Origin of the sequence: Winogradskyella rapida, from assembly GCF_042675845.1 — a bacterium.
Taxonomy (GTDB): domain Bacteria; phylum Bacteroidota; class Bacteroidia; order Flavobacteriales; family Flavobacteriaceae; genus Winogradskyella; species Winogradskyella rapida.
Map to the genome: position 1 here is coordinate 114,555 of NZ_JBHTKM010000048.1, position 49,548 is coordinate 164,102.

General features: G+C 36.0%; 41 protein-coding genes and 2 tRNA genes. 15 read left to right on the forward strand and 28 right to left on the reverse strand.

Features of this window, described 5'->3' with window-relative positions:
• Positions 1-14 precede the first annotated feature (14 nt).
• The 4 genes from ACFQ13_RS06900 to ACFQ13_RS06915 form a co-directional block, all read right to left on the reverse strand.
• Entirely contained in the window at positions 15-536 is a 522-nt protein-coding gene (locus ACFQ13_RS06900; protein ID WP_386115555.1) for a DUF4136 domain-containing protein, read from the reverse strand.
• Positions 537-614: 78 nt separating this feature from the next.
• Entirely contained in the window at positions 615-1,331 is a 717-nt protein-coding gene (locus tag ACFQ13_RS06905; protein ID WP_386115558.1) for an ion transporter, read from the reverse strand.
• A 16-nt stretch (positions 1,332-1,347) separates the two neighbouring features.
• Complete coding sequence (gene obgE / locus ACFQ13_RS06910) at positions 1,348-2,346, reverse strand: GTPase ObgE (protein ID WP_386115561.1); 999 nt, start codon at positions 2,344-2,346, stop codon at positions 1,348-1,350.
• A gap of 63 nt (positions 2,347-2,409) precedes the next feature.
• Positions 2,410-3,519, reverse strand: coding sequence for an adenylate kinase (locus ACFQ13_RS06915; protein WP_386115564.1), 1,110 nt, complete (start codon positions 3,517-3,519; stop codon positions 2,410-2,412).
• Positions 3,520-3,685: 166 nt separating this feature from the next.
• Between ACFQ13_RS06915 and ACFQ13_RS06920 the strand changes: the two genes are divergently transcribed.
• The 5 genes from ACFQ13_RS06920 (at position 3,686) to ACFQ13_RS06940 (ending at position 8,866) form a co-directional block, all read left to right on the forward strand.
• On the forward strand, positions 3,686-4,840 hold the full coding sequence (locus ACFQ13_RS06920; protein ID WP_386115567.1) for a 5-(carboxyamino)imidazole ribonucleotide synthase: 1,155 nt from the start codon (positions 3,686-3,688) through the stop codon (positions 4,838-4,840).
• 148 nt (positions 4,841-4,988) lie between these two features.
• On the forward strand, positions 4,989-5,468 hold the full coding sequence (purE, locus tag ACFQ13_RS06925) for a 5-(carboxyamino)imidazole ribonucleotide mutase (RefSeq protein WP_386115570.1): 480 nt from the start codon (positions 4,989-4,991) through the stop codon (positions 5,466-5,468).
• A gap of 170 nt (positions 5,469-5,638) precedes the next feature.
• The gene (locus ACFQ13_RS06930) at positions 5,639-7,669 is read left to right on the forward strand and encodes a M3 family metallopeptidase (protein ID WP_386115573.1); all 2,031 of its coding nucleotides are present in this window, start codon (positions 5,639-5,641) and stop codon (positions 7,667-7,669) included.
• Between the two features lie 342 nt (positions 7,670-8,011).
• Positions 8,012-8,569 carry a sigma-70 family RNA polymerase sigma factor gene (locus tag ACFQ13_RS06935; protein ID WP_114310839.1) on the forward strand — a complete coding sequence of 186 codons (558 nt, stop codon included), beginning with the start codon at positions 8,012-8,014 and terminating at the stop codon, positions 8,567-8,569.
• Positions 8,570-8,602: 33 nt separating this feature from the next.
• Complete coding sequence (locus ACFQ13_RS06940; protein WP_114310838.1) at positions 8,603-8,866, forward strand: hypothetical protein; 264 nt, start codon at positions 8,603-8,605, stop codon at positions 8,864-8,866.
• On the opposite strand, the gene ACFQ13_RS06945 is transcribed toward ACFQ13_RS06940, so the two are convergent.
• Entirely contained in the window at positions 8,831-9,679 is an 849-nt protein-coding gene (locus ACFQ13_RS06945) for a hypothetical protein (RefSeq protein WP_386115577.1), read from the reverse strand. The genes ACFQ13_RS06940 and ACFQ13_RS06945 overlap by 36 nt on opposite strands.
• 121 nt (positions 9,680-9,800) lie before the next feature.
• On the opposite strand from ACFQ13_RS06945, the gene gcvP reads away from it, so the two are divergent.
• From gcvP to ACFQ13_RS06965, 4 genes are all read left to right on the forward strand, one after another.
• Positions 9,801-12,650 (forward strand): aminomethyl-transferring glycine dehydrogenase, encoded by a 2,850-nt coding sequence (gcvP, locus tag ACFQ13_RS06950; protein ID WP_386115580.1) that lies wholly within the window; start codon positions 9,801-9,803, stop codon positions 12,648-12,650.
• A 168-nt stretch (positions 12,651-12,818) separates the two neighbouring features.
• Entirely contained in the window at positions 12,819-13,877 is a 1,059-nt protein-coding gene (locus tag ACFQ13_RS06955) for a 3-oxoacyl-ACP synthase III family protein (protein ID WP_386115583.1), read from the forward strand.
• Between the two features lie 31 nt (positions 13,878-13,908).
• Complete coding sequence (locus ACFQ13_RS06960) at positions 13,909-14,430, forward strand: methyltransferase (protein ID WP_386115586.1); 522 nt, start codon at positions 13,909-13,911, stop codon at positions 14,428-14,430.
• Positions 14,431-14,442: 12 nt separating this feature from the next.
• Positions 14,443-15,291 carry a glycosyltransferase family 2 protein gene (locus ACFQ13_RS06965; protein ID WP_386115653.1) on the forward strand — a complete coding sequence of 283 codons (849 nt, stop codon included), beginning with the start codon at positions 14,443-14,445 and terminating at the stop codon, positions 15,289-15,291.
• A gap of 4 nt (positions 15,292-15,295) precedes the next feature.
• Here the strand turns inward: ACFQ13_RS06965 and ACFQ13_RS06970 are convergent, their stop codons facing one another.
• Positions 15,296-16,102, reverse strand: coding sequence for a DNA/RNA non-specific endonuclease (locus tag ACFQ13_RS06970; protein ID WP_386115589.1), 807 nt, complete (start codon positions 16,100-16,102; stop codon positions 15,296-15,298).
• Between the two features lie 10 nt (positions 16,103-16,112).
• Positions 16,113-17,780, reverse strand: coding sequence for an alkaline phosphatase PafA (gene pafA / locus ACFQ13_RS06975; protein ID WP_386115592.1), 1,668 nt, complete (start codon positions 17,778-17,780; stop codon positions 16,113-16,115).
• A 113-nt stretch (positions 17,781-17,893) separates the two neighbouring features.
• Between pafA and ACFQ13_RS06980 the strand changes: the two genes are divergently transcribed.
• Positions 17,894-18,631 carry an MlaE family ABC transporter permease gene (locus tag ACFQ13_RS06980; protein ID WP_114310830.1) on the forward strand — a complete coding sequence of 246 codons (738 nt, stop codon included), beginning with the start codon at positions 17,894-17,896 and terminating at the stop codon, positions 18,629-18,631.
• Between the two features lie 3 nt (positions 18,632-18,634).
• Positions 18,635-19,405 (forward strand): ABC transporter ATP-binding protein, encoded by a 771-nt coding sequence (locus ACFQ13_RS06985; protein WP_386115596.1) that lies wholly within the window; start codon positions 18,635-18,637, stop codon positions 19,403-19,405.
• Between the two features lie 21 nt (positions 19,406-19,426).
• Here ACFQ13_RS06985 and ACFQ13_RS06990 read toward each other — a convergent pair whose 3' ends face one another.
• The 10 genes from ACFQ13_RS06990 to porU all read right to left on the reverse strand — a co-directional run bounded on the left by ACFQ13_RS06990 (position 19,427) and on the right by porU (position 33,110).
• Positions 19,427-20,926, reverse strand: coding sequence for a DUF389 domain-containing protein (locus ACFQ13_RS06990; RefSeq protein ID WP_386115599.1), 1,500 nt, complete (start codon positions 20,924-20,926; stop codon positions 19,427-19,429).
• Positions 20,927-20,996: 70 nt separating this feature from the next.
• Positions 20,997-22,085, reverse strand: a complete 1,089-nt coding sequence (locus ACFQ13_RS06995) for a mannose-1-phosphate guanylyltransferase (protein WP_386115602.1) — start codon at positions 22,083-22,085, stop codon at positions 20,997-20,999.
• A 21-nt stretch (positions 22,086-22,106) separates the two neighbouring features.
• Complete coding sequence (locus ACFQ13_RS07000; protein ID WP_386115604.1) at positions 22,107-22,703, reverse strand: SprT-like domain-containing protein; 597 nt, start codon at positions 22,701-22,703, stop codon at positions 22,107-22,109.
• A gap of 144 nt (positions 22,704-22,847) precedes the next feature.
• Positions 22,848-23,531, reverse strand: a complete 684-nt coding sequence (locus ACFQ13_RS07005) for an SDR family NAD(P)-dependent oxidoreductase (RefSeq protein WP_386115607.1) — start codon at positions 23,529-23,531, stop codon at positions 22,848-22,850.
• Positions 23,524-24,492, reverse strand: a complete 969-nt coding sequence (locus ACFQ13_RS07010; protein WP_386115610.1) for a M28 family metallopeptidase — start codon at positions 24,490-24,492, stop codon at positions 23,524-23,526. The genes ACFQ13_RS07005 and ACFQ13_RS07010 overlap by 8 nt, the downstream gene beginning before the upstream one ends.
• Positions 24,493-24,601: 109 nt before the next feature.
• Complete coding sequence (locus ACFQ13_RS07015) at positions 24,602-26,230, reverse strand: pyruvate dehydrogenase complex dihydrolipoamide acetyltransferase (RefSeq protein ID WP_386115613.1); 1,629 nt, start codon at positions 26,228-26,230, stop codon at positions 24,602-24,604.
• A gap of 3 nt (positions 26,231-26,233) precedes the next feature.
• The gene (pdhA, locus tag ACFQ13_RS07020; protein WP_386115616.1) at positions 26,234-27,235 is read right to left on the reverse strand and encodes a pyruvate dehydrogenase (acetyl-transferring) E1 component subunit alpha; all 1,002 of its coding nucleotides are present in this window, start codon (positions 27,233-27,235) and stop codon (positions 26,234-26,236) included.
• Positions 27,236-27,347: 112 nt separating this feature from the next.
• A complete protein-coding gene (gene cdd / locus ACFQ13_RS07025; RefSeq protein WP_386115619.1) occupies positions 27,348-27,830 on the reverse strand; it encodes a cytidine deaminase in 483 nt (160 codons plus the stop codon).
• Between the two features lie 106 nt (positions 27,831-27,936).
• Complete coding sequence (gene porV, locus ACFQ13_RS07030) at positions 27,937-29,178, reverse strand: type IX secretion system outer membrane channel protein PorV (RefSeq protein ID WP_386115622.1); 1,242 nt, start codon at positions 29,176-29,178, stop codon at positions 27,937-27,939.
• Positions 29,179-29,243: 65 nt separating this feature from the next.
• Entirely contained in the window at positions 29,244-33,110 is a 3,867-nt protein-coding gene (gene porU / locus ACFQ13_RS07035; protein WP_386115625.1) for a type IX secretion system sortase PorU, read from the reverse strand.
• 313 nt (positions 33,111-33,423) lie between these two features.
• Between porU and gldJ the strand changes: the two genes are divergently transcribed.
• From gldJ to ACFQ13_RS07050, 3 genes are all read left to right on the forward strand, one after another.
• Positions 33,424-35,103, forward strand: a complete 1,680-nt coding sequence (gldJ, locus tag ACFQ13_RS07040; RefSeq protein ID WP_114310819.1) for a gliding motility lipoprotein GldJ — start codon at positions 33,424-33,426, stop codon at positions 35,101-35,103.
• A gap of 153 nt (positions 35,104-35,256) precedes the next feature.
• Positions 35,257-36,540, forward strand: a complete 1,284-nt coding sequence (locus ACFQ13_RS07045; protein WP_386115629.1) for a UDP-N-acetylmuramoyl-tripeptide--D-alanyl-D-alanine ligase — start codon at positions 35,257-35,259, stop codon at positions 36,538-36,540.
• Between the two features lie 139 nt (positions 36,541-36,679).
• Positions 36,680-37,408: a phosphatase PAP2 family protein gene (locus tag ACFQ13_RS07050; RefSeq protein WP_114310817.1), complete on the forward strand. Its 729-nt coding sequence runs from the start codon at positions 36,680-36,682 to the stop codon at positions 37,406-37,408.
• Between the two features lie 84 nt (positions 37,409-37,492).
• Here the strand turns inward: ACFQ13_RS07050 and ACFQ13_RS07055 are convergent, their stop codons facing one another.
• The 10 genes from ACFQ13_RS07055 to ACFQ13_RS07100 form a co-directional block, all read right to left on the reverse strand.
• Positions 37,493-37,891 (reverse strand): VOC family protein, encoded by a 399-nt coding sequence (locus ACFQ13_RS07055; protein WP_386115632.1) that lies wholly within the window; start codon positions 37,889-37,891, stop codon positions 37,493-37,495.
• Between the two features lie 387 nt (positions 37,892-38,278).
• Positions 38,279-38,353: transfer RNA gene (locus ACFQ13_RS07060), tRNA-Val, on the reverse strand.
• Between the two features lie 49 nt (positions 38,354-38,402).
• A tRNA-Val gene (locus tag ACFQ13_RS07065) sits at positions 38,403-38,477 on the reverse strand.
• Between the two features lie 64 nt (positions 38,478-38,541).
• Complete coding sequence (locus ACFQ13_RS07070) at positions 38,542-39,759, reverse strand: bifunctional folylpolyglutamate synthase/dihydrofolate synthase (RefSeq protein WP_386115635.1); 1,218 nt, start codon at positions 39,757-39,759, stop codon at positions 38,542-38,544.
• A gap of 3 nt (positions 39,760-39,762) precedes the next feature.
• A complete protein-coding gene (locus ACFQ13_RS07075; RefSeq protein WP_386115637.1) occupies positions 39,763-40,659 on the reverse strand; it encodes an energy transducer TonB in 897 nt (298 codons plus the stop codon).
• A 59-nt stretch (positions 40,660-40,718) separates the two neighbouring features.
• Positions 40,719-41,111, reverse strand: a complete 393-nt coding sequence (locus ACFQ13_RS07080; RefSeq protein WP_114310813.1) for an ExbD/TolR family protein — start codon at positions 41,109-41,111, stop codon at positions 40,719-40,721.
• Positions 41,112-41,114: 3 nt separating this feature from the next.
• Entirely contained in the window at positions 41,115-41,810 is a 696-nt protein-coding gene (locus ACFQ13_RS07085) for a MotA/TolQ/ExbB proton channel family protein (protein WP_386115640.1), read from the reverse strand.
• An 87-nt stretch (positions 41,811-41,897) separates the two neighbouring features.
• Positions 41,898-43,289, reverse strand: coding sequence for a sodium:proton antiporter NhaD (nhaD, locus tag ACFQ13_RS07090; protein WP_386115642.1), 1,392 nt, complete (start codon positions 43,287-43,289; stop codon positions 41,898-41,900).
• A gap of 19 nt (positions 43,290-43,308) precedes the next feature.
• Positions 43,309-44,535 carry a Glu/Leu/Phe/Val dehydrogenase dimerization domain-containing protein gene (locus ACFQ13_RS07095; protein WP_386115655.1) on the reverse strand — a complete coding sequence of 409 codons (1,227 nt, stop codon included), beginning with the start codon at positions 44,533-44,535 and terminating at the stop codon, positions 43,309-43,311.
• A gap of 66 nt (positions 44,536-44,601) precedes the next feature.
• Positions 44,602-45,669, reverse strand: coding sequence for an anhydro-N-acetylmuramic acid kinase (locus tag ACFQ13_RS07100; RefSeq protein ID WP_386115645.1), 1,068 nt, complete (start codon positions 45,667-45,669; stop codon positions 44,602-44,604).
• A gap of 91 nt (positions 45,670-45,760) precedes the next feature.
• Here ACFQ13_RS07100 and ACFQ13_RS07105 point away from each other — a divergent pair, with 91 nt between their 5' ends.
• A complete protein-coding gene (locus ACFQ13_RS07105; RefSeq protein ID WP_386115648.1) occupies positions 45,761-46,903 on the forward strand; it encodes an acyl-CoA dehydrogenase in 1,143 nt (380 codons plus the stop codon).
• Between the two features lie 33 nt (positions 46,904-46,936).
• Here ACFQ13_RS07105 and ACFQ13_RS07110 read toward each other — a convergent pair whose 3' ends face one another.
• Positions 46,937-49,390 carry a helix-turn-helix domain-containing protein gene (locus ACFQ13_RS07110; protein WP_386115649.1) on the reverse strand — a complete coding sequence of 818 codons (2,454 nt, stop codon included), beginning with the start codon at positions 49,388-49,390 and terminating at the stop codon, positions 46,937-46,939.
• Positions 49,391-49,548: the final 158 nt, after the last annotated feature.

Genomic DNA, 49,548 nt, shown 5'->3' on the forward strand with positions numbered 1-49,548 from the left:
ACCATTCTATGGAATTACTTTTCCTCTGGAGGATAGGTTGCGAAAACCTTTTCTATAAGTTTAGTAAATTGAGCAGCTCTTTCTTCTGGTGTTGCTTTAACGTCATAGCGATATTCAGCTAGGGCTTGCCAAAACATGCCTGTTTTTGAATCGTCTACAAATTCAATACTAAGTTCTCGGGTCCGTTTATTTTGGTTCACAGGAATTCCCACAGAAATACCTCCTCCAACTCGGCCACCACCGCCACCAACTCCAATCCCTACATTACTGCGATTAGCATTTTGTAGATTTTGGCTTTGAATATCGATGTAAAAATCGGGGTGTTCTGAACGCTGCAGTCCAAGAGTTTCTAATTTCTGATCTATAGCCCTTATAAGCCGTTTGGTATCTAATTCACTTAGACCCGTAGTCATGTCTCCAAAATAATTATAAGTTTTGTAGGACTGAAAATCTGTAGATTTCTCGTAATCATAATTTACAACTGAGCCACAGGAACTCAGGATAAAAAGAAGTAATAAAAACTTTAAATTTTTCATCTTTTTTTATTTTAAAAGTATAAAAAATCAAGCACTTGAATAAATCCTACACGGTAATAAAATGTTAAGATCAGAGGCTTAACTCTTTTTCTCCTCAACAGGATCTACAGCCTTGGTTAGTGAGGACGAAATAATTCCTGTTGGTATAGCTACGATACCTAGTCCAATAAGTAAGATAAAAAATGTAAACACCCGACCACCAATAGTCACCGGATATACATCACCATAACCCACTGTGGTAAGTGTTACAATAGACCACCAAAGGCTAGAAAATATAGAAGAAAAATGTTCTGGCTGTGCTTCATTTTCAAAATAGTAAATCCCTACTGCTGAAAAATAAATAAGCATTAAGGTAATGACCATAAATAGAATAATCTGCTCTTTAGCCATCCTCATAGCTTTAGCAAAATGTAGCATGGCCTTATTATAACGCACCAACTTAAACAGTCGGAATAAACGAAACATGCGTAATAAACGAAGAGAACGTAAGTCTACACCTAAGGCTAAATAAAACGGTAGGATAGCTAAAAAATCTATGAGACCAAAAAAACTGAATACAAACTTCAGTTTTTTATCGGCAACATAAATTCTCGCTACATATTCTAAGGTAAAAACCAGCACACTGAAGACTTCAATAGCATTTAAAACTACACGAGTTTGTGGTTTTAAATTGGGTAAAGTTTCAATAGAAAAGGTTATTACCGATACAATAATTAAAAACTGTATAAAGTATGCAAAGCGTCTACTTGTTTTAGTTCCGTTAAGTTCTACAAGATTTTTAAGATAAGCCTTCATACTAAAAACAGCTTGTCTAACTATTTAACAATTTCCAAAGTTGATCTTTTAACTCCGTTAATCCTTGATGTGCCACAGAGGAAATAAAAAGATAATCTACGGATAAATCTTTATCTAATATTGTTGAGATTTCAGACTTTAATTCATCATCTAACATATCTGATTTTGAAATTACCACCAAACGTTCCTTATCTAACATTTCTGGATTGTAACGGCGTAATTCATCCTCTAAGATTTCATATTGCTCTACAATATCTTTAGCATCTGCAGGAATTAAAAAGAGTAAAATAGAGTTACGTTCAATATGCCTTAAAAAGTAATAGCCTAAACCTTTACCTTCCGCAGCTCCCTCTATAATACCAGGGATATCTGCCATTACAAAAGATTTAAAATCACGGTACTCCACAATTCCTAAATTAGGCTTAAGTGTGGTGAATTCGTAATCCGCAATTTTAGGTTTAGCAGAAGTCAATACCGAGAGAAGGGTCGATTTTCCTGCATTAGGAAATCCAACCAAACCAACATCTGCTAAAACTTTAAGCTCTAAAGTAATATCTCTTTCTTCAAGAGGAATCCCAGGTTGGGCATATCGAGGTGTTTGGTTTACGGAATTTTTAAAGTGCCAGTTTCCACGGCCACCCATTCCACCTTTCACTACAATCTTTTCTTCCCCGTCTTCTGTAATTTCAAACAGTACAGTATCGGTTTCAGAATCTCGGACAACAGTCCCCAGGGGCACGTCAATATAAATATCCTCACCGTCAGCTCCCGTACTTCTACCAGAACTACCATGAGCACCATGACCTGCCCTGAAGTGTCTTTTAAATTTTAAATGGATTAATGTCCAAAGGTTAGAATTACCTCGTAAAATAACGTGACCTCCACGTCCACCATCTCCTCCATCAGGACCACCTTTAGCAATATATTTCTCGCGATGTAAATGCGCAGAACCTTTACCTCCGTTTCCAGAAGAGACATGCATTTTTACGTAATCTACAAAATTTCCTTCAGTCATAATCAAGACTCACTATTGTGAGCACCTTTTTAGTTTTACTCCTATAAAGTTAGGAATAACAATTTATAATTTATCGATTGCCGCACTTAAACGCACGGTAATTTCTTCAATACTTCCAACGCCATCAACGCCAAAGTACTTGTTTTGTTCAGCGTAATACTCCTTTAAGATCGCTGTTTTCTTGTAATATTCTTTAATACGGTTTCTAATAATACTTTCATCAGCATCATCAGCGCGTCCACTCGTTTCACCACGCTTTAATAAACGTTGTACTAAAACCTCATCATCAACCTCAAGGGCTACCATAGCATTAATTTGAGAATCTTTATTCCCCATTAACTCATCTAAGGCTTGAGCTTGAGCATTGGTTCTAGGAAAACCATCAAAGATAAATCCTTTAGCATCCGAGTTTTTCTCCACCTCTTTACTTAACATATCTATAGTCACCTGGTCTGGCACTAGCTCACCTTTATCAATAAATGATTTTGCTAACATTCCTAAAGCAGTTTCGTTTTTGATATTAAATCTAAAAACATCGCCTGTAGAAATATGGATTAAATCATATTTTTCTTTTAAAAAATTTGCTTGTGTTCCTTTGCCTGCACCTGGAGGGCCAAATAGGACTATGTTCGTCATGTGTTGTGTTGTTTTTAATTGGTATACTGCCGGTAAATCTCTCCCTAAACCATCATAATCAAGGCCATAACCGACTATGAATTTGTTAGGAATTTCTAGACCAACATAATGAAGTTTAAAATCTTTAGCATAAGCTTCTGGCTTATAAAACAAGGTAGCAATAAGCAGTTGTTTTACATTTTCATTTTTAAAAATGCGGTGCACTTCCTCTAAGGTGTTACCAGAATCTATAATATCTTCTAAAATAACGACAGTTCTATCGGTAAGATCTTGTGTTAAACCAATAAGGCGTTGAATATCTTCTGTAGATTTTACACCTTCATAAGAGGCAAGTTTAATAAACGTAACCTCGCAGGGTTTTGGATATTTTTTTACAAAATCGCTCACTAACATAAATGAACCGTTCAAAATCCCAACAAAAACTGGTACCTCATCCCCTAAGTCCTTAGCAATAGCATCTGCCATACGCTGAACCACAGCATCTAATTCTTGCTCTGAGACAAAAGGTTTAAAGTATAAATCGTGAAGCTTTACCACTATCTTTTTATTTTAGAATCGCAAAGATACATATTTGAGCGCCGATTGCACATTTTTTGATTTAGGAATTTATAAGTATGTATCATTTTTACCTTATTTTTGCTCTTGAAAAGCAGATATTTAATCCTAAAAAAGTTTCCCGTTTTTAAGGGAACAACAAACATTGATGAACTATTTTTCTTCAAACTTTAAACTTGGTATTCTTGGTGGCGGACAACTTGGCAAAATGATGCTGTACGACACCCGTAAATTTGACATCTACACAGCCGTATTAGATCCTAGTGCTGATGCCCCATCTCGACTAGCTTGCGATGAATTTTCTATTGGTGATTTATTAGACTACCAAACCGTTGTTGACTTCGGAAGAAACGTAGATGTATTAACTTTTGAAATTGAAAATGTTAATGTTGATGCCTTAGAAACTTTAGAAAATAAAGGCGTAAAAGTTTTTCCTTCATCAAAAACACTGCGAACCATTCAGAATAAAGCCACACAAAAAACTTTTTATAGCGAAAATGGTATTCCAACGGCCGACTTCTTAAAATTTGACCATACTACAGCTATCAACACAGCACTTGACCAAAACGAACTCAACTATCCTTTTGTATGGAAAAGTGCACGGTTTGGTTATGATGGCACAGGTGTAAAAGTTGTAAAAAGTTCATCAGACTTAGAAGCTTTACCTAATGTAGAATGTATTGCAGAGCAATTAATTCCTTTTAAAAACGAATTGGCTGTTATTGTAGCACGTAATGTTAAAGGTGAACTAAAAACCTACCCTGTGGTAGAGATGGAATTTCACCCTGAAGCCAACCAAGTAGAATATGTTATTTGCCCGGCGCGTATTCCGGATGCAATTGCTAAAAAAGCAGAATCCGTAGCCTTAAAAACAGCTGCAGCTTTTAAACATGTTGGTTTATTAGCCGTAGAAATGTTTCAGACTGAAAACGATGACATCTTAGTCAATGAAGTCGCTCCAAGACCTCACAATTCTGGGCATTACAGTATTGAAGGAAGCTATACCTCACAATTTGAGCAGCAATTACGATGCATCCTAGATTTACCTTTAGGAAATACTAAAAGTAAGGTCGCTGGTGTTATGGTTAATCTTGTAGGTGCTGAAGGTTATACCGGTAATGTTGTTTATAAAAACATTGAAACCATCTTAGGCATGGAAGGTGTTACCCCGCATATTTACGGAAAAAAACAGACCAGACCCTTCAGAAAAATGGGCCATGTTACAATTGTGAATAAAGATATTTCAGAAGCCCGTAGAATTGCTGAAGACGTTAAAAACAGTATAGCCGTTATAAGTCAATAGCTTTTTAGACCTGTTTGTTAACACTGCTGTTAACAGTTTCAAAAAAATTGGTCAACCCCATGCTGTTGCCTTAACTTTGAGACGTATTAGCAACAGATCAATACAAAAGCAAGAATTACAATTCAAAAAAAAATAACCAAAATATATTATGAGTAAAGTAGCCGTAATAATGGGAAGTAATAGCGATATGCCAGTGATGCAAGATGCTATAGATATATTAAAAGAATTTCAAATTGAGGTTGAAGTAGATATCGTTTCTGCTCACCGTACTCCAGAAAAATTATTTGATTTCAGCAAAAATGCTCACAACAGAGGCATCAGTGTTATTATCGCTGGCGCTGGTGGTGCCGCACATTTACCAGGTATGGTTGCTTCATTATCGCCACTTCCAGTCATTGGAGTTCCTGTAAAAAGTAGCAATTCTATTGACGGTTGGGATTCTGTTTTATCCATATTACAAATGCCAGGAGGTGTACCAGTAGCTACTGTAGCTCTAAACGGTGCTAAAAACGCAGGGATATTAGCTGCTCAAATTTTAGGGAGCGCAGATACTGCTATCTTATCTAAGATTGTAGATTATAAAGAAGGTTTAAAAGCTAAGGTTATAGAAACGGCTAAAAACTTATAAAAAAAAGCCTCAACTTGCGTCAAGGCTTTCATTGCTATTAATCAATACTAATCTCAATATAAACCTACTTGAAGATTAGTAGTGCAAAGATAATCATCTTAATAAGGTCTTGAACTAAAATAATAGCTAAATTTTTCTTAATCAAACACTTAATTAAAATTCTCATTACCATGACGATTCTTAATAAACCCTTTTCAACACCTTATAATACGGCACCTTTTTCTCAAATTAGCACAGAAGATTATTTACCGGCTTTTAAAGAAGGTATAAAAAAAGCTAAAGCAGAAATTGATGCCATCACCGCTAATACGGAGAGTCCGACGTTTCAAAACACCATTGAAGCCTTAGACTATTCAGGAGAAGAACTGGATCGTTTATCGAGTATTTTCTTTAATCTTAACTCCGCAGAAACCAATGAAGCCATACAGAAAATAGCACAAGAGGTTTCTCCACTACTCTCGGATTTCAGTAACGACATCACCTTAAATGAGGCTTTATTTAAACGTATTAAAGCGGTTTACGACTCAAAATCGTCATTAACCTTAACCACAGAACAAGAAACTCTACTAGATAAAAAATACAAAGGGTTTTCTAGAAATGGGGCCAATTTACCAGAAGCAAAAAAAACAGAGTTACGTGCTATAGATAAAGAGTTAAGCCAGTTAAAATTAAAATTTGGCGAGCATATTTTAGCCGAAACAAATGCCTACGAATTACACCTTACTAACGAAGAGGATCTTTCTGGCCTCCCAGACGGTGCAAAAGAAGCCGCTAAACAATTGGCTGAAAGCAAAGATAAAGACGGATGGTTAATCACCTTAGACTACCCAAGTTATATTCCGTTTATGACCTATGCCGATAATAGAGCACTAAGAGAAGACCTTTCCAAAGCTTTTGGACGCAAAGGATTTCAGAACGATGATTTAGACAACCAAGACATTGTTCTTAAAATAGCAACACTTCGGTTTAAGCGCGCGCAACTCTTAGGTTATAAAACCCATGCGCATTTTGTATTGGAAGAGCGTATGGCAGAAACGCCAGAAAAAGTAACGTCTTTCTTAAATGAACTGCTAGAAAAAGCAAAACCTGCAGCAATAGAAGAGTTCAAAAAACTAGAAGACTTTGCAAAGGAATTGGACGGTATAGATCAACTTCAAAAATGGGATTCTGGTTATTATTCTGAAAAATTAAAGCAAAAGTTATTTGATCTTGATGATGAACAACTAAAACCGTATTTCAAATTAGAAAATGTCATAAACGGTGCTTTTACTGTAGCAGAAAAGTTATTCGGTTTACAGTTTGAAGAAATTGACACCATAGACAAATACCACGAAGAGGTCCTAACTTATAAAGTTACTGATGCTGAAGGCGAATTGGTTTCTATATTTTATGCGGATTTTTTCCCAAGAGCAGGCAAACGTAACGGCGCGTGGATGACGTCTTACAAACCACAAATGATTAAGGACGGTAAAAACGATAGACCTCATATTTCTATAGTTTGTAATTTCACCAAGCCAACAAAAAGCAAACCTTCTTTATTAACATTTAATGAAGTCACCACTTTGTTTCACGAATTCGGACATGCCCTTCATGGTATGCTAGCCAACACCACTTACCCTAGCTTATCAGGAACAAGCGTGTATTGGGATTTTGTTGAATTACCAAGTCAGGTGTTAGAAAATTGGTGTTACGAAAAAGAAGCCCTAGAGCTCTTTGCTACCCACTATGAAACGGGTGAAGTTATCCCAATGGCGTTAATCAACAAAATAAAAGCGTCTGCAACTTTCCATGAGGGCATGCAAACCTTAAGACAATTAAGTTTTGGTCTGCTAGACATGTCTTGGCACGGTGTAGACCCAACTGCAATTAAAGATGTAAAAGCTCATGAAGTTGAAGCTTTCAAAGACACGAGTCTTTATCCTGATGTTGCCGAAAATTGTATGAGTACGGCCTTTGCACATATTTTCCAAGGCGGTTATTCTTCTGGCTATTACAGTTACAAATGGGCGGAAGTTTTAGATGCTGATGCTTTTGAGTATTTTAAAGAAGAAGGTATTTTTAGTAAAACCGTAGCCAATAAGTTTAAAACTTTTGTCTTGTCTCAAGGAGGAACAGAAAATCCAATGGTGTTATACAAACGATTTAGAGGTAAAGAACCACAACCTGAAGCCTTATTAAGACGTGCTGGCTTATTAAAATAGAACAGTAAATTTTAGTACGAAGTTCACTTCGATTATAGTTATTAAAAAGGAAAACGAAATGTTTTCCTTTTTTTTATACCCTTATATCTTCAATTTAGGATCAACGCTTTACGAATCACCTAAACCCTAAAAAGCAAAAAAATATCACGACCATTTTCAATCTAAAACATAGAAATTCCGCTTAGCAAATAAATCTTTTTATATGACCAAATTCCCTTCCCTAGATGGTCTTTTAGAATAAAGTCGAATGAAATGCGTATCTTAAAGTTATGTTTAATTTTTATAATGAAATTAAATCTCAACATTTTAACTTATTTTTGACTCTGTAATGACATCAAAAAAATGCCTAAGCATCAAATAAACCCTAACAATTGGGTCAACCAATATTCAGACTACCTCTTCAATTACACCATAACACGTGTAAATGATAGAGAGATTGCTCAGGATTTAATTTCTGAAACCTTCCTGGCAGGCTTAAAGTCCATGGTCAATTTTAAAGGTGAAGCGAGTGAGCGTACCTGGCTCATTTCAATTTTAAAACGAAAAATTATTGACCATTATCGTAAAATCAATTCTAATAAAGGCAAAGCTGAAGTTAGAATGAATTACCATAACGATACAGAAACCGAAGGCGATTGGCTAGAGGAGCGTGTTTCAGACGCCTCAGACAAAACGGCTGAAGACACCTTAGTGAATTCTGAAATGGGTGACGCTATCTACGATTGCATCGCTAAATTACCACAGAAACAAGCCGACGTTTTTAAAATGAAAACCATTTTAGATTATGATACAGAAACAATTTGTAAAGAATTGAATATTACTGCGTCTAACCTATGGGTTATAATCCATAGAGCACGAACTGGTTTAGCAGAGTGTATGGAAAAAAATTGGTTTAATTAAAATTGATACCCCGCTTAAAACGGAAAAGATAAAATGAAAAAAAGTTTTTTATTTATAACTTGTGATGAAGCCAAACATATTTGCGATAAAGCACAATATGGGGAAGCGACAGCTTGGGAAAAAGCAAAATTAATGTTGCGAATTTTCTATTGCCATGTTACAAGGACGTATTCAAAGAAAAACACGAAGTTGTCAGAAACTATTGCCTCATCTAAAGTGCAATGTTTAAAAACTGAAGAACGCAACAAATTACAAATGGCTTTAGAGAAGGAACTCTCTAAGCAAAAACAACAATAAGAGCCAAAATATTGGCAAACTCTCTACCCAAAACGCACTGTAATATCGGGACTGATTTTTATTAGAAAACCACAAAAACATTATGGTGATTATCGCAATCCCTAATGACGCCATTGTGATATAGGTATGCGATTCAGTTTTAAAGTAATTGAGCAGTACAAACAAGAGCAATAACACCACTCCAAATAGCTTTGTTTTTTTAATCCCAATGGTTTGCGGAATTGTCGCCAGTTTTAAACTGTCGTAATTCAAATCTCTTATCTCAAATGGGAACATTAAAACTAAAATAAAACAGAAACGCTGCGCTCCCATTATAAGGACATCTTGGTGTATTTCACCCTCCTGATTCACTAAAGGCAAAAACACGGTTGTTACCATCCAAATAAAAGCGATGAGATAAACCTTTAAACCACTTACCTGCCTCAGGTTTTTTTTATCATCATATAAATAATGTTTAGGGACCATAATAGGAATGGCATAAAAAAAAGTGATCACGCCTAGTACCGCTATCCAAATTAAGGTTGTCCCTTGGAGATGCCATAAATAATACCCCATTGCTAAGAAGGCTCCGAACGAAAATACTTGAATACTTTTTAACCAACTCGCGATGCTTCGGTGATGAAATTTCACCACGCCAAAATACTTCACAAAATTATAGCCCGTAATCGTAGCAAAAAACACAAATAAAAGTAGCGACCAATCCTGTTTTAAATGCAACTCTATCATGGTTACCCACGAGAGAGCGACCGCCGCAAAAGCCACATGAATACTACTGTTGAGATAAAAGTTAAAAAGCCGTTTTAACACATTCATAAAACAAAAGTAAGCATTGTGTTAATAACCTTTTATTTCGGTTAAAAACTTTAGAGTGCATTAACTAAAAAATTAGCCTAAATCCGTACTTTTGCACAACTCAATTAATTATAATTATTTAATGGATACAACTTCTTTTGCATTACGACATATTGGCCCAAATTCAGATGAGCAACAAGCCATGTTAGACACCATAGGTGTGGATACGATAGCTCAATTAATCACTGAAACCATTCCGGGTAATATTCGTTTAGAAAAAGATTTAGATCTTGATGCGGCAATGAGCGAACAAGAATACCTCAGCCACATCAATGAACTATCTCAACGAAATAAAATATTTAAAACTTACATTGGCTTAGGGTACTACCCTACTAACTTACCCGCTGTTATTCAGCGTAATGTATTAGAAAACCCAGGTTGGTATACGGCTTACACACCGTACCAAGCTGAAATTGCACAAGGCCGATTAGAAGCTTTGTTAAATTTCCAAACCATGATTATTGATTTAACAGGGATGGAAATCGCCAATGCTTCACTTTTAGATGAAAGTACTGCGGCAGCTGAAGCTATGGCTTTATTATTTGCCGTTAGAGAGCGTAGCCAAAAGAAAGCTAACGTAAATAAATTCTTTGTTTCAGACTTAGTTTTACCACAAACTATCGATTTGCTTGAAACTAGAGCGAATCCTATCGGTATTGAACTAGTTATTGGTAACGAAGCAGAATACAAATTATCTGATGAGTATTTTGGAGCCTTACTTCAATATCCAGGAAAAAATGGTCAGATTACAGATATTAAATCTTTTATAGAGCAAGCCAATGCGAAGCATATAAAAGTGGCTGTTGCTGCAGATATTTTAAGTTTAGTAAAACTAGAAGCGCCAGGAAAATTTGGAGCTGATGTTGTTATCGGTACTACCCAACGTTTAGGAATCCCTATGGGTTATGGAGGTCCTCATGCCGCTTATTTTGCAACCAAAGAAGCTTACAAGCGTGATGTTCCTGGTCGTATTATTGGTGTGACTAAAGATGCCAACGGCAACCGTGCTTTACGTATGGCCTTACAAACAAGAGAACAACATATAAAACGAGATAAAGCCACTTCTAATATTTGTACAGCACAAGTATTGTTAGCTGTTATGGCCGGTATGTATGCCGTTTATCACGGACCTAAAGGACTTACCTTTATTGCTGACAAAATTAAGAACTCAGCTTCTACCCTAGCCAATGCTTTAACGCAACTTGGATTAGAGCAAGTTAATTCGCATTATTTCGATACTATTCAGATTAAGGCGGATGCCGTTAAGGTGAAGTATGAAGCGGAGAAAAATGAAGTCAATTTTCATTATCCAGATACCAATACCATTACCATTGCAATTAATGAAACCACAACTCTTTCAGATTTAAATGCGATCATTTCAATTTTTGAAACAGTGACTGGTGAAACGACTGCAAAAATAGAAAGCACATCAACGAACCAAACCATTCCTGAGCACTTAAAACGTACAAGCGAGTTCTTAACAGCTGACGTTTTTAACACGTACCATTCAGAGACTGAATTAATGCGTTACATCAAGCGTTTAGAGCGTAAAGATTTAGCCTTAAATCATTCTATGATTTCCTTAGGGTCTTGTACCATGAAATTGAATGCGGCTTCAGAAATGTTGCCTTTAAGTTGGCCAAGTTGGGGCAATATGCACCCATTTGTACCTTCAGACCAAGCTACAGGTTATAAGTTAATGCTTAAAGCCTTAGAAAATCAACTTTCTGAAATTACCGGTTTTGCGGCGACATCACTTCAGCCAAACTCTGGTGCACAAGGTGAATTTGCAGGCTTAATGGTAATTAAAGCTTATCATGAATCTCGTGGTGATCATCACAGAAATATCTGTTTAATTCCATCATCGGCACACGGAACCAACCCAGCAAGTGCTGTAATGGCCGGAATGAAAGTGGTGGTAACAAAAGCCTCTGAAGACGGAAATATTGATGTAGAAGATTTAAGAGAAAAAGCAGAATTACATAAAGACAACCTTTCAGCATTAATGGTAACTTATCCTTCTACCCATGGAGTTTATGAGTCGGCCATTAAAGAAATTACACAAATTATCCATAATAATGGTGGACAAGTGTATATGGATGGTGCCAATATGAATGCACAAGTAGGTTTAACAAATCCAGGAAATATCGGTGCCGATGTTTGTCACTTAAACTTACACAAAACGTTTGCGATCCCTCATGGTGGTGGTGGACCAGGTGTAGGCCCAATTTGTGTTGCTAAACAATTGGTTCCTTTCTTACCAGGAAACCCAATTATTAAAACGGGAGGTCACCAAGCAATTACAGCTATTTCAGGAGCGCCTTTCGGTTCTGCTTTAGTTTGTTTAATCTCTTACGGTTACATTAAAATGTTAGGCTATAGAGGTCTTAAGAAGGCCACTGAAGTTGCGATTTTAAACGCCAATTATATCAAAGAACGTTTAAGTGGATCTTATCCAACCTTATATTCAGGTGAAAATGGAAGAGCTGCTCACGAAATGATTATTGATTGTCGTGACTTTAAAGCCAATGGTATTGAAGTTACCGATATTGCAAAACGTTTAATGGATTACGGATTCCACTCACCAACAGTATCCTTTCCTGTTGCCGGCACCATGATGATTGAGCCAACAGAAAGCGAAAGTAAAGCTGAAATGGATCGTTTTTGTGATGCTATGATTTCTATTCGTAAAGAAATAGAAACAACTTCAAAAGAAGATGCTAACAATATGCTGAAAAACGCACCACATACTATGGAAATGCTTACTTCAGATGAATGGGACTTACCATATACTAGAGCGGCAGCAGCGTATCCGCTAGACTTTGTTAAAGACAACAAATTCTGGCCAAGCGTAAGACGTGTTAACGACGCTTATGGCGATCGAAACCTAATATGTAGTTGTGCTCCTATAGAAGACTATATGGATGCATAATCTTAAATTAAAACACAAAAAAGTATTCAAACCGAATACTTTTTTGTGTTTTAAATAGCGACTGCTAATAATTATTAAGAATTTGTCAAAAATTGAATCTTTTAAAACGCTACAGTAGGGAAAGCTCTTTAATATTGACTAATTTCGTAATTACGAAAATAAACAACGATGGGGATTAAAATCACTGGAACAGGAAGCTATATACCAAGCTATATAGAAAAAAATGAGAACTTTTATAATCATCAATTTTTAAATGCAGATGGTTCTACAATTAAGAATTCTAATGAAGTTATTGTAGAGAAATTTAAAGCCATTACAGGAATTAACGAGAGGCGGTATGTCACAGAAGATCTAAACAACTCTGATATTGCCACATTTGCAGCTGAAAAAGCCATTGAAGACGCTAAAATAGATAGAGAAACAATTGACTACATTATTGTTGCTCATAATTATGGCGATATTCTTCATGGCTCAGAACAAAGTGATACGGTACCTAGTATTGCTTCGCGCGTAAAACATTTATTAAAGATTAGAAATCCTAAATGTGTGGGTTACGATATCCTTTTTGGTTGTCCAGGATGGATTGAAGGCGTTATACAAGCCAAAGCATTTATCGCTTCTGGTATTGCGCAACGTTGCTTAGTTATAGGTTCTGAAACCTTATCTAGAGTAATAGATCCGCATGATAGAGATTCTATGATTTATGGCGACGGTGCTGGTGCGGCTATTATTGATAAAAGCGACCTTGAGGGCGGTATTTTAGCCCATGAAACAGCAACCTTTGCCTTTGATGAGGCGCACTATATTTTCTTCGGAAAAACCAACGATAAAGACAGTGATGCCCAACGTAAATACATTAAGATGTATGGACGTAAAATTTATGAATTCGCATTAACGAATGTCCCAAAAGCTTTAAAATCTTGTTTAGAAAAAAGCGGGAAGTCTATAAAAGACGTAAAGAAAATATTGATCCATCAGGCGAATGAAAAAATGGATGAAGCTATTGTAAAACGGTTTTACAAACTTCATAATATGGACATGCCTGAAGGGGTTATGCCAATGACCATTAATAAGCTAGGAAACTCTAGTGTGGCTACCGTACCAACTTTATATGATGTGATTTTAAAAGGCGACTTAGAAAATCAAAACATTAACGAAGGTGACGTTATTATTTTTGCCAGTGTAGGTGCCGGCATGAATATTAATGCCATTGTTTATCAATATTAATTAAACGCGAGCCCTTCAGTAGTTCTTTTTTATGTACGAGAAAACATACCCGAATAAACGTTTTAATTTAACGCTTCAGTTCTTAAAAAAACACGTTTCCACTTCGGAAACAATTTTAGATTTAGGGGTAAAGAATCCGTTTACTGAAATTATGCTATCAGAAGGTTATAACGTTGAAAATACCACAGGTGAAGATTTAGATGAAGACCGGAAGGCTATTGTAGCCTCTCCGGCCAAAGTGGTTACTGCATTCGAAATTTTTGAGCACCTCTTATCGCCTTATGAAGTTTTAAAGTCTGTAAAGGCCAATAAGATTCTTATTAGTATTCCACTTAAATTATGGTTCGCCTCAGCCTATAGGAGCAAAACCGATATGCGCGATCGTCATTATCACGAGTTTGAAGATTGGCAATTAGATTGGCTCCTAGAGAAAACAGGCTGGGTGATTAAAGACCGTCAAAAATGGACCAACCCCGTAAATAAATTAGGGATTAGACCTATTTTAAGACGCTTTACACCGCGTTATTATATTGTTTATGCTAAACGGTCTTAAATGCTATTGCCTTTGAACTTCTATATCATAATTCCAGCACACAACGAAGACGCTTATATTGGTCTCACCTTAGAATCTTTAGCAAAGCAAACCTTGTTACCTAAAAAGGTCGTTGTGGTTAATGATAATTCTACCGACAACACACAGAAAATTTGTGAGGATTACGCGTCACGATATCCTTGGATTTCAGTATTAAACTCTAAGTCCTCTGCAAAACATCTGCCGGGTTCTAAAATTATTCATGCCTTTAATAAAGGCTTAAATACTTTAGATACGGATTATGACATCATTTGTAAATTTGATGCCGATCTTATTTTTCCGGAGTCCTATCTTAAAACTTTAGCCGCACATTACAAGACCAACTCGAAATTGGGAATGGTTGCTGGCTTCTGTTATATTGAAAAGAATAAAGAATGGATTTTAGAAGATCTTACTAACAAAGATCATATCCGAGGTGCGCTAAAAGCTTACAGAAAAGCCTGTTTTGAACAAATAGGACAATTAAAAGCTTCTATGGGTTGGGATACCGTCGATGAGTTACTTGCAAAATACCACGGTTGGCAAGTCCTTACAGATGAAACCTTGCATGTAAAACATTTAAAACCTACGGGACAATCTTATAATAAGGCCTCAAAATACTTACAAGGAGAAGCCATGTACAAGTTACGTTATGGCTTTTGGATCACCCTAATTTCTGCAATAAAACTAGCCTATAAAAAAGGGCGTTTTCAATTGTTTAAAGATTATATGTCTGGCTATTTTAAAGCCCAATCGGAGAAGGTGACGCCTTTAGTGTCGGAAGCCGAAGGCCAATTTATTCGCCAATTACGATGGAAAGGCATGCTCAATAAATTTAAGTAACCCCCTAAAACGACCAGCTTTTGTAACTCGCAGAAGCTTCAAGTTGATCTTCAATACGGTCTTCTAACTCCGGAAAGAAATCAATTCCTGTTAAGGCTTCAAGCGTATCTACAGACACCACAAATTTATACAAGGGTAAGTTTGAGTTTTCATGATTCATCAAAAAAGCAATCATTTTAGTTTTTCCATTTGTATGGTCTAAAATCACTTTATAAAACTGATTAGGCACTGCCACCTCTTCTTCCCCTATTGTTTTTAAATCCTTATTTAAAATTCCGCCTGTAACCACAAACACGCCATCATTCTTTTTGGCCCAATAGCGTACTTTCTGTTCTAAACGGTTCCAAACACCTGCATTAAATTGATGTTCTTGTGGACTTATATTACTCGTTAAGAACGTCTCATCATGGGCCGCTTTTGTAAAACGCCTATCACCAGCAGGACATAAATGTCCTTTATCGTAACCCGACTTTTTATAATTCTTCCAATGTGCTGCGCCTGTTTTTACGGCCTCATCAATTTCAAAATACGGTCTTTTACGATTGGTAGAACTTAAATGAGAAGCCTTCAGTTCATAAGCGACCCACTCCGCTTGTTCATACGGTTCACTGTACGAAAGTGAATAATTCTGATGATGTATCACCTGCCCCGTAGTACTTGTCGGTAAAAAAAATGTATTGGTAAGCGCCTTTACTGTCTGACCATCTTTTATAAGGTCTGACTTCGCTTTTTGTTCTATAAAAAAATCATAGCTGTAAATACCAATGACGATAAGTACAGCTATGATTGTAAAAATGGGTTTCCTTTTCACACTAAACGAATTATTCCATTATAAATCCTAAAGGTTGTCCTGTAGCTCCACTAGGAAAGCTAATGCCTAACATAGCAGAAATCGTTGGTGCAATATCTGGTATTACCGTTTTATTAAACGTTTCGCCATGCTTCACGCCTTTACCAAAAAATAATAAGGGCACATGCGTATCATAGTTTAATCCACTACCATGCGTAGATCCTGTTTTGCTATAAGAAATAAAAGCCGTGTCATTCACCAAAACAACATCTCCAGATCGTTTTTGGTTAAAACCATTTTCAATTAAAGCCTCTATACCATTAGAAAACGTCGTAGTGCTCATCGTGGTAGCCGTGTATACTTTAGATACATTAGGATAACTTAACTGTTCCATAGCAATAGCCGTTTGAACATCTGACAGTTTTAAACCTAAACCATTAACTTTATTTCTATCTAAAAAGATTTGATTATTGCTAATATTCTCTACCAAGTCTTTTGTCCCATAAGTAGCATCTAAGAAGCTATTGAAACGATTTTTTCTATCCTTATTATCTACATATCCTGCAGGAACTTTTCTTGTTTTTAAATAAGAAGGCACATCTACCGCACCATGATCTGCTGTAAGAAAAACAGTGTATTCACCTTTCCCCACAGTACTATCTAAGTAATTAAATAAACGCTCTAGATCTTTATCTAAACGTAAATAAGTATCTTCAATTTCTTTAGAATTAACTCCAAAATTATGACCTACGTAATCCGTTGCCGAGAAGCTTACCGTTAAAACATCTGTAATAGCATCTTGTCCTAATGCTTCTCCCTCAATTGCAGCCATAGCGAAATCGGCTGTTAAACTGTTACCGTAAGGCGTTGCTTTTAAAATATCAAAACCTCTATTGGTTTTACTCAAGGTTTTTAAATCATAAGGAAACGTTGCCTTTTCCTTTCCTTTAAATCCGCCTTCAAAAGTATTTTCATCTACACCACTCTCCGTATAGGTAGAAATATCATAAAGTGTATTCCATGGTTTTAAATAAGACGATGCCTTTTCTGAAGCATTAAAATCTTTAACCCACTGTGGCAACTCTTTTGTATAGAAAGAACTGGTAATCCAAGCGCCTTCATCAGCACCGTGAAACCAATATGCTGCATTTGCAGTATGCCCTGCTGGTAAAATGGCTCCCCTATCCTTTAAGGCTAACCCGATTGTTTTACCACGCATTTGCGTAAACAGTCTGTTTTCATCACCAAACGTCGTCGTTTGTAGTCTATGAGGCGACATTAATCCGGCTTTGTTCTCCGTCCCTACTGGAGTTACTTGGTCATCACTTGCGCAATACACCATTTCTTTGATTTCTTTATCGTACCAATTATTACCAATAATACCGTGAATTTTTGGCGTTGTTCCCGTATAAACAGAAGCATGACCAGGTCCTGTATAAGTTGGCACATAATTAAAATGATTGTTTTTACAGTTAAAACCTTCATTAATCATACGCATAAATCCTCCTTCTCCAAATTTAGATTCAAAACGTGTAAGATAATCGTAGCGCATTTGATCCACAACAATCCCAACAACTAACTTAGGCTGTTCAGATGAGCTTATAGGGTTGGTTTGGCTTTTAGTTTCAGTAATTGTATTTTGTGCTCCACACGACATAAATAAGAGGAGTACAGCACTTAAAGTGAAGAAATTTTTCATTAGAATAAAACATTATTATTAAGATTCAAAAGTACGATTTAAAAAAATATCTTAGTTCAAATTAACATTATTAACTAATCATTTTTTATACTTTAGCAATAATAAAATTCAACATGACTTACCTACATAATATTGGAACCTATTTTATAATGATTAAAGATATTTTTCGTAGACCGACAAAATGGTCTGTGATGAAACCTTTAATTTTAAAAGATATTGATGATCTTATCATTGGTTCTTTAGGGATTGTAGCCTTTATTTCTTTTTTCGTTGGAGGCGTTGTAGCCATCCAAACGTCCTTGAATATGACCAGTCCTATTATGCCAAAATACTTGGTCGGTTTTGCCACACGACAGTCTATAATCTTAGAATTTGCACCAACCTTTATCTCGATTATTATGGCAGGTAAAGTGGGGTCATTCATTACGTCTAGTATTGGGACCATGCGTGTTACAGAGCAAATAGACGCCTTAGAAGTTATGGGAATTAATGCCATTAATTATTTGGTGTTCCCTAAATTTATCGCCTTAACACTTTATCCTTTTGTTATTTCAATAGCCATGTTTTTAGGTATTCTTGGTGGTCTTATGGCTTGTGTATATGGCGGATACGGCACCATGGAAGATTATCTAGAAGGTGTACAATTAGACTTTATTCCGTTTCACTTTATTTATGCCTTTATAAAAACTTTTGTTTTTGCCTTCTTATTGGCAACTATCCCATCGTATTATGGGTATTTTATGAAAGGTGGTGCTTTAGAAGTAGGAAAAGCGAGTACCACATCTTTTGTTTGGACCAGCGTATTGGTAATTATTGTTAACTTTTTACTAACCAGTTTATTATTAGGCTAAAACATGATTGAAGTTAAAGACTTGCATAAATCGTTTGAAGACGCACATATTTTAAAAGGACTTTCTACCACTTTTGAAAAAGGACAAACCAATTTAATTATTGGGCAAAGTGGTTCTGGTAAAACAGTTTTCTTAAAATGTTTACTCGGTTTATTTGAATATGAAGAAGGATCTATTTCTTATGAAGGCCGAAATTTTAGTAAGCTCTCAAGGAATGAAAAGACCGAATTACGTTCTGAAATGGGAATGGTTTTTCAAGGCAGTGCCCTTTTTGATTCTATGACGATTGCTGAAAATGTAATGTTCCCATTACGCATGTTTACCAAGCAAAGCATGAGCGAAATGGAAGACCGTGTTAATATTGTACTTAAACGTGTAAATCTTGACAATGCGCATAACAAAATGCCTAGTGAAGCTTCTGGAGGAATGCAAAAACGTGTGGCTATTGCAAGAGCTATTGTTAACCGTCCTAAATTCTTGTTTTGTGATGAACCTAACTCGGGTTTAGATCCTAAAACTGCTATTGTGATTGATAATTTAATTCAAGAAATTACTGAAGAATTTGACATTACTACAGTTATAAACACCCACGATATGAACTCCGTTATGGAGATCGGAAAGAAAATTGTATTTTTAAAAGACGGACTGTTAGAATGGGAAGGCTCTAATAAAACCATTTTTAAAACAGAAAACGAAGCTGTGACCAACTTCGTTTATTCATCTGAGTTATTTAGAAAAGTACGTAGAATGTATTTAGAGGAGGATGCTCAATAGGTTATAACCTCACTCTAGCCATTAGTTTCTTCTTATAAAAACGGTATCGACTTTAAGTTCATTTTTAAGCCATTTCTGCAAGTCGCGTTCTTTATTAAGCACAAGGCTATCTGAAAGTTTTACTTTCCATCTTACATGTGCAATTGTAACGGTATCAATATTGATAAAATCTTTAGACTCTAACATTTTAGCATAACCAAAATATTCTAAATCATTAAATTTAATCTTCGCATCACGCGATAAGGACGAAAATGATACCGCGTTTATATTGGTGTTTTTAGACTCTATTTGTTGATTAAGATTGGTAATACTTTTTTGTAAATTTTCAATCTGAGTTTGTAACCCATCAATAACATTATCCTTACGGTCTAAATCTGCATAGGCACGATCTAAAGACTCCATTAAACGGTCTGCGCTTCGCGTTTTATTCGCATTAATAATCAACTCAAAATCCGATAAATTGATATAATTCTTTTTCTCATTTTGTAAATCGGTGATCATTTCATCACTCACATCACCATTAAAATGAAGATTCATCGTCTTGGTTTCTATGTCTAAATCGTTATCTCGCTTTTGATACCAAAGGTTAGAATTACTCTCAATTTCGTTTTTTACAAAATTATCAAAATCACGTTGATAACGACTTTCTTGCAGTACCGTTAAGAAGGTCCAGATTGCAGGTATCATTACAATTATAGCTACCCCCATAGCAATCCTAGAGGTTCGTTTTCGCTTTGCTGAATTGGCATATTTAAGCATTGGAAAACGCAAAATTTTCAACACTAAAAAGGTCGCTAAGGCGATGAATATGGTGTTAATGGTAAACAAATACATGGCACCACCAAAAAACTGCCAATTTCCTTTAGCCAAACCATACCCTGCTGTACATAAAGGCGGCATTAATGCCGTAGCAATAGCAACACCAAAAATAACAGAAGCAATAGTTCCCTTCTTAGTCCTCGCGATAATTAAGGCTAGACCACCAAAAAAGGCAATTAACACATCACGAATATCAGGACGCGTACGCCCCATGAGTTCTGAGGTATCTTCACTTAAGGGGAATAGGTAGAAGAATAAAAATGCCGTTAATAAACTTAGCACAATCATCGTGGCCAAGTTGATTAAAGACTTCTTTAAAGTATCTATATCATTAATCGCAATAGATAGGCCCACACCCAAAATTGGCCCCATTAGGGGAGATATTAACATGGCTCCAATCACTACTGCCGTAGAATTGGCATTTAATCCTATAGAAGCCACAAAAATGGAACAAACTAAAATCCACGCTGTCGCCCCTTTAAAAGGAATATCGTGTTTTATGGCCGTTATTGTAGCTTCTCTATCGGTGTCATCTCTGAAGTCGAGCAATTCATGCAAAAAGGTTTTAACACTAGCAAACAAGCCTTGCGCATCCTTTTTTACGGCATCCTTTTTATCTTCAACCGCCTGCTCTTTATTCATTTCATTGGTCATGCGCCCGGCCTCTTCATCAGAAAAATTAAATTTATTTTCTTCACTCATAGTTATAAAATTCCAAAATTATAATTAGAACCACAATTGGTTAAGCTAAACACAGAAGACCTCAAAAAGATTATCCTATAGCATCACCAAATTTAGCTTTTGCTTTTTGTAATACCTTTTTAATATCTTGTTCTTTTGCTTTTGGAAAGATAAGTAAAACTTCCTCTTTGTCCACAACGATATAATCATTTAGACCATCGATAACGACAACTTTTCCTTTTTTAGAACGAATCATATTTCCTGTAGAATCTTCTAATAAGGTTTCTGCATTAACCACAGCATTAGAACTTTCATCTTTATCTAACTTGTCGTAAAGACTTCCCCAGGTACCAAGGTCATTCCAATCAAAGGTGGCAGGAATAACAAAGACATTAGTACTCTTTTCCATTAAGGCGTAATCCACCGAAATATTTTCAGCCTTCCCATAATTTTCTTTTATAAAGGCGTCTTCTAGATCTGTATTATAAGCATCGTAACCGCTTTCAAACAATTGAAATAATTCGGGCTGATTATTTTTAAACGCTGAAACCACTGCGGCTACACTCCACATAAATATACCGGCATTCCACAGAAAATTGCCTTGCTCTATAAATGATTTTGCCGTAGCATAATCTGGCTTTTCTCTAAATTGACTCACCGGTTTAATTTCTTCAGAGGCAGCTTTATCGTATTCAATATAACCATAACCTGTATTAGGGAAGGTTGGGGTAATTCCTAAAGTCATCAGCGCATCGTGCGATTGGCAATAGTCAAAAGCGGTCTGAACGTTAGTTGTAAACGCCGTTTCATCTTCAATCCAATGATCACTTGGCGCAACAATCATAACAGCATCCTTATTTTCCTTCTGAATTTTTAAAGACGCGTATAAAATACAAGGTGCCGTATTACGCATAGCAGGTTCTAAAACCACCTGTCGTTCGGTCACTTGCGGTAACTGCTCAAAAACCAAATCATTATAGCGTTCATTGGTAAGAATAAATATATTTTCCTCTGGAATTAACTTTGCTAAACGGTTGAATGTTTTCTGAATAAGGGTATCTCCAGTCCCTAACATATCATGAAACTGTTTTGGAAAATCTTGGGTACTTACAGGCCAAAACCTCGATCCTACTCCACCAGCCATCAGTATGGCGTAATAATTTGAATTCTTACTACTCATTTCTATCTATTCGTATTTAATTTATTCTATAATTTCTACTTCTGCATTTGGGTTAAACAAATATAGTTTTCCCGTGCTTACTTCAAGGCATTCAATGCGTTTTCTTCGTTGGTTTCCTCTTTTAAACACCCGACCATTGTACAACTTAAAAATCTGATCTACCGAAAGTTCAAAAACATAGGTTGTATCGGGTGCATCACTGTAGCGTTTTAAAGCTAAAGCCAACGGCGCATCCGTATCACTAGAGGCTTTAGGATTTTTAAAATGTCGCGCTAATAAAGGTAATAAATCTGAAGGAAAAACCTCAGGGCGTAAAAAGGGTAACATTAAGCGTTGAAATGTATGTTTCCACTCCTTACCATGCGGCTTTATAGACCTGCCATAACTTTGATAGGCTTCAAAATGCGCAATTTCATGAATCAAGGTGATTAAAAAACGATAGGAATTCAAATTAGAATTTATCGTGATTTGATGCTTTCCGTTAGAAAGCGCTCTATAATCGCCATGTCTTGTTTTGCGCTCCTTCTTAACTTTTACATTCAAATTATCAACAGCCAAAAGTTCTATAACTAACGGTCTTGCTGCCTCTGGAATATATTCTAAAAGTGCTGATTGCATTAGCGCAAAAATAGTGGATATAATTATATTTTACATCACCTAAAAATTAAGATTTATTCCTACAAAGTATTCCTCCTTTAAAGTAAGGATCTTTTTTTTCCGACTTAAGGCTTTCAAAATCTAGAATTTAGGCAAATTCTTAACCTAGGGTGTAGAATTAGATACCTGCAATACCTTACCGTTATAATACTTATGGCCGGTTAAAGCAAAATTCTGAATATAATCTGCCATGTCTAAAGGTGATGAATTGGCCACATACCCCGGAAAGGCTTCCTCAAGCATTTCAGTTTGTACCGCTCCTAAAGCCAAAACATTAAATTGTGGTCCGGTCTCCTTATATTCTTCAGCGAGCAATTCCGTCAATGTAATTACAGCACCTTTACTAGAACTATATGCTGCTAAGCCCGGAAATTTCATACTTCCTTGTATGCCTCCCATTGAACTCACTGTGACCACGTGCCCATCCGATTTCATAAATGGTATGACAATTCTAGTTAATTCTGCAACACCAAAAACATTCGTTTTATAGACCGTTGTGAAATCTTCAAATGATGTTTCTGCATAGGGTTTATTAATTATCGCCCCTGCATTATTAATTAAGATATCGACATGCCCCCATTCTTTTTTGATAAAATCGGACACCTTAACATAAGCGCTTTCATCACAGAGATCAAAGGCCATGGTTTGAACCTCATCTAAATTCAGATCTAAAACAGGCTGTTCATTACGTGACAAGGCCAAAATTTTATGACCTTGTTTGGCTAATAATTGTACCAATTGGTAGCCAATACCACGACTCGTTCCGGTTATAATTATATGTTTACTCATTGTTTAAAATTACTTCTTTATTAGGGGCATTTATCATTCCTTCTAAGGCCGGAATCATCGTATTTATAAATTTCAGCATATGGCCATAATCCATTTTATCAGCTTCGTCATCCACATGGTGGTAATAATCGAAATTGGTAAAATCGAAGGTAGAAATAGCATGTGCCGGAATTTGCAATGCTTTATAGAATGGATAATTATCAGAACGTCTAAAAAGTGACATTTGCTTCGCTTTATCAAAAAAACCGATGACCTCAGCATTGGCATATGCGTTTAACTTTTCAGCAAAATTAGATTCCTCATACCCACTCATATAAGCCATAATTTCGCCTTCAGCTCTAGGCACACCAATCATTTCAAAATTAAGCATGGTGTACGCATTTATCCCCTGACCTTTTAGACGTGTTGCTAAGTGCGTTGACCCTAATAAACCCAATTCTTCCGCATCATATAACGTAATTAAAATACTTCTTTTATTCGATTTGGTTTTGGCAAAATAACGTCCAAACTCCATAGCTGCCAAGGTCCCAGAAGCATCATCATTAGCACCATTAGCAATGCTGTCTCCTTCTACGGTTTTACCTTTACCAATATGATCGTAATGTCCGCCAAGAATAACAAATTCATTTTTTAATACCGGATCTTGACCTTCTATGACCCCTACAATATTATAACCGTCAATATCTTTAACTTTAAATGAATCTCTATAGGTTTTGAAATAAGGCTTTATCCCATTCGCCTTTAAATAATTTTCAATATAAACTGCTGCTTTTTCTAAGCCCGCCGTACCTGTAGCACGCCCTTCTAATTCATCGGATGCCAAATAGGACATACTCGTTTGAATAGCCTGTTGCGTTAATTCGGGTTTTGAAAGCTCTCCTGTTGTTGAAACTTCTTTCTTTTTACGTGATGAACAAGCACAAACGAGGGCCATGCACAACACAAAAATTATGTTCTTCATATTGATTTTTTAGATGCGTTTAAAGATAAAAAAATCCTGATTCGATAAATGATCAAATCAGGATTATATATTAAGAGATTCTAATGCGATTAAGAATCATATTTTATACTTACAATACCATTGTTAATGGATTTTCAATATAACCTTTTAAAGTTTGAAGGAATTGCGCTCCAGTAGCACCATCTACAGTTCTATGGTCACAAGCTAAACAAAGTTTCATTGTGTTTCCTACAACAATAGCACCGTCTTTAACTACAGGCTTTTGAACAATAGCACCTACTGAAAGTATAGCTGAATTTGGTTGGTTGATAATTGATGTAAAGCTATCAATACCAAACATTCCTAAGTTAGAAATGGTAAAGGTACTTCCTTCCATTTCTTCTAGCGATAACTTCTTCGTTTTTGCTTTTATAGCGTATTCTTTTACAGCCGCTCCAATTTGCGTTAACTTACGTTGATCTGCAAATTTAACAACCGGTACAAGAAGTCCTTCATCTACTGCTACAGCAACACCGATATGTACATGATGATTTAATTTCATACGATCATCAAACCACTGCGAATTTACTTGTGGGTGTTGTTTTAAAGCCATGGCACAGGCCTTAACAACGATATCATTAAATGATATTTTAGTATCAGGAATAGCATTCACTTCCTTACGGAAAGCAATAGCATTATCCATATCAAACTCCACATTTAAATAGTAATGCGGTGCGGTAAATTTAGATTTTGCTAAGTTTTTAGCGATGGCCTTACGCATGTTAGAGTTAGGAACTTCATCAAAACTTTCTACAGCACCTGAAGCTACGCTTGCCACTGCAGCTGCAGGAGCCGCCGCTTTAGGCGTAAAGTTTTCAATATCTTTCTTAACGATTCTTCCGTTTTCTCCAGAACCTTGTACATCTGCTAAATCGATTCCTTTTTCTTCAGCCATTTTCTTAGCTAAAGGTGACGCAAAAATACGTCCAGAAGTCGTTGCTGCAGGTTTTGAAGCTGGAGCAGCGGTTTTCTTAGGTTCTTCTTTTTTAGGCGCAGCCTTAGGGGTTTCTTTTTTAGCTTCGGTTTTTGGCGCTTCTTTCTTTGGTTCAGCACCACCGGCTGTAAAGTTTTTAGCAATCCCAGAAACATCAGTTCCTTCAGGACCAAGAATGGCTAATAAAGCATCAACCTTAGCACTTTCACCTTCTTCTAATCCGACATATAATAAATGTCCAGATTGAAAAGATTCAAATTCCATGGTTGCTTTATCCGTTTCAATCTCGGCTAAAATATCACCTTCTTCAACAGCATCACCAACATTTTTTAACCAAGAGGCTACAGTACCTTCTTCCATAGTATCACTCAAACGTGGCATGGTTACCACAGTAACACCTTCTGGTAAAGCTTCTTCTTTAGCGTCTGAACTTGCTGATTCTGAAGTTTCAGGTGTTGAAGATTCTGATGCATCTTCAGATGCTGCTGGTGCAGATTCTCCGTTTAAATACCCTGAGATATCCTCACCTTCTTCACCTATAATAGCTAAAAGTGTATCTACTTTTGCCGTTTCACCTTCTTGAATACCAATATGTAATAAAGTCCCTTCATTAAAAGACTCAAATTCCATCGTGGCCTTGTCGGTTTCGATTTCAGCTAAAATTTCCCCTTCTTCAACTTTGTCACCCACTTGTTTTAACCAAGTAGCAACAGTTCCTTCTTCCATGGTGTCGCTCAAACGCGGCATGTTAATTACTTCTGCCATAGTTTACTTTATTTTGTGATCTATAAATGGGTAATCTTCCTGTTCATATACAACATCGTACATAACATTCTTATCAGGAAATGGCGATTCATCTGCAAATTTCTCACATTCTGAAACGCGGTTTTTCACCTCTTTATCAATTGCTTTTAAGTCTGCTTCGGTAGCGTATTCTTTTTCAAGAATAATATCTTTCACCTGAGTGATTGGGTCAATTTTCTTGTATTCAGCAACCTCATCTTTAGTTCTGTAGTGTTGTGCATCAGACATAGAGTGACCTCTATAACGGTAAGTTTTCACTTCTAAGAAAGAAGGTCCTCCGCCTTTTCTTGCACGTTGTATAGCTTCATCAAACGCTTCCGCTACTTTTATTGGATTCATTCCGTCTACAGGTCCTGATGGCATATCATAACCTAAACCTAATTTCCAGATATCCGTATGGTTTGCAGTACGCGCTACAGAAGTTCCCATGGCATAACCGTTGTTTTCACAAACAAACACCACTGGTAAGTTCCATAACATAGCAAGGTTAAACGTTTCATGTAAAGATCCTTGTCTAGCAGCACCATCACCAAAACAACAAATAGTTACAGCATCGCTATCGTGATATTTATCACCAAAAGCAATCCCTGCTCCTAAAGGAATTTGACCTCCTACAATACCATGACCTCCGTAAAAACGGTGTTCTTTAGAGAAGATGTGCATTGAACCACCTAAACCTTGAGAGGTTCCGGTTGCTTTTCCAAATAATTCTGCCATTACACGTTTTGGATCCACACCCATACCAATTGGCTGCACGTGGTTACGGTATGCCGTAATCATTTTATCCTTAGTTAAGTCCATAGCATGTAATGCACCGGCTAAAACAGCTTCTTGTCCATTATATAAATGAAGGAAACCTCTAACTTTTTGTTGAATATAAACTGCGGCAAGTTTGTCTTCAAACTTACGCCAGAACAACATGTCCTCATACCACTTTAGGTAAACTTCTTTAGTTATTTTTTGCATTTCTTGATGAGTTCTTTAAATAGAATAACAAAAATAACACTTTACACAATAATGAAGAAACTGTATGCCATAAAAAAATCAAGATATTACTGAATTTTCAATAACGAAAACCCTATAACACTGAACTTTCAAAAAGAAGTGGTAATAAGTTGGCTAAGGAGTGTGATTTTACAACTTTTCCTTGAGCTCCCATAAAGTAAATTTCAATAGGAAGATCTTGTTTTATTTCATATTCTGCAATCGCTTGCCTGCATGCTCCACAAGGTGGAATTGGCTTATCGGTAAGTTGATTTTGCGATGAGGCTGTAATGGCCATTGTTAGCATTTTAGCCTTCGGAAATTTAGCCCCTGCATAATAAATCGCAGTACGTTCTGCACAGAGTCCTGAAGGAAAACAAGCATTTTCTTGATTGTTACCTATAACAATTTCTCCGTTGTCTAGTAAGATGGCTGCACCAACATTAAACTTAGAATACGGCGCATAAGCATCTTCCCTTGCTTCTATGGCCGCCTGCATTAAGGTTTGTATATCTTCAGAAACTTCATTAATATCAGTATAAACTTGTAATGTCGTTTCTAGTTTTACTTCCTTCATATTTTACAAATTAGTTGAGACAAAAAAACTATTGCCGTTAAACAATAGTTCTTTAAATATAATTATTTTTTTGTCAGTCTATACAAAGACTGGACCTTTAAGTGGATTAATACTCATTGTATTCCCCATCTCCAAAATTGAAAGTCAGAGAAAAACGAAGTGTATTTTCTAACGGACTCTGAATTTTTGATGCCGAGAAAAGGTAAGATAGATCGACATTAATGGTGGTGTATTTAAACCCTGCTCCTAGTCCGAAAAACTTACGTGCACCTTTATCATCTGCTTCATTAAAATAACCTGTTCGTAATGAGAAGTTATCTTGATACGTATATTCGGCACTTAAAGCCCAAGTAAATTCTCTTAACTCTTCACTTAGTCCTCCTGGCGCATCACCAAAGGATTGAAAAACACCTGTTAAAAATCCAACATCTGGATCTTGACCATCAATAATGATATCGCTTGTAATTGGGTTTCCGTATTCTTCTCCTTCATCATAAACGCCATTCCCATTATCATCTTCGTAATTATACTCATTACCATAAACAGGAGGTGTTGGCACTAAATATTTAGACACTTCTCCGGTAACAGCTAATTTATTGTACTGATCGAAAATAAAATCGAAACCAGCTCCTAATCTCAGGTTTGTAGGTTGAAATACATCTTGCCCGGCATCATCATACTTAAATTTTGGACCTAAATTCTGAATTGCAAAACCAGCTCTCCAACGTCCGTTAAAATCAGTATAAGCTTCTTCTTCACTCTGATAATATCCTGTAATATCCGCACCAAAAGTACTTCCAGCATTAGCGTTAGAGTCGACCTGACCTAAACGCAACGCAGAACGCATATAACGCAAACCAACAGCCATAGAGAACTGATTCCCTAATCTTAATGAGTAAGCGGCATCTATTGCAAATTCGTTTGGTTTTACAGCAACTCCTGGGTCATTTGCATCTTGGGTAAGTACAATTTCACCTAAAGAAAAATATTTAAGTCCTGCTGAAAAAGCACTATACTCATTGATACGATTAAAATACGTTACATAACTTAAGGAAATATCATTAACCAAACGCGTTAAATACGGCGTATAACTTAAACTCACCCCTTGCTTTGTTTCTGAAAACGCATATTTAGCAGGGTTGTATTGTTGCGAAAAACCATCTACAGAGGTCGCTACTCCCATATCTCCTAATGACGCTGATCTTGCATCTGGAGCAATTAACATAAAAGGTAAACCGGTAGTAATAACACGACTGTCATTAGAATCTGGAATAATTACGGTACCATCTTGGGCAAAGGCATTACTTAAAGTAACCAAAGCCATTAAGGCTATAATTTGTTTTTTCATTTTTAATTTTTGATCTATTAATACTCAAAGAGCACAACTCATCTGTTAGCAAATATAATTTAATATTATAGTATGACAAGTTTTTGAATTTTTTCAACTTGTTTATTTAAACGGTTAGATTTCACTTTTAGTTTATAAACATAGACTCCTTTTCCAATTTTATCGCCAAAATCATCTCTACCATCCCAAACAATGTTTCGAGATAGAGAGCTTGATGCATCCGAACAACACTCATCTGCACTGGTCTGTCCGTTTAAGGTACGCACCAATTTACCAGAAACCGTAAAGATTTGAACTGAGATATCTAAAGGCTCAGAACTATTATGGTTAAACCAAAACTCGGTATAACTTACAAATGGGTTAGGGTAATTTAATACATTTTCAATGACTAAGGCTTCATCTTCATCATACACCATAAATTGAATTTCTTCTGTTGAAGAATTGTTATAAACATCCCAAGCTTTTAAGGTTAAGGTGTGCAAACCTGGTTCTAAATCTCTAAACGGATAACTTACCGTTCCGTTGGTATAATCATCTACATTGGCTTGGTAATAACTATTAAGGACAATAGGATTGGTTTCGTCTGCATCTATTATCGCTGTAATATCATGTCCAATACCACTTGCAGTATTAATTCCATTATCATCTTGTAATTTTACAAGCACGGTTGGCGAATCGTTAGTGATGCCTCCTGAGACAAAGTTCTCATCATTCATATAGAGATTGATGACAGGCCCTAAGTTATCTTCAGGGGCATTTTCATTAATCCCTCCTATTTTTATATCAAAATTTGACCCTGCCTGATCGGAGGTTGGTGAGTCGGTTTGCGCATAAAAGCTAACTTTCCCATTGCCTACAGGAATACCTATATCTTTTGGTACAACAAAATCGAATTCAAACAATCCATTGGTAACACTAGCCTGACCTTTAAAGACCACTTCTCCTAAAGTGGTAAAATCCATTACAATTAAATTATTATCACCATCTCTTATACCGTCATTCCCTAAGGTCTGACGTGATATAGACTTATCGAAAACCGTAGCGGTTAAAGTTCCGTTATAGTTAGATAATAAATTTCCGTTGGTATCGACAACCTCTCCTGCTAATTTAGTATAGCTTAAAGCTTTTAAGGTATCTATCGCTTGAGTTATAGGAACATCATTAACTTTAGTTAAACGCACATCGGGTTGTGCAAAAGCCAATTTCATAGCCGGATCGCCTATATAGAAGACCAAACGTTTTTGACTTGAGCCAGCGATATTATTATCCGTCTTTGCTAGACGTAAGGCTTCCGCCATTGAAGGATAATCATTAGAACCAAAAGCAAACAAATAATTATCTAAAACCTCATTGAGCGCCTCACCTACAGAAACGATAATTTGTCTTGTGGTTGTAATTAAAGCTATAGCGCCACCATTTTCATTCCAAAAGGTATATTCACCAGCAGTATCACGGTTAGGATCATCAAACTTAGTATACTCACAGGTAACCGTTATAAATAAATTGTACTTACAAAAATTATTGATTTCTTGAGAATCGATTTTATCAAAAATACGCTCCTTAGCAATGCCGTCTTCACCACCATGTCCAAAATAATTAACCACTAGTGCACCAACCTCAATAGCATCTTGAATGGCCTCATTAACTTTAGGATAACGATCTCCTGCCGCTGAAGACTCTTGCTCAAAAGCATCAGAATGAATTTTTATGACATTTAAAAAAGGCTTCTCTTCTTCTAAGGTGGTCCCTAAGTCATCCGTTGTTTGTTGTAAACGCTCTTCCCATGCTTCATCAACATCATCAGAAATTAAAAGCACATTGTTTCTCCAACTTCCATACGATTCGGCTTGGTAATACGAATTGACCTTATCTACCATTTGATTGGCACGCTGTACATCTTCAGCTAAAATTCTACCTACAGCAACATCCATACGATCTGCTGTAGTCATTCCGCCTTCATTATCATCTAGCATGGCGTAAAAATCGTCAGATACAAACGAACTTGTTAAACTAAAACTACTTGTAGAATACCAAGAAGGAACCAAGTTCGTGTTGTTTGATATTCTATCTTTATAATCATAAGATCCTTCACCAAATAAACAAAGGTATTTTAAGCGATTGGCCGGTGTACTTGCATTATCGTAGACATATTTCACAAAGTTACGTAAGGCAGCGATATCTTGGCTTCCGGTGCTAAATTCATTATAAACCGTTTGCAGGTCTACTACCTTAACATTTAAACCATATTGTGCTCTATTAATATCGGCTAAACGTTCCGCTGGCGCTAACAATTCAGTAGGTGCTAATATGATATAATCAACATCTTCAAACTGTCCGTCTGAATTAGTAAAAATGGTTCCTTTTAAATTCTGATTCGCCAAAGTGGTTCTCGAATCCGTTTTTGGGGTAAACACATCACTGTTTGAAAACGCTATATAAGTACGGGCTTCACCCGATTGCGATTTAATAGCCATGGTATCGGCGTTATCTGAATTTTCAACTGTAGTTACATTAAACCGATCCGTAATATCCCAAACTTCTCTAACATTAGAGGTGTTGGTTATATTATACTGAACGATTCCAGGCGTACTCACCACGTCGTTATTTTTAAAAACCAACTGATCGCCTTCATATCTTAAACCACGGGTGGCTTCAATATTTATATAATCGAGATAGGCATTTGCCGAAGGATTTCCGCTGTTATTATAATCTAAAGTGACATTAACTTCATCTGAAGTCAGAGAAAGTGATTGGTTGTAGGATGCCGAGGTTCCTAAAACAGAGCCCACAGATATGGACCCTAAACTCATGGTGGTAACAAGATTATCATTAATGGTGACCCCCATCGAAGTTTGCACTTCTGAGACCGCCCCTACTGCAATGCTAACGTTTACTGGAACCGAAGTAACGAGGTTAGGAAAGTCAAATTCATAAGTCCGTTGACTTTCAATATCAAAATCATCTCCAAACCAACGACGCCCTAAACTCGCCAAGTTATATTCATCGACCTCATAAAATTGATAGTCTTGAAAGGTGTCAATTTCAAAATCTGCATCAGCCGTAATAGTCGGCATAGCGTCTATACGTTTCCCATAACTAGATCCTACATTAATATAGTAATAGGTTTTATCTGTATAGAGATTAATATTGGTATCACTTTCTTCATTATAAGTCTTTGGCCCTTCACCATAAAACAATATATAATCCGCATTATCAAAACTCCCATCCTCTTCTCCGACGAATCTAATAGCATTTTCAACAACATCAAAAGGATAGTTTTCAGAATTTTCTAAGGGTAACATACGTCCACCGTTTCCATATAACTTAATGGTCCGTGGATCTACCGCATTGGTATTCACCCCTAGATTACTTAAAAAATTTCTACTCAATTTAAACACACCAGAATCTTCGATGTAAAAACGATACCACTCACCACTACTTAATACCGAATTGGTAATGTCATTAACCCCCATGGTACTGTTAGTTAATTGTGCTGCACGTACACTATAGTTAAGTGTAAAGGAAACCACCTTTTTATAACTACCTCCCTCTTTAATAATAGGATGCATTTCTAGATAATGGGCAGAACGTCCACGTGCATTCGTATTATAGACCTGATAAGAAGGTGACGATGGAATGTCATTAGGATTAAGATCTTTTAATTCTGAAGCCGCTATGGTTTTGTAAGAAATATTAGTCAGCGTTACAGAGTTTTCATCAATAGAACTGCCATTACTTTCCCATTGCGAAACAAATAAAAGTCCTTGCTGGTCATTATAACTGAAATTTTCTTCATTAAATGCGGGTACTTCTACACTACGATAGTCCGTTTTAAGAATTTTAGTGCCTTCCCAGTCAATGTTGAACTGTTTTTTTTGAGCAAAACAGAGTACATTAACAAGAAGTAGCGCAATGACATAGTAATTTTTCATTTATAATTTTCGTTTTAATCGCCTTATACCTTTTAAAGAAGACTAGCAAACCCATTCGTTGACAACTCAATAACGTTATTGAAAGCCTGATAGTATGGTCTGATAATTTTTATTTCAAAAATACAACAATAAATTATTTCTGTTCTCGTTATTAAAAGGCAAAATACAACGTTAAATTGAAAAAAATCCGACGTTGTGTTCAAAAAAAAGGATGAAATGCACTCTTTTTTACATTTAGACGAAAAAAAAAGTTGTCAGTTTACCTTTAATTGTTATATTGCGACTCTAAAATTAAACGAGCTTACTTAAACGTATGGATATGAAAAATGTCTCAACCCTAAAATTTTTAATAGCAGTAACGCTTTGCGCTTCGATTGTAAGTTGTAATCGTTCTTCTAATTCTGGCAATGTCGATAGTGCCACAGGCTGGAAAATCAACGACAAACAAGGTGGTTTTCAGTACAATACACAATTTAAAGAACAAGAAACACCTCCAGGAACAGCGTTTGTTGAAGGTGGGACTTTTACAATGGGTAAGGTACAGGATGATCCAATGCACGATTGGAACAACACTCCAAACCAACAACATATTCAGTCCTTTTACATGGATGAAACAGAAGTTACCAATGTAAACTATTTGTTTTATTTAGATTATTTAAAGAATGTTTACCCACCAGATGATCCAAATTTTGCTTTAATTTATAAAGGAGCGCTTCCGGATACTTTGGTATGGAGAAATCGTTTAGGTTATAATGAAATGATGACAGAAAACTATTTACGTCACCCAGGTTATGCAAATTACCCTGTAGTTGGTGTAAGTTGGATTCAAGCTGTTGAATACGCAAACTGGAGAACAGACCGTGTTGCAGAATTATCATTACAAGAAGCTGGTTACATAAAAAGAGATGCACAGTACACTGATGTAAGTGCAGAAAGTACATTTAGTACAGATACGTATATTAATGCGCCGTCTCAAACTTATGGTGGTAACACTGAAGTTTTAGAAGGAGGACAACGTAGACAACAAACCGATGCAGAAGGAAATCCTATTAATGTATATGCAAACAGAGAATCTGGTTTAATCCCGGTTAAGTTTAGACTTCCTACTGAAGCAGAATGGGAATATGCTGCTTTAGGTATGAGTGAATTACGTCAATACAACGTTTATAGAGGTCGTAAAAAATACCCATGGGATGGACAGTATACAAGATCTGGACAACGTGTAAACCGTGGAGATCAAATGGCTAACTTTAAGCAAGGAAAAGGTGATTACGGTGGAATTGCAGGTTGGTCTGATGATGGAGCTGATATTACTGCTGAAGTAAAAACATATGCGCCTAACGATTACGGATTATATGATATGGCTGGTAACGTTGCTGAATGGGTAGCTGATGTTTACAGACCAATAGTAGATGATGAGTTTAACGATTTTAACTACTATAGAGGAAACGTTTATTCTAAGAATGCGATTAACGAAGATGGAACTGTAAAAATTGTAACTGTAGACGAAATTGTTTACGATACTTTAAGTAATGGTAAAATTGTCGCTAGAGATTTACCAGGTGAAATTGCAAAAGTGCCAATCGATGAAGAAGAAACTTATTTAAGAACAAACTTCAGCCAGAGTGATAACAGAAACTTTAGAGATGGAGACAAGCGTTCTTCTCGTTATTACAGAGAAAGTTTTGATGAAACTGAAGGTTCTAAAACAAGTACTAGCAAAATGTACAACTCACCAAAGCACCGTGTAGAAGTTGATACTACAGAAGGAACAATGGTAAGAGAATACGATCAGTCTAATAACAGAACGTCTTTAATTAATGACGAAGTTAGAGTTTATAAAGGTGGATCTTGGAGAGATAGAGCGTACTGGATTGATCCAGCACAAAGACGTTACTTCCCACAAGATATGGCTACAGACTATATTGGATTTAGATGTGCGGTTTCTAGAGTAGGTTCTAAAAGTGAACAAGCTGGAAAACGACGTAACTAAAAAATAATTAAATTATTTGAAAAAAGTCCTGATATTTATATCAGGACTTTTTTATTTTTAGGCTTATTCTATAGCGTTGCGCTAATACCATTATCCTACGCTTTATAGCCAAAAACTTTAATCTCATAAACACAGAGCTTATACCGTTACACTATGACCATAGCAGATATCTACGATAAATTTAAAACTTGTACTACGGTATCTACCGATACAAGAAAACTTTCAGAAGATTGTTTTTATGTCGCCTTAAAAGGGGATAATTTTAATGGCAATACATTTGTACAACAAGCCTTTGATGGCGGCGCAAAATTTTGCCTTGTAGATGAAGACGATGCCGTGATTACCCCTAACTGTATTTTGGTTAAAGATTGCTTACAAACCCTTCAAGATCTCGCCAACCACCATAGAAAAGAAATTGACATTCCCATTATTTCTTTAACAGGAAGCAACGGAAAAACAACAACAAAAGAACTTATTAATGCGGTCTTAAAAACAACTTATAAGGTTAAAGCCACTCGCGGTAATTTAAATAACCATATCGGTGTTCCCCTCACCTTATTAAGTTTTACTAAGGATTTAGATTTTGGGATTGTAGAAATGGGTGCAAATCACCTTGAAGAAATTGCAATTCTCTGTCGTATTGCCGAACCCGATTATGGATTAATCACCAATTTTGGCAAAGCCCATTTGGAAGGTTTTGGTAGTGTTGAAGGCGTGGTTAAAGCCAAGTCTGAACTATATGAATATTTAAAATCTCATAATAAAACCATTTTTATAAATACGGAAGACCCAAAGCAAGTTTCTCAAATAGGGTCTTACTCAAAAGTGAGCACTTTCGGAACAGCCCCAGAAAATGATTGTGTCATATCATTTAAAGACGCCAAACCCCATGTCTCTTTACATTACAAGGCCACGGAATTACACAGCCAACTGATTGGCGATTATAACTACGGAAATATTGCCGTAGCCGTAGCTATTGGTCAATATTTTAAAATTGAAACACAAGCCATACAGCAAGCCATAGCCCAATATAAACCTGATAATAACCGATCGGAAATTATTATAAAAGGGCATACAGAGATTATTTTAGATGCTTACAATGCTAACCCAACTAGTATGATTGCAGCCTTACAAAACTTTAAACAGTTGTCCGCCGAACATAAATTTTTATTTCTAGGCGATATGTTTGAATTAGGGGCTGATGCCGCTCAAGAACATCAAGCTATTGTCGATTTCTTACAGCGTCATTTTAAAGACCAGCAGATCTATATTATAGGTGAGAATTTCAAAAAAACAGAAACAGAAGATTACATTCATAAATACGCTTCATTTGATGCGCTTAAGAGCCATTTAAAAACTTTAGATTTAAGTCAGGCTTCGGTGTTAATTAAAGGCTCTAGAGGTATGGCTTTAGAACGTATTTTAGATATTATATAGGGAGCAGTGTCTTAAGATAATGTACGTTGGAATGAAACAATTTAAAATCTTATCGTTTATTCTTATCAAAGATTATATATTCCCATAAATACACTGTATTTTTAAATCATAAACTGTTTGAACAAGCTTTTATAAAATCATGCAAAATGAAATAAAAATAATAATTGATAAGTCTAGACAATTATTATCAGGATTATTTAAGAAACAAAATGAGCAATTGCCTTATGTTATTATTTCGGTAGTAACCATTTTGCTTGTAATAGGGAGTATTAATTTGTTTATAGAACTCACTGAGAATTTAAAAACAACAACCTTATCGGAATTTGATACCAATACGACCAATTACATCCTCACCTTTCGTCACCCTAGTCTTACCAAGTATTTTATGTTTGTTACTAATGTAGGGGACGTTTATGGGTATTTAGTGGTGTTTCTATTAAGCAATGTAGCCTTCTTGTTAATTTTTAAAAACTGGCAATATGTAATCCAATTAAGTGTGGTTCTCGTTTTAGCCTTAAGTTCTAATATCATTTTAAAAAACGTTATTAATAGATCTAGACCCGATTTAGAACATCTTGTTACTGTAGAAACTTTGAGTTACCCTAGCGGACATGCCATGACGGCAATGGCCTTTTACGGGTTCTTAATCTACCTTTTTTACCGATTCAATATTCATGCGGCGCTTAAATTAGTGGTGATAACCTTAATGATTTTTCTCATTTTAAGTATAGGCATCAGTCGTATTTATCTAGGCGTTCACTTTCCTTCAGATATTGTAGGTGGGTTTATAGCCGGATTCATTTGGGTATTATTATGTGCGTTGATGTTTAACTTTATTAGAGTATTTAAAAAGGATCCACGAACCTAAGATGCTTTATTTAATAGATGCATAAAAAAAGCCTTTTGAAGTTGACTTCAAAAGGCTTTTTTTTATGATTAAGCTCTATAAGTTTTAGGCATTATAATTTACCATCCATCCAATTCCGAATTTGTCTGTACAACGTCCGAAGAAGCCCCATTCTCTTTCACGGTAATTATGATGAATTTGTCCACCATTAGATAAAGCCTCAAATAACGACTGCCCTTCAGCTTCACTAGAAACCTCGACACTCATTTGTACTTGATTCCCACTATTTAATGGTGTATCTGGTGATACGTCATAAGCCATAAAATGAACGTTCTTGCCTTTTAATTCGGCATGTTGTAATCTATCTCTATACGATGAGGGTACATCTATTTTTTTGTCTTCATAAGTTTGCCTGTTTGTAATCTCAGCATCAAATAATTCACTGTAAAATTTTAAGGCTTCCTGACAATTTCCGTTGAATGATAAATAAGCTTGTACTTTCATGATTTATATAATTTTTAGTTCTACATTATTTGTATAGCTAAATGTATTATAAACCCTAAAAACAGTTTAATGGCATTAAATCAAATATTTGCTCATTTCCATAACAGGCCTTCAATTAGAAAATTAGAGATTACCAATTACGAGTGAGTATACCTATACCTGCTTGTATATAGGTTTCACCATCTATGAACGGAGCGCCGGCTTTTAATGCCATGGCTTTGCCAATTTTAACTTTAAGCCCCGCTTCATAATAATATAGAATACTTTTTAAATCCCCAATATCCCATACTTCGTCTTCGAACTGAAGAAATAGATACAGCCATTTTACAAAAGAGCTTACCTAAAAAAAAGGCATAAAAAAAAGTCCACATTGCTGTGAACTTTTTGTGGGCGACAAGGGATTCGAACCCCTGACCCCTTGGGTGTAAACCAAGTGCTCTGAACCAACTGAGCTAGTCGCCCTAATAAATGAAGTTTCGTATAAAAAAAGCTCACTTTTCGTGAACTTTTGTGGGCGACAAGGGATTCGAACCCCTGACCCCTTGGGTGTAAACCAAGTGCTCTGAACCAACTGAGCTAGTCGCCCTATTTATTAGGACTGCAAAGATACTCTAGTTTTCGACATTACAAAACATTTTTACCAAAAAAAATTAAATTATTTCAGCTACTACAAATGTACTGCCTCCAACATAAATGAGATCATCAACCTTAGCTACTGATTTTGCATTATTTAAGGCCTCACCCACACTATTATAAGCTTCCCCAATAAAACCATTTTTTATAAAAATATTTTTTAATGCCTCGGCATCAAGACCACGAGGAACATTAGGTTTACAAAAATAATATCGTGCCTTACGTGGTAATACAGTCAATACACTGTCTAAATCTTTATCATTTACAGCACCGAAAACAATATGAAGCGCGTTATAGACTTCTTCTTCTAATTGCTGTACCACATAAGTTAATCCTTCTTTATTATGTGCGGTATCGCAAACAACTTTAGGCTTTTGCCCTAATATCTGCCATCGTCCTTGCAAACCGGTATTGGCAGCAACATTACCTAAACCTTTTTCAAGGCAGGCTTCTGAAACATGATAGCCTCGTTCTTTAAGAACCACTAAGGCTTGAAGGACTGTTTTTTTATTATGAACTTGGTAAGCGCCTTTTAAATCGCTGTCTACAACCTTAGTTATTAATTGATCTGCAAAATAAATATCTGAATTTGTCGCTGCGGCCTTGGTCTTAAAAATAGCTTGTGTGTCAGGATGCGTTTCTCCAATTACTACAGGAACATTCTCTTTAATAATCCCCGCCTTTTCGGTAGCAATCTCAGGTAGGCTATTTCCTAGTATTTGCGTGTGATCTAAGCCAATATTGGTTATAACGGATAATTCTGGGGTAATGATATTAGTAGAATCTAAACGCCCCCCTAAGCCCACTTCGATAATAGCAATATCTATGGCTTCTTTAGCAAAGTAATCAAAAGCCATCCCTACGGTCATTTCAAAAAACGATAATTGATTGGCCTCAAAAAAGCTACGATTACTGTTGATAAACTCAACAACAAAAGCTTCAGAAATAACCTTACCATTAATTCTAATACGTTCTCTAAAATCTTTTAAATGTGGAGAGGTATACAAGCCTACTTTATACCCTGCTTCTTGCAAAACTGAGGCTAACATATGGCTCGTAGATCCCTTACCATTGGTTCCGCCGACATGTATAGATTTGAATTGGTTTTCAGGATGTTTTAAATACGCGGCTAATTGAAGCGTATTGCTAAGGTCTTTCTTAAAAGCAGAAACACCTTTTTGTTGATACATTGGAAGTTGTTGAAACATCCATTGTACGGTTTCTTGATAATTCATGACTTATTGCCCCACATCAAAATTAATACTCACAAATCCCACTTGAGTGCTTGGGGCATCATTATCTGCAGGCCATTTATGAGACAAAGCGATTTTCTTTGCTGGTTCTAGCAAACAAGGGTGTGTATTAGTAGACCCTTTAATTCCAGGCGTAGCACTAACCACTTTACCCTGTCTATTCACTTCAATACGTACTACAACCAATCCGTATTCATTACAATCTTGTGCAAAGATTTCTCGAGATGGAGTACCACGCCCACCTAAACCATAGCCAATGCCTCCTTTTCCAGGGCCAGAACCACCAAAGTAACTCGTAGCATAAGGATCACCATCAAGTTGTCCTTTATTACCACCTTTACTATCTGGTCCTTCACCACCATCGGTAGTACCTTCAGCATTTTTAACGCCACCAATAAGGTTGTCTAGTTTCTTTTTCTTTTCAGCCTCTTCACGACGCTTTTGCTCTTCAGCTTCACGTTTTTCACGTTCTATCTTTTCTGCTGCCGCTTTAGCTTCTGCCTTCGCCTTGGCTTCTGCCGCTTTAGCCTTTTCCTCAGCTTCCTTTTCCTTTTTCATCGCTAGTGCTTCAGCATTATCTGCCGTCATCACCTCTTCAGCCTTTGCACTCGCTTCAGCAGCTTCAACTTGAGTTTCTTCAGGTACGGATTCTTCAACAGCACTTTCTTCTACAACCTGTTCTTCTACAGCTTGCTTAGGTTCACTTAATGGTTGGTTGCCGCTTCCAAAATCGGTAGTCCCAAAATTAACGGCTACCCCGTATTCTTCTGGTGGATCCATATATTGAGGCCCTACCACAAATAACAACAAAAGAAGTATCAAAGCGATAAGCGCTGTGATTTTTGCGGAATTACGTTGGTGTTTGGTCTCTAAATATTTCACTGTTCTCGTTCTAAATGGGGTTGATGCTATACCTTATTCTTAAAGGAACCTCTAAGGCTCTAATTAGGTTGTACAGCTAAAATAACTTTAAATTTATTTCGGTTTGCAATATCCATCACCTTTACCACATTTTCTACGGGAACAGATTTCTCTGCTCTTAGTACGATGGTTGGTGCATCTTGGTTTGCCATTATAGAAATCAATTGCGTTTCTAAAACACTTTCCCCAACACGTTTCTCATCGATATAATAAGTTAGGTCTTTTTTAATACTAACCGCTGTTGATTTTTTGTTCTCCGTTTTACCACTTGCTTTAGGTAAAACAATATCAATAGCGCTGGTCGTTACCAAAGTTGACGCAATCATAAAAAAGATGAGTAGCAAGAAAACAATATCGGTCATTGAAGCCATATTGAATTCTGGTGTTACTTTATTTCGTCCTCTAATATTCATAAATTAGATAGGTTCATTTAAGTGATCTAAGAATTCTACTGAATTCGCTTCCATTTGATAAACCACTTTGTTTGTTTTTACCACGATATGATTATAGGTTACATAGGCTACAATCCCTACAATTAGACCCGCTACGGTAGTGGTCATTGCCGTATATAATCCACTTGCTAAGACATCCATTTGAATGGTACCTCCTGCATTAGCCAATTCAAAAATTGAAATAATCATCCCCACTACGGTTCCTAAAAATCCAATCATTGGAGCGACACCAGAAATTGTTGCTAAAACACTCACGTTTTTTTCTAAATTATAGATTTCTAAACGTCCTGCATTTTCAATTGCTGTATTAATATCTTCTAAAGGCTTCCCAATTCTGGTAATACCTTTTGCTATTAATCTAGAGACTGGTGAATTTTGTTGCGCACAAAGCATTTGAGCCGAGTCAATTTTACCGTTACTCACGTGGTCTTTAATTTGATTCATGAAGTTAGAATCCACTTTCGAGGCTGCTTTAATGGCAAATATTCTTTCAAAATAAATATAAGTGGCCACGATTAACAATACAAACAGGATAATGATAATCACCATTCCTGAGGTTCCTCCACTGGAAATAAGTTCTATAATTGACAATGTTTTTTCTACAGATTCTCCGTCAGGTAAAACATCGACTTCATCTTGAATAGCACTTAGTAAACTCATACTAATAAATTTAATTTTTAAATTCTTGTTCTTATAACGTTAAGTTTCGCACTTAAGTATATCTATTATTTCAATTTTAAAGGTGACTTAGAAAATAGATCTCGTCACCATAAAAGCAGCGGCTCCTGCAATAAATCCAACAAAGGCCAACCAGGATATTTTCTTAAGGTACCAAAAGAAATCAATCTTTTCCATTCCCATAGCAACAACACCTGCTGCAGATCCTATAATTAACATGCTTCCTCCTGTTCCTGCGGAATAAGCGATAAAATGCCATAGCTCATTATCTAAAGGTTCTGAGAACATTCCTAAACTTGCGGCCACTAAAGGTACATTATCTATTACAGCTGACCCAACACCTAACAATAAAACCACCAAATCAGAAACACCTTCATGATGAAATTCTGTACCTAACATAGGCATGGTCTCTTGTAATGAATTGGCAAAACCGAATAAAATCCCTAAAGATTCTAGAGCTGCAACAGCCATTAAAATTCCTAAGAAAAATAAAATACTTGGCAATTCAATCTTAGACAACGAGTAATGCACCGGACTATGGTTAGCTCCTGCTGAGTGTTCTTCAGAAACAACTTCCGTAATTGCGAATTTTGAATTGCTATACACTTCTGCAAATATAGCCACCACACCAAGAGAAAACATCATCCCTACATACGGCGGTAAATGGGTTACAACTTTAAAGACTGGTACAAATACAATGGCACCGAGTCCTAAGAATAACATAGTAGAACTAAATTTACTTCTCACTTTATTATCTGCTTTTTGTAATTCTAAGTCCCCTTTAAAAGGCGGCAACAAAGAGGCGATAAACGTAGGAACCACCATACATAATAAAGAAGGAATAAATAAATAGAGGAATAATTTCCCTGAAGAAACTTTATTTCCAATCCATAACATGGTGGTGGTAACATCTCCAATAGGTGACCACGCTCCACCTGCATTAGCGGCAATAATAATTAAACCGGCATACCAAATTCTTATATCTCTATTCTTAACGATTTTCTGAAGTATAGAAATTAAGACAATTGTAGCGGTAAGGTTATCGATAATAGCAGAAAGTAAGAACGCTAGGATAGAAAACATCCATAGTAACTTTTTTCTACTATTAAATTTAACGGCATTTTTTATTGTTGAAAAACCATCGAAATAATCAATAATCTCTACAATAGTCATAGCGCCTAAAAGGAACACTAATATCTCTGCGGTTTTCCCTAAATGATGAAGAAGTGTTTCTTCCATGAGATGTAACTTTTCTTCATGCTGAAGCAATCCGAAGTTATCCATCAGGGCGTGTTTTCCAGAATCAAACCATTGCGTAAAGTCATCGATACCCAAAGAAATTAAAGCCCAACTTATAGCCATCATGACTAAAGCAGGAATTAATTTATCGATTTTAAGGTTGTGCTCTAAGGTAATTGCTAAGTATCCGAAAACGAATACCAGAATTATAACTGTTTCCATAAGTAGTAATAAAAAAAGATTAGATGAGTTGTCTTAGAGCAATTTCAAAAGCGGTTTCGCTAATTCCCGTTTTGTTAGGGTTCGTCTCATAGACGTCTTGAAGTGCTTTTCTAATGGTATTAGACGTATCGTTAAAAATATCTTCGTCTGTCATTTGCACTTTACGTTCCATAAAATAGGCAAAAACCCTTGCCATACCACAGTTGGAAATAAAATCGGGTATTAAGCTAATTCTTTGATCGGTATGTTCCATAATAGGTCCAAAGAAAATTTCTTTATCTGCGAAAGGCACATTAGCCCCACAGGTAATTACTTCTAGACCGGAAGCAATCATCTGATCTATTTGACTTTGGGTTACTAGTCTTGAAGCCGCACAAGGTGCAAACACTTCAGCATTTAAGGCCCAAATTTTATCATTAATTTCATTAAAAGGAATACAATCTTCTGCTACCAATGTATTTCCATTTTTTGCAAGATATAAATCGGTTATGGCTTCAAAAGAAAACCCTTCTTCATTAATTAAACCACCATCACGATCAATAATTCCTACAATCTTAGCGCCCATTTGAGCAAAATAAAATGCAGCGGCTGCACCTACATTTCCGAAACCTTGTACTACAACACGTTTTCCTTTTATAGAATCGTTTTGTAAATCGTAAAAATGTTTCGCTGCAATAGCCACACCAAAACCGGTAATCATATCTGCTACCGTATATTTTCTACTCACATTAGGTGAGTACTTGGCATTTTCTATAACTTTAATAACCCCATGTCTTAGTTGACCAATACGGTTAATTTTATCGGCAATTGAAGGTTTAAAGTGGCCTTCAAAAACTCCTTCTTGCGGGTGCCATACCCCACTTTGTTCTGTAATTGGAATAACTTCGTGAATTTCATCCACATTAAGATCACCTCCTGTACCATAATAACTTTTTAATAATGGCGATACTGCGGCATACCAACGTTCTAAAACGCCCGTTTTTCTTGGATCTTGAGGGTCAAAGTTAATTCCGGATTTAGCCCCACCAATAGCCGGACCAGAAACGGTAAATTTAACTTCCATGGTTTTAGCTAAGGAGAGCACTTCATTTTGGTCTAGTCCTTTACGCATTCGTGTTCCACCACCTGCTGCTCCACCTCGTAATGAGTTAATAACCGTCCAACCTTCGGCGTCTGTTTCGGGGTCGTTCCAATGAAATACGATTTCTGGAGACTTATTTTCGTATTTCTGAAGTAATTCTTTTATCAATTTAAGTAAGTTTAGTATGCGGTAACAAATATAAAAAACAATCGAAGTTATTAAGAAATAACTTTAATTATTAGGAATTAATATTTTTCCGGAAGCATGATCTTTTGAGGCCCCCGTTACACTTTTTAAACAGTTAATTTCTTCTCTATCTTTTAAGACAGCAAGAAAGCCAAAAATTAAAGCTTCCTTAAATTCTACAATGGCATCTGACGGAATTACCAATTGTCCTGGCAATGCTTTCCTAATACAGTCCATTAAAAATTGGTTGTAAACACCACCTCCTGTCATTAAAACTTTAGCTTTAGAATCCTTAATTACAGCGGAGATTTGAGTTGCAATATGGGCTGTGAACGTACGTAAAATATCCTCTAGTGGAAGTTGATAGCGATCTATTAGAGGGAAAATAGTACTTTTAACCCATTCTAATCCAAGAGACTTTGGTGGGGTTTCACTATAAAACGATAAAGCATTTAATTCTGCCAGTAACGTTTCATTGACGCCTCCTGAAGCAGCAAGTTTTCCTCCATCGTCATATTCTAAATCCCTACAGGCCACATTATGATTTAATACAATATTTACAGGGCAAATATCAAAGGCTATACGTTCGGCATTATTTTCAAAAGAAATATTTGCAAAACCTCCTAAATTCACACAATACTCATATTCCGAAAAAAGTAAGCGATCTCCAATAGGCACTAAGGGTGCGCCTTGCCCTCCATAATTCACATCTTGAACTCTAAAATCACAAATCACTTTTCTTTGAAGACCATCTGCCAATTCTTGTAAGTTTCCTATCTGATATGTACTCCCATTTGCGGGTTGGTGTAGCGCTGTGTGACCGTGTGAAGCCACAAAATCTATAGCCGTTAACTGATGCTTGTTAATAAAGCTTGAAATAACTTCAGCTAAATACGTGGAATACAAATGATCAATGGTGACCAATTTCTGTGGTGACAAATGCACTAATTCACGGAGTTTTGTTTTCCAATCTATTGAATATCTGACCGTTTCAGCGGTATGAATTTTAAATTTCCAAGTGTCCTTTTTTTCAAAAGTTATATATGCCAAATCAATCCCATCTAAGGAGGTACCTGACATAACACCAATAACATTATAAGTAGATTTTATCATATCAGTAAAAATAGTGTTACTTATTGAAAATACCACAATAAAAATTTATCTTTACCTGAAAATTTTAAGAAATCACTAACAATATTATAATATGGATTTTAGTTTAACAGAAGAACATTTAATGATTCGTGATGCTGCACGAGACTTTGCCCAAACCGAATTATTACCTGGTGTTATAGAACGCGATACTACACAAACCTTCCCTGACAGTTTAGTTAAGAAAATGGGCGATTTAGGATTTTTAGGCGTTATGGTCGATCCTAAATATGGAGGTAGTGGAATGGATGCCATTTCTTATGCCTTAATAATGGAAGAATTATCTAAAATTGATGCTTCCGCTTCTGTTATTGTTTCCGTGAATAACTCTTTAGTATGTTACGGTCTTGAAGCTTATGGAAATGAAGAACAAAAACAAAAGTATTTAACCAAATTAGCGACAGGCGAATTTATTGGTGCATTTTGCTTAAGTGAACCTGAAGCAGGAAGTGATGCCACTTCGCAACGCACTACAGCAATAGATAAAGGAGATCATTATATCTTAAACGGGACCAAAAATTGGATTACAAGTGGAGGCCGCGCCGATGTTTATTTAGTTATTGCACAAACCGACAAGCACAAAGGTTCTCACGGAATTAATGCTTTTATTGTTGAAAAAGGAACTCCAGGATTTGATGTTGGGCCAAAAGAAGATAAATTAGGTATTAGAGGAAGTGATACACATACCCTACAATTTAATGATGTAAAAGTGCCTAAAGAAAATAGAATTGGTGCTAACGGATCTGGTTTTAGATTTGCTATGAAAACCCTTTCTGGGGGACGTATTGGTATTGCTGCCCAAGCTCTAGGTATCGCTGCCGGAGCCTATGAATTAGCTTTAAAATATTCTAAGGAACGTAAAGCTTTTGGTACTGAAATTTGTAACCACCAAGCTATCGCCTTTAAATTAGCTGATATGCATACCGAGATCGAAGCTGCAAGAATGTTAGTTATGAAAGCTGCTTGGGACAAAGATCAAGGTAATAATTATGATATGTCTAGTGCTATGGCTAAACTTTATGCGAGTAAGGTGGCTATGGAACATACCGTTGAAGCAGTACAAATACATGGAGGTAATGGATTTGTAAAAGAATACCACGTAGAGCGTTTAATGCGTGATGCAAAAATTACTCAGATATATGAAGGGACTTCAGAAATTCAAAAGATTGTAATTTCTAGAGGACTTATTAAAGAATAACCCTTAACAGTTAAGAAAAAAAGGCTTCAAATTTTATTTGGAGCCTTTTTTATTTGATTGTAAATCTTCTAATACCAAACGAATTTCACCATAAGAATACTTATCGTCAAGTTGCTGCTTCAAGTCTGAAAGATTTTCAAAAGTTTTAGTCGGAATAATTTTAGATAAGGCCTTGTAATTCAATTTAGACATCAGCTCCGTAATTTTAACCTCTCCAGTAGCAATAAAACTCGCTAAGTGTCCAAAAATAGTGTTACTATTTAATTCGCGCTCCAAAGCAATTTGATCTATAGATTTACCTGCTTTAAATAAATCTAGAGATATTTTCTTTGTATCTCCTTTTTTTCTTTTTGGCTTATCCTTTATTAATTCTGGTGCGGCCTCAGAAAATTCAATATCATTTTCATCACAATATTCTTTAATTGCTTTTAGGATGGCAGCACCATATTTATCAACTCTAACCTTTCCCATACCATGAATGGCTTGTAACTCAGCTTTGTTTCCGGGCAAGGTTTCACACATGGCATAGAGCGATTTTTGACTAAAAACTTGATAATGCACCAAATCCTCTTTTTCTGCAATCTGATTTCTAAGCTCTCGTAATAATTCAAATAGTTCCACATTGGTGGTTCCGTCTACCACAGATTTACGCGTTTTCTTCGGCTTCTCTTTAGCCAAAAACACAGATTTTGCACGTAAGCTTAAAAACTCATGCGTGGAAAACCCCTTCGCTAATCCTTTAAAATAAGACCGTTTAATTGCCAATAATTCATCTAAAGTTTCTAGATGTTTATCAATATCTTTTTCAACCGTTTTATTATCTGTAGTATAATTACATTGTTTTAAAGTGATTTCAATAATCGTATTCGTTTGCTCTGTAAAATAATCTAATGCTTTTTTGAAACGTAACTGAACCGTCTCATTACTCTCCGGTAGCTCTTCGGCATCTATTAAGGTTTTAAGTTGCGCTTTAAAACCATTACCCACCTTTAGTAAATTAGTAACACAAGCTTTAAGTGTCACCAAAGGAGTTTCTAAATCCCCTTGAATACGTGTTCTATTACTATAATACAGATCTAGAATTCGATTAACAGGATATAAAAATTTATAAAAGTTGAATATCTCCGCAATTAAATCGAGTTGATAATCGCGTTTAGAGGCGAATAAAATAGCGTCATCTGGCCTATGCGCTTCGGCGTACTTATTAAATTCGATAACATTATTATCGCTAATAATTTGATTGGGTTGAATTTTACTTTTAAGCACTAAGCCCTCTAAAGATTTACAACGGCTTAAGGCCACATAAGTTTGTCCATGTGCAAAAGCACCTTGCGCATCAATAATTGCCTTTTCAAATGTTAAACCTTGACTTTTATGAATTGTTATGGACCAGGCTAAACGCAACGGAATTTGTGTGAAACTTCCGATTTTATCTTCAGAAATCGCTTTCGTTTTTGCGTCAACCGTATATTTAATATTTTCCCAAGTTTCTAAACTTGTATTAATATTGTAATCGTCATCCGGACAATGCACCACAACTTCATCCTTATCTAAATGAATAACCTTTCCTATCTTCCCATTAAAATAACGTTTTTCAGGAGTACTGTCATTTTTTATGAACATCACTTGAGCCCCAACTTTAAGTTCTAATTGTTCATTATTTGGAAACATATGCTCAGGAAAATTTCCTTCAACAACAGCTTTATATTTTCTAGTTTTAGTTGATAACTCTTCTAATTTCTCAAAATTAACTTGCCTTGCCTTATTATTATGAGTAGTTAATGAAATATAACCTTCATCATCACCAGGTTTAAAATTAGGAATGAACCGTTTATTTAATTCCTCTGCAGCCTTAACGGATAAATTATTATTTCTTATCTCATTCAGAATATCTATAAAAACAGGATTGTCCTGTCTATAGATATGTTTTAATTCAATGGAAATAGGATTAGATTCACGATAAGCTAAGCTACTAAAGAAAAAAGCATTGTTATAAAATGGTTTTAATAACTGCCACTCTTGCTCTTTTATAACTGGCGATAATTGCTGTAGATCACCAATCATTAATAATTGAACCCCTCCAAATACTTTGGTTCTATCTTTATAACGCCGTAAGGTTTTATCGATGCCATCTAAAAGATCGGCCCGCACCATACTAATCTCATCAATCACTAATAAGTCTAGCGACTTAATAATATTTATTTTAGTCTTATTAAATTTTCTTTTAAAACTAGACGAATTATTGAAATCTTCATTTGGTAATAGAGGTCCAAAAGGCATTTGAAAAAACGAATGAATCGTTACTCCTTTAGCATTAATTGCAGCCACACCTGTTGGTGCCACAATGACCATTCTTTTTTGACCTTCATTTTTTAAGCGATGTAAAAAGGTTGTCTTACCCGTTCCGGCCTTTCCTGTTAAGAATATATTTCTATTTGTATTATTAACAAAATTCCAGGCTAATTCTAGTTCTATATTTATGGCCATATGTAATTAAATAAAGTTTGAAGATACTAAAAACAATTCAGAGGATTGCGAGCGATATATAAAGGTGTGGTTATTTAGGTGGTTTTTAAAAAAGGTGTAAAAACAAAAAACCCTTACTAGTTATCTAGTAAGGGTTCTTAAAAAAGGCGGCGACCTAC

Excerpts from the sequence above, each read along its gene's own strand:
- ACFQ13_RS06900 (WP_386115555.1), bottom strand. The coding sequence starts at position 536 with ATGAAAAATTTAAAGTTTTTATTACTTCTTTTTATCCTGAGTTCCTGT.
- ACFQ13_RS06905 (WP_386115558.1), bottom strand. The coding sequence starts at position 1,331 with ATGAAGGCTTATCTTAAAAATCTTGTAGAACTTAACGGAACTAAAACA.
- obgE (WP_386115561.1), bottom strand. The coding sequence starts at position 2,346 with ATGACTGAAGGAAATTTTGTAGATTACGTAAAAATGCATGTCTCTTCT.
- ACFQ13_RS06920 (WP_386115567.1), top strand. The coding sequence starts at position 3,686 with ATGAACTATTTTTCTTCAAACTTTAAACTTGGTATTCTTGGTGGCGGA.
- purE (WP_386115570.1), top strand. The coding sequence starts at position 4,989 with ATGAGTAAAGTAGCCGTAATAATGGGAAGTAATAGCGATATGCCAGTG.
- ACFQ13_RS06930 (WP_386115573.1), top strand. The coding sequence starts at position 5,639 with ATGACGATTCTTAATAAACCCTTTTCAACACCTTATAATACGGCACCT.
- ACFQ13_RS06935 (WP_114310839.1), top strand. The coding sequence starts at position 8,012 with ATGCCTAAGCATCAAATAAACCCTAACAATTGGGTCAACCAATATTCA.
- ACFQ13_RS06940 (WP_114310838.1), top strand. The coding sequence starts at position 8,603 with ATGAAAAAAAGTTTTTTATTTATAACTTGTGATGAAGCCAAACATATT.
- ACFQ13_RS06945 (WP_386115577.1), bottom strand. The coding sequence starts at position 9,679 with ATGAATGTGTTAAAACGGCTTTTTAACTTTTATCTCAACAGTAGTATT.
- gcvP (WP_386115580.1), top strand. The coding sequence starts at position 9,801 with ATGGATACAACTTCTTTTGCATTACGACATATTGGCCCAAATTCAGAT.
- ACFQ13_RS06955 (WP_386115583.1), top strand. The coding sequence starts at position 12,819 with ATGGGGATTAAAATCACTGGAACAGGAAGCTATATACCAAGCTATATA.
- ACFQ13_RS06960 (WP_386115586.1), top strand. The coding sequence starts at position 13,909 with ATGTACGAGAAAACATACCCGAATAAACGTTTTAATTTAACGCTTCAG.
- pafA (WP_386115592.1), bottom strand. The coding sequence starts at position 17,780 with ATGAAAAATTTCTTCACTTTAAGTGCTGTACTCCTCTTATTTATGTCG.
- ACFQ13_RS06980 (WP_114310830.1), top strand. The coding sequence starts at position 17,894 with ATGACTTACCTACATAATATTGGAACCTATTTTATAATGATTAAAGAT.
- ACFQ13_RS06985 (WP_386115596.1), top strand. The coding sequence starts at position 18,635 with ATGATTGAAGTTAAAGACTTGCATAAATCGTTTGAAGACGCACATATT.
- ACFQ13_RS06990 (WP_386115599.1), bottom strand. The coding sequence starts at position 20,926 with ATGAGTGAAGAAAATAAATTTAATTTTTCTGATGAAGAGGCCGGGCGC.
- ACFQ13_RS06995 (WP_386115602.1), bottom strand. The coding sequence starts at position 22,085 with ATGAGTAGTAAGAATTCAAATTATTACGCCATACTGATGGCTGGTGGA.
- ACFQ13_RS07000 (WP_386115604.1), bottom strand. The coding sequence starts at position 22,703 with ATGCAATCAGCACTTTTAGAATATATTCCAGAGGCAGCAAGACCGTTA.
- ACFQ13_RS07005 (WP_386115607.1), bottom strand. The coding sequence starts at position 23,531 with ATGAGTAAACATATAATTATAACCGGAACGAGTCGTGGTATTGGCTAC.
- ACFQ13_RS07010 (WP_386115610.1), bottom strand. The coding sequence starts at position 24,492 with ATGAAGAACATAATTTTTGTGTTGTGCATGGCCCTCGTTTGTGCTTGT.
- ACFQ13_RS07015 (WP_386115613.1), bottom strand. The coding sequence starts at position 26,230 with ATGGCAGAAGTAATTAACATGCCGCGTTTGAGCGACACCATGGAAGAA.
- pdhA (WP_386115616.1), bottom strand. The coding sequence starts at position 27,235 with ATGCAAAAAATAACTAAAGAAGTTTACCTAAAGTGGTATGAGGACATG.
- cdd (WP_386115619.1), bottom strand. The coding sequence starts at position 27,830 with ATGAAGGAAGTAAAACTAGAAACGACATTACAAGTTTATACTGATATT.
- porV (WP_386115622.1), bottom strand. The coding sequence starts at position 29,178 with ATGAAAAAACAAATTATAGCCTTAATGGCTTTGGTTACTTTAAGTAAT.
- porU (WP_386115625.1), bottom strand. The coding sequence starts at position 33,110 with ATGAAAAATTACTATGTCATTGCGCTACTTCTTGTTAATGTACTCTGT.
- gldJ (WP_114310819.1), top strand. The coding sequence starts at position 33,424 with ATGGATATGAAAAATGTCTCAACCCTAAAATTTTTAATAGCAGTAACG.
- ACFQ13_RS07045 (WP_386115629.1), top strand. The coding sequence starts at position 35,257 with ATGACCATAGCAGATATCTACGATAAATTTAAAACTTGTACTACGGTA.
- ACFQ13_RS07050 (WP_114310817.1), top strand. The coding sequence starts at position 36,680 with ATGCAAAATGAAATAAAAATAATAATTGATAAGTCTAGACAATTATTA.
- ACFQ13_RS07055 (WP_386115632.1), bottom strand. The coding sequence starts at position 37,891 with ATGAAAGTACAAGCTTATTTATCATTCAACGGAAATTGTCAGGAAGCC.
- ACFQ13_RS07070 (WP_386115635.1), bottom strand. The coding sequence starts at position 39,759 with ATGAATTATCAAGAAACCGTACAATGGATGTTTCAACAACTTCCAATG.
- ACFQ13_RS07080 (WP_114310813.1), bottom strand. The coding sequence starts at position 41,111 with ATGAATATTAGAGGACGAAATAAAGTAACACCAGAATTCAATATGGCT.
- ACFQ13_RS07085 (WP_386115640.1), bottom strand. The coding sequence starts at position 41,810 with ATGAGTTTACTAAGTGCTATTCAAGATGAAGTCGATGTTTTACCTGAC.
- nhaD (WP_386115642.1), bottom strand. The coding sequence starts at position 43,289 with ATGGAAACAGTTATAATTCTGGTATTCGTTTTCGGATACTTAGCAATT.
- ACFQ13_RS07100 (WP_386115645.1), bottom strand. The coding sequence starts at position 45,669 with ATGATAAAATCTACTTATAATGTTATTGGTGTTATGTCAGGTACCTCC.
- ACFQ13_RS07105 (WP_386115648.1), top strand. The coding sequence starts at position 45,761 with ATGGATTTTAGTTTAACAGAAGAACATTTAATGATTCGTGATGCTGCA.
- ACFQ13_RS07110 (WP_386115649.1), bottom strand. The coding sequence starts at position 49,390 with ATGGCCATAAATATAGAACTAGAATTAGCCTGGAATTTTGTTAATAAT.